Source organism: Saccharopolyspora sp. NPDC000995 (genome assembly GCF_053599315.1).
Window position 1 is genome coordinate 1 of sequence record NZ_JBSFLZ010000028.1, and the last position, 55,281, is coordinate 55,281.

Here is a 55,281-nt window from a genome sequence, read left to right on the forward strand (position 1 = left end):
GGACCAGGAGTGGTTCAACGGACATGGCTTGCATCAGCTTCGTGGCACTATCCGTTATCCGAAGGCGGCGTAACCATGTCAAGAAGATCATCGGTAAGCCGTATGCGGGAAAACCGCACGTACGGATTGAAAGGGGGATGGGGAACCGGGTCCTTCGGGACACCGCGCCCCTGACTACCAATGGCTACCGCACTCGTCACCGGCGCCACCGCGGGCATCGGGCGCGCCTTCTCCCGCCGACTCGCCGCCGAAGGCCACGACATGGTCCTGGTGGCCCGCGACGCCGAACGGCTCGCCGAACTCGCCGATCGCCTGGAGGCCCGGCACGGGGTCCGGGTCGAGGTGCTCCCGGCCGACCTCGCCGACGCGGGGCAGCGCGCCAGGATCGAGGAGCGCCTCGCCGACGCCGAGCGCCCGGTCGATCTGCTGGTCAACAACGCCGGATTCGGCACGGCCGGCTCGTTCTGGGAAACCACCGGTGCCGAACTGCAACGGCAGCTGAACGTCAACGTGGCCGCCGTGCTCGCGCTGACGCACGCGGCGGTGCGCGGGATGCGGGAGCGCGGCCGCGGCGATGTGATCAACGTGTCCAGCGTCGCCGGATTCTTCCCGGTCGCCGGCGCCACCTACGGGGCGACCAAGGCCTACGTGACCGCCTTCTCCGAGGGCCTGTCGGTTTCGCTGGCCGGAACCGGGGTGCGGATCATGGCGCTGTGCCCGGGCTTCACCCAGACCGAGTTCCACCAGCGGGCCGGGCTGGAGATGGGGCGGCTGCCCAGGGCGTTGTGGCTGCAGGCCGACCGGGTGGTGCACGAAGCCCTGGCCGATTTGCGCCGCGGCAAGATCGTGTCGGTGCCCGGCGTGCAGTACAAGGCGCTGGTCACGCTCGGCCGGTTGGTGCCGCAGAAGCTCCAGCGCATGATCGTCACGCGCACCGTCCCCGGCCGCACCTAAAGCCGCCGCCCACGGCCCCCGGCAACCCGGCCGGTATGCTGAAAACTCGTGGTCAAAGTGGATGAACAGCAGCGCACCGAGCTCGCTCACCTAATCCGGGAAATCGCCGTCGTGCACGGTCGGGTCACCCTTTCCTCCGGTAAGGAAGCCGACTACTACATCGACCTCCGCCGCGCGACGCTGCACCATCAGGCGGCGCCGCTGATCGGCAGCCTGCTGCGCCAGCTCACCGACGACTGGGACTACGTCGCCGTCGGCGGCCTCACCCTCGGCGCCGACCCCGTCGCCACCGCGATGATGCACGCCGAGGGCCCCGCGCTGGACTCGTTCGTGGTCCGTAAGAGCACCAAGGCGCACGGCATGCAGCGGCTGATCGAAGGCCCGGACGTCACCGGTCGCCGGGTGCTCGCGGTTGAGGACACCTCCACCACCGGCGGCAGCGTCCTCACCGCCGTCGAGGCGCTGCGCGCGGCGGACACCGAGATCGTCGGGGTAGCCACCGTGGTCGACCGCGACACCGGCGCGCGTGAGGCGATCGAAGCCGCCGGGCTGCCCTACCGCTCGCTGCTCGGCCTGGCCGACCTCGGGTTGGCGTGAGCGAAGAAGTCGGTCCCACCGAGTGGGGCACCACGGTCGGCGTCGGTCCCTGGACGGGGCCGTGGCCGACCGACGAGCGCTACGACCCGGAACTGCTGGAGCACGGCGACCGGCGCAACGTCGTGGACCGCTACCGGTACTGGCGGCGCGAGGCGATCGTCGCCGACCTGGACCTGCGGCGGCACGACTTCCACGTGGCCATCGAGAACTTCCAGCACGACCACAACATCGGCACGGTGGTGCGCACCGCGAACGCCTTCGCCGCGAAGGCCGTGCACATCGTGGGGCGGCGGCGCTGGAACCGGCGCGGCGCGATGGTCACCGACCGGTACCAGCACATCCACCACCACCCCGACGTGGAGTCGCTGCGCGGCTACGCGACCGAGCACGACCTCGCGCTGGTGGCGGTGGACAACACCGTCGGCGCGGTGCCGATCGAGCGGACTGCGCTGCCGCGCCGCTGCGTGCTGCTGTTCGGCCAGGAAGGCCCGGGGCTGCGGGAGGACTCGCGGCAGGACGCGGACCTCGTGGTGTCCATCGCGCAGTTCGGTTCGACCCGCTCGATCAACGCCGGGGTCGCCGCGGGCGTCGTGATGCACACCTGGATCGAGCAGCACGCGGACCTCGCCGGAGCCTGGTGATCAACCGCGGGTGGCCAGCCACTCCTGCAGCTCGATCAGGTTCCCGGCGGGGTCCTTCAGGTGCGCGGCTCGCATCCGGTCCGTCATCGGCGCCGGGCCGTTGAGCAGTTCGGCGCCGCGCGCGGTGATCTCCGCGCAGTAGCCGTCTAGGTCGTCCAGGCGCAGCACGACCAGCGACCGGTATGCCGTCGGCGGCTCGCCGAGTTCACCGAGGACCTCGGTCATCTGCGCCCGGTCCTGCAAGGCGATGGCCGCCGTGCCGCCGTCCGGGCTGAACTTCGCGTACGGCCCGTCCGGGGCCTCGAACTGCGGTTTCAGCCGCAGCACGTCCCGGTAGAAGCGGTAGCAGCTTGGGAAGTCCGCGACGAGGAGGCGGACCTGGGAGAGCTCCATCTGGGTCGCTTTCTGCCGTGTTGGGTGGCGATCTTCCCAGAACTGACCCGGAAAGCAGTTCGCGCGGGCCCGACGAATCGGATCCGCGCGAACGTGACGACCGGTCAGCCTGCGGTGTTGCGAGCCTTCTCGCGACGGCTTTTCAGGTACTCGATGATGATCGGGATGATCGAGACCAGCACGATCAGGATCGCCATCGCTTCTAGGTTGCTCTTGATCCACGGGATGTTGCCCAGGAAGAAGCCGAGCACCGTCATGCTCACGGTCCACGCGATGCCGCCGATCGCGGAGAAGCTGAAGAACTTCTTCTGGTCCATCTGCGCGACGCCCGCGACCGCGGTGATGAACGTGCGCACGATCGGCACGAACCGGGCCAGGATGATCGCGCGCGCCCCGTACTTATCGAAGAACTCGTGGGTCTTCTCCACGTGCTCCCGCTTGAACAGCTTCGAGTCCGGCTTGTTGAACATCGACGGCCCGACCTTGCGGCCGATCCAATAGCCGGTCACGTTGCCTACGAACGCGCACACGGCCAACAGCAGGCAGACCAGCCAGATCGGCGTGTCGATCGCGCCGGTCGCGACGAACAGGCCGGTCACGAACAGCAGCGAGTCACCGGGCAGGAAGAAGCCGATGAGCAGGCCGCATTCGGCGAAGATGATCAGGCACACGCCGATCAGGGCGAACGGCCCCATCGACTGGATGATGTGCTCCGGATCCAGCCAGTCCGGCAGCAGAGCGAGCGCGGGAGTGTTCGCGGCGGCGTCGACAATCGCGGGCAGTTCGGTCGTCACGCTTGCCAACGGTACCGTGACCGCCCCATGCCCAGCCCCCGGGCGAGCCACCCGCGGACTGCGCCGGGCAACACCGCCGATCATTCGATCGCGTGAACATGGCCTTCATCACATGGGATGGAGCAGTGTCAGCGCCCCCATGATGCCGCCGGCCAGGAGACCGAGGACCAGCGCGAACAGCAGCACGCCGACCACCGGGAGGCGCTTGCGGGGCGGAGCTGGCGGCGCAGCCGGGCCCGGGCTACCCCCGGCCTGGGCGCGAAGCGCCGCCGACAAGAGGTGGGCGGGGTCAGGTCGGGTCACAGCCCGAGCGTAGCGAGGGGGCGACCGACCTCCCACAGCGTTCCGGACGTTAGTGACCACGCAGTTTCAATCTGAAACTGCGGTCGAGCGGGATCACGAGCGCGCCGGTTTTCTCTCAGCTCGGTTCGGTCACCCAAGTGCCGTCCTTCATGACCGCGTCCAGTTCCAGGTCGGCGTCCAGGACGACCAGGTCCGCCGCAAGGCCCGGCTGGATCTCGCCGATGCGGTCGCCGAGACCGAGCAGGCGCGCCGGTTTCGTCGACGAGGCCGCGACCGCCGCAGGCACCGTCAGCCCGCAGGACTCGACCAAGTTCCGGAACGCCACGTCCATCGTCAGCGTGCTGCCGGCCAGCGAGCCGTCCGCCAGGCGCGGTTCGCCGTCGATCACGGTGACCGGCAGACTGCCCAGCTCGTAGGTCCCGTCGCCCGCCTTCGTGGCGCTGATCGCGTCCGTGACCAGCACCGTCCGCCCGGTGCCCGCGTGCGAGGCGGCGAGCTTCACGACCGCCGGGTGCAGGTGCACCAGGTCGCAGATGAGCTCGACGGTCACCCGCTCGTCCTCGAGTAGGACCCCGATCGGGCCCGGCTCCCGGTGGTGCAGTGGCCGCATGGCGTTGAAGAGGTGCGTTGCCACCGTCGCGCCCGCCTCCACCGCGGGCACCACCTGGTCCAGCACCGCGTCGGTGTGCCCTACCGCGGCGATCACGCCGTCGTCCACGAGCTGCCGGATGGCGTTGCGCGAATCCGGCAGCTCCGGCGCCAAGGTGATCATCCGCACCGCGCCCCGCCCGGCGTCCAGCAGCTGCTGGACGGCCGCCTTCTCCGGCGGCCGAAGGATCGCCGGGTCGTGTGCGCCGCAGCGCGCCGCGGACAGGAACGGCCCCTCCAGGTGGATGCCCGCCAGCGAGCCGTCGGTGACCAGTTCGCTGAGCGCGCTGATCTGCTTGGTCAGGTCGGGTAGCGGCGCCGACACGAGGCTGGCCAGCATCGTCGTCGTGCCGTGCGCGCGGTGGGTGTTGATCGCGGCGTACGACTGGTCAACCTCGATACCCGTGAACGAGCCGCCGCCACCGCCGTGGCAGTGGATGTCCACGAAGCCGGGCACCAGCCACCGCCCGGCCAGGTCGACGGCGGGGCCGACCGGCGCCGGGCCGGTGCCGACCGCGGCGATCTTCCCTCCAGAGACGCGGACCCAGCCTCCGTCCAGCACTCCGTCGGCGGTGACGACCTGCCCACCAGCGAGGATCAGTTCGGGACCGTTCACGTTGTTTTCAACCCTTCCGTCGCCAGCAGAGCTGCGCCGAGGCAGCCCGCGGTGTCGCCGAGCTCGGCCAGTTTGAGGTGGGGGCGGCGGTGGTACGCCGCCAGCATGCCGTCCAGCCGAGCGCGCAGCGGCTCGAGGAGCAGCTCCTCGGCCTGCGCGAATCCGCCACCTAGCACGATGCACTCGGGCGCCGCGACTGTCACGAGCACCAGCAGGCCCTTGGCCAGCGCATCAATCGCGTCCTGCCACACCGCCTGCGCGTCCGGATCGCCCGCCCGCACCGCGGCGGCGACGTCTTCCCCCGAGACGTCCCGGCCGGTCCGCGCCCGGTAGCGCCTGGCCACCGCCGCAGACGATGCCACGGCCTCGACGCATCCGCTGCTCCCGCACCCGCATGGTTCGCCGTGCCCGATGTCGATGTGCCCGATCTCGCCGGCGAAGCCGCCCCCGGCGTATAGCCGGCCGTCCAGCACCATCGCGGCGGAGATCCCGGTGCCGATCGGCAGCACGACCACGTCGCGCATCCCGCGGGCGGCGCCGAAGCGCGCCTCGGCGAGCCCGCCGGCGCGGACGTCGTGGCCGAAGAAGCCCAGCGGCAGTCCGATGCGGGCGCCGAGCCGGTCGCGCAGCGGCACGTCCCGCCAACCGAGGTTGGCGGAGAACACCCCGACGCCGCGCACCTCGTCGACTACGCCGGGCACCACCACCCCGACGGCGTCCACCACGTCCGCGCTGGAACGCAGGTCGGACACGACCTCGGCGACGGCCTCGACGACAAGATCGGCGGTCGCGGCACCGTCCGCGCCGCGCGGGGTCGGGCGCCGCGTGTGGCGCAACGGCCGCGCGGTATCGCGGTCGACGGCCACTAGGGCTGCCTTCATCTCGGTACCGCCGACGTCTACGGCGATGGCGTGTGAGGTCACGCCGACGATCCTCCGCTACCAGCCACCCAGTGGTCTACACCAAATCGGTGTGTTGTTCGCCGGGATTTCGCGGACTTCCCTCTCGATCAGTTGCCCATCAGCTTCTGCAAGGCATCCAGCCCGCGGCTCGCGGTCGACTTCACGGTCCCCCGCGACACCCCTGTGGCCTCGGCGATCTCCGCCTCCGAGAGGTCCCCGTAGTAGCGCAGCACCAGCACTTCGCGCTGCCGGCGTGGCAGCTGCCCCAGCGCGACCACGACCGCCTGGTGCTCGGCGGTCAACATCGCCAGCGACTCCGCCGACCGGGCATCGGTCTGGTGCGGGGGCTGGTACTCGCGGGCCGTCTTGCGGCGCCGCAGCACCGAGCGGCTGCCGTTGACGACCGCGGTCCGCAGGTAGCCGATCGCGGCCTTGGCGTCGCGCAGCCCGGACCAGTTGCGGTACAGCCCGGTGAACGCCTCCTGCACCACGTCCTCGGCCGTCGCCGGGTCGTCTACCAGCAGGATCGCCAGGCGCACCATCCGCATGCGCTGCTGGCGGTACAGGTCTTCCAGGGTCAGCGGCTGCGCCGGGATCTGCGCGGACGGGCTGTCCAACGCGCGCAGGTGCCCGAGGGTCCGTTCGACGCTCCGTTCGGCGCTGTGCGAATCACCGGCCATGATCGAACAACCTACCGGCTGGCCACTGGCGGGCGTACCACGACCGGGTAGCGTCGATATCGATCGGTGATCTGCAACGGAGGTGTCGGGATGGCCAAGTTCGTGGTCGATCTGGTGTACGGCGAGGACGAGCAGCGCCGCCTGGAGGTGCGTCCCGCGCACCGGGAGTACTGCCGGGAGCTCGCCGACCGCGGCGTGCTACTGGCGGGCGGCCCGTTCGCCGACAACCTCGGCGCGCAGCTGATCTACGAGGTGGCCGACGCCGACGAGCTCCAGAAGGTCCTCGACGCGGACCCGTACACGGAGGCCGGCGTGATTGCCAAGACCACAGTCCGCGAGTGGAACCTGCTCACCGGGGCGTGGGCGTAGCAGCAGCATTCAAGATCAAATCGGTGGCCTCCCTGGCCGCAGAACCTGCAGCGTGTGAGGATGTCCACAGGATTCGTCCTATTCTGAATCCTGTCACCGGCTTTCCAAAACAGCCCCCGCTGGGGCACTGTGACGCGAAAGTGTGGCACCGGGCCAGAAGGGCCCGCTGGGAGCGGGCACGAGCTCGTAGGATGCTGCGCGATCCCCGTCACCATGACAAGACTCCACCCGAGGAGGACGACCGATGCCCATCGCGACCCCCGAGGTCTACGCGGAGATGCTGGACCGGGCGAAGGCGGGCGAATTCGCCTACCCGGCCATCAATGTGACCTCGTCGGAGACGCTCAACGCGGCGCTGCGCGGGTTCGCCGAGGCCGAGAGTGACGGCATCATCCAGTTCTCGACCGGCGGCGCCGAGTTCGCCTCCGGCACCAAGGTCAAGGACATGGTCACCGGCGCGACCGCACTGGCCGAGTTCGCGCACGTGGTGGCCGCGAAGTACCCGGTGAACATCGCACTGCACACCGACCACTGCCCGAAGGACAAGCTGGACGGCTTCGTCCGGCCGCTGATCCAGGTCAGCCAGGAGCGGGTCAACCGCGGCGAGAACCCGCTGTTCCAGTCGCACATGTGGGACGGCTCCGCGATCGACCTGGACGAGAACCTGGAGATCGCCCAGGAACTGCTGGCCGCCGCCGCCCAGGCCAAGATCATCCTGGAGCTGGAGGTCGGCGTCGTCGGCGGCGAAGAAGACGGCGTCGCCAACGACATCAACGAGAAGCTCTACACCGCGCCGGGCGACTACGAGAAGACCGTGGACGCCCTCGGCGCCGGCGAGAAGGGCCGCTATCTGCTGGCCGCCACGTTCGGCAACGTGCACGGCGTCTACAAGCCGGGCAACGTCAAGCTGCGCCCGGAGATCCTCAAGCAGGGTCAGGAAGTGGTGACCGAGAAGCTGGGCCTGCCGGCCGGCTCGAAGCCGTTCGACCTGGTCTTCCACGGCGGCTCCGGCTCGCTGCTGGAGGAGATCCACGAGGCGGTTTCCTACGGCGTGGTGAAGATGAACATCGACACCGACACCCAGTACGCCTTCACCCGGCCCGTCGCGGACCACATGTTCAAGAACTACGACGGCGTGCTGAAGATCGACGGAGAGGTCGGCAACAAGAAGACCTACGACCCGCGCAGCTACCTGAAGGTGGCGGAGCAGGCGATGGCCGCCCGCGTGGCCCACGCCTGCGAGAACCTCAAGTCCGCCGGCCGCATGCTCGCCGGCTGACGCGGAGCTTGGCGCGTCGCGATCGAAACTTGAAAGGACGGCCCGTTCGCCTGGTGTGGCGGACGGGCCGTCTTCGCACCTGGGAGGATTGGGGCATGACGAGGAATCTGTTGGAACCGCCAGAAACCCTGCTGCCGGAGGACGAGGCTGCGCAGGGCGAACTGGGCGTGGGCACCGACCCGTCCGAGGTCGCCGCGCACCACCCCACCTTCAGCGCCGCTTGGGCCGCGCTCGCGGAGTCGGCGCTGGACGCGGGCGAGAACATCGCCGCCTACGCCTACGCCCGCACGGGCTACCACCGCGGCCTGGACGCCCTGCGCAAGGCGGGCTGGAAGGGCTTCGGGCCGGTGCCGTGGCGGCACGCTCCGAACCAGGGCGTGCTCCGCTCGATCGCGGCGCTGGCGAAGGCCGCGAAGGCGATCGGCGAGTCCGACGAGTTCGACCGCTGCCGCCAGCTGCTCGCCGACAGCGACCCGGCGTCCCTGGAAGCGACCGGCCTGGCCTGAGTGGAGTCCTCGGGTGCGCGACCAGTCCGGTCGCGCACCCGAAGATCAAGCGAGGATCACTTCGGTGACGCTCGGATTGCGCCGGGATCTGTCGGACAATGTCCACCGTGCACCGATTGCGCGAGGAGCTCGTCCGCCGCTTGCGCCGCCTCATGCGCACCGGCGTCCCGATCGCCCAATGCGCGATCGCGGCCGGTCTCGCGTGGTTCCTGGCACGCCACTTGTTCGGGCACCCGGCCCCGTTCTTCGCGCCGATCGCCGCCGTCATCTCGCTCGGCGTCTCGCTGGGCCAGCGGATGCGGCGGGCCATGGAACTGGTGGTCGGCGTCAGCATCGGGATCGGCGTCGGCGACATCCTGATCTCGTTCATCGGCACCGGCGCCTGGCAGATCGCGCTGGTCGTCGCGCTGGCCATGAGCACTGCGGTGCTGCTGGACAGCGGAGTGGTGATCGTGCTGCAGGCCGCGTCGTCGTCGGTGCTGGTCGCGACGCTGCTGCCACCGGCGAGCGCGGGCGGGCTGACCCGCATGATCGACGCGGCGATCGGCGGCCTGGTCGGCTTCGTCGTCGCCGCACTGCTGCCGGCGAACCCGCTCGCCGTGGCGCACCGCAATGGGCGCCTCGTGCTCGGTGCCCTCGCCGACGCGCTGCGCGGTGTCGGGAACGCGGTGGCGCGCCAGGATCTCGATCTCGCCACTGATGTGCTCGCGAAGGCGCGCAAGAGCCAGAAGCACGTGGAAGAACTCCGCACCGCGCTGGAGGCCGGACAGGAGATCGCGCGGTTCGCGCCCATCCGGTGGCGGCGGCGCGGCGACCTGGAGCGCTACGAGACGGCGGCGACGCCGATCGACCGCGCGCTGCGCAACACCCGCGTGCTGGCGCGACGGGCGCTCACCGCGCTGCGGGACGGCGAGCCGGTGCCCCGCCCGCTACCGGGGCTCCTGGAGGAGTTGGCGGGCGCCGTGGTGCTGCTGCGCGATGAGCTGGCCAGCGGTATGGATCCGCTGCAGACCCGCGAGGCCGCCCGGTCGGTCGCCAAGGAGTCCACAGTGGAGCTTCTCGGTGAGGGGGACTTCTCGATGCAGGTGGTGGTGATGCAGGTCCGCTCGATCGCGGTGGACCTCCTGCAAGCCACGGGCCTCAGCCGAATCGAAGCGATCTCCGCCCTACCGCCCCTGCACCCCGAGGAGAAGTCCGGGTGAGAGTCCCTCGCGCTCAACCACGTAGGTCGGCATCGGGGCGGTGCAGGACAGCTACCAGGGCGGTGTGCAGCGCGCCGTGATCGCGCGGGTCGTGGAGGTGGCAGTCGGCGGCCGAGAGCCGGTACCACTCGGCGGCGCCCGCGTAGCGCACCCACACCGTCACGTCGCCATCGGTGCATTCGGTGGCCAGCTCCAGTTCGCCGGTGATCACCCCGACCTCGTCGGTCATCACCCCGCCCGGCGGCGCGGTCACCTCGGAACGCAGCACCGCTGCATGCTCTGACATCGAACCGTCCTCTTCACGACGCCTCGGATGCCCCCAGTATGTCCTGTCAGGACCTGCCGCGTTCGGACGGCGATTTCGCGCAGTGCCGCGCTGGGCAGGTCGGGCAGGGCGGTTCCCCGCTGATCGGGCGATAGGTGAGGGGCACCCTTGGGTGGGTGAACCGTTGGGTGAACCACTCAAGGGTGCCCCTCACCTCTTGATCAGCAGCCGTTGAGGGCCTTCTGCAGCGCGGACTTCTCCGCGTCGGTGACGGTCAGCTCGTACTTGTGCTTGGTGCCGACCCACATCGACGCGTACTTGCAGTGGTAGCCGGCCTCCGGTGGCATCCACTCGTCCGGGGTCTGGTCGCCCTTGGACTGGTTGACGTTGTCGGTGACCGCGATCAGCTGCGGGCCTTCCAGGTCGTTGGCGAACGCCTGGCGCTGGTCCTGGGTCCACTTCGCGGCGCCGGAGCGCCACGCGGCGGCCAGCGGCACGACGTGGTCGATGTCCAAATCGGACGGTTTGGTCCAGGTCGCACCGTCGTAGGGGCTGAACCAGCTGCCGGAAGTCGGGTAGCAGTCCGAGCCGACCTCCACGTCCTTCCCGTCGCGCTTGAGCACCGCCTCGCGGGTGTTGCAGCCGTCCGGGCCTTCGATCCAGTGCGGGAACTTCTCTCGGCTGTAGCCGTCCATCGAGCCCTCCGGCGCGACGGTCAGCTCAGCGAGTTCGGTTTTCGCCGTCTCTGGGCTGGGAATGCCGGGCGGCTCGGCGCTGGCCGCAACGGCCAGCGCGAGGCCAAGGGCACCCGCCAGGGGCAGGGCGGTCAGGGTGGCGCGCAACGATCGGTGGCGTCTCATGGCTTCCCTCCGCATGGGCGTCTCGCCGGTGTCCGTGTTGACCATTGCCCACGCAGGCGGCCGAGACAATGCCGGAGCGTAGCCAATGGATGACTTGGCGTGAAACCGCCACTGATAGTGCCACCTCTTGGTTAATTTCGCACCATCCGGCACACCTGTTCCGGAAGTCGCCGGAGCTGCGCCCCGCCGAATTGGTTCCGCCGACGCTCGACCCGTTTTTGAAATGGGTGATTTCGGACCAATCCGACCAGAATTCGCCCAGGTCAGGGCGTTGCGCGTCCGGGGCTCCGATTTCGGGTGAAATCGGATCCTATTTGGTCGAAATGCGGAATTCTGATTTCAGCGGGCCAGTTGGAGATCCTCGGTGTGCCGGTACCAGACCCACTTTTCCATCGGTCGCGGATGGGCCACGCCGTCACGGCGCACCGTCGCCGACCGGAACGACGCCTGCACCGCGCGACCGCTCGTGACGTCGCGTCGACGGCGCAGCAGGCCGCGGCGGACAGTGGTGACCAGCAGGCCGTCGGCGGCCGGCTCGAGCATGGCGCTCAGCGGATCCGCGGTAGGCTCCGGCAACGCAGTGGCGGCCGGGTCCGGCGAGATGGTGATGCTGACCGCAGCGCCGTTGAGCACCTGCTCGTCGTCGCAGTACACCTGGCCGGTGATCGGCTCGATCGTCCCCTCACCGAGCAGCACGCCGCCCGAATCGTCCCTGATCAACGCCGCCGGGCGCGGCGCCACGGTGAGCGCGCGGTCGAAGTCGCCGACCCGGAGCCCCCACAGCCGCGCGGCCGGCGAGTCGCCGACCGGGACGTAGCCCACGACAAGGTCGGCCAGCCGGTTCTTGCGGAGCAGGCGCAGCACCACCGCCGCGAGGTCGGCGTCGGTGCCGTGCACCACCAGCCGCTCCTCGGTGTCGGCGACCAGCGGATCCACGTCGTCGCGGCCCGGCGTGGCCGGGACGTCGAACCATTGCACTCCGTCACCAGACGGGCGCGCTGCGCACTCGACGTTTCCGCAGGACAATGCGGTGGCACTCACGTTTCGCTCCTGGTTTACCCTAATCGACCGGCATACCCCGTGGTGGGAGCGGGCGAAGCGTGCGGTCACGCTGGCGACCACCCAATCCAGGTTGGAGTTTCACATGCCGGCGATCGTGCTGATCGGCGCCCAGTGGGGCGACGAAGGCAAGGGTAAGGCGACCGACCTGCTCGGTGAGCAGGCGCAGTGGGTCGTCCGCTACCAGGGCGGCAACAACGCGGGCCACACCGTGGTGCTGCCGGACGGGCAGGACTTCGCGCTGCACCTCATCCCGTCGGGGATCCTCACCCCCGGCGTGACCAACGTGATCGGCAACGGTGTCGTCGTCGACCCCGGCGTGCTGCTGGAGGAGCTGGCCGGGCTGGAAGGCCGCGGCGTGGACACCTCGCGGCTGCTGGTGTCGGCCGACGCGCACCTGATCATGCCGTACCACGTGGCCATCGACCGGGTCACCGAGCGGTACCTGGGCAAGAAGCAGATCGGCACCACCGGTCGCGGCATCGGGCCCTGCTACCAGGACAAGATCGCCCGGGTCGGCGTGCGGGTGCAGGACCTGCTGGACGAGAAGATCCTGCGGCAGAAGGTGGAGGCCGCGCTGGACATCAAGAACCAGATCCTGGTCAAGGTCTATAACCGCCGCGGGCTGGACGTCGACGAGGTCGTGGACACCGTGCTGTCCCAGGGCGAGCAGTTCGCCAGCCGCATCGCCGATACCAAGCTGCTGATCAACGAGGCGCTGGAGCGCGGCGAGACCGTGCTGCTGGAGGGCTCGCAGGGCACCCTGCTGGACGTCGACCACGGGACCTACCCGTTCGTGACCTCGTCGAACCCGACCTCCGGCGGCGCCTGCGCCGGTTCCGGCATCGGCCCGACGAAGATCAACGCGGTGATCGGCATCCTGAAGGCCTACACCACCCGCGTCGGAGCCGGTCCGTTCCCGACCGAGCTGACCGACGAGGCCGGCGAGAACCTGCGCAAGCAGGGCGGCGAGTTCGGCGTGACCACCGGCCGGTCGCGGCGCACCGGCTGGTTCGACGCGGTGATCGCGCGCTACGCGACCCGCGTCAACGGGATCACCGACTACTTCCTCACCAAGCTGGACGTGCTGTCCGGACTGGAGACGATCCCGATCTGCGTCGCCTACGACGTGGACGGCGAGCGGGTCGACGAGATGCCGATGACGCAGACCGGCGTGCACCACGCGGTGCCGGTGTACGAGGAGATGCCGGGCTGGTGGGAGGACCTCAGCGGAGCGCGCACCTTCGAGGACCTGCCGGCCAACGCCCAGGCCTACATCGAGCGGATCGAGGAGCTCGCCGGGGCGCGGATCTCGGCGATCGGCGTCGGCCCCGGCCGCGACCAGACCATCGTCCGTCACAACATGGCGTGAGTTGAACCGCAAATTCGACAAGCGTTTTCAGCCTCCTCGGCTCCAGGAGCCCGGACACACGTATGACCAATACGTCGCCGGGCTCTCCTGGCGAGGTTGCGAGGGGTGCCAAGGCGACAGCCCCGCCTGTGGCATCCCTGCGCCACGGGGCTTTCAGCATCGCTGCTGCGGATCGGCCACGCTGAAAAGGCCGAAGGAAACCGGATCGTCGGCGTGTCGCGCACCGACACGCCGACGGCTGTGGACAACTTCCACAATTTCATAGCGGAAATCGGTTTCCATTGAAATTTCGGGGGAACTGCCGGTCAGCGGTTTCGCCAGGAGCTGTCCAGGGCGGCTTCTTGTAGGTCCAGCTCTCGCAGTACGCGGCGCAGCACCTCGTCGTCGAGGTTGCCCGCGTCCCGCTCGTCGGCCATCGCCGACCGCTGCACCTCGATCAGGTCACGGCGCAGGTCGGAGAACACCTTGCTCGCGGTGTCCGCCCGCTCGTCGGGCGTGCGCCCGACCTGCTCCGCCGCCGCCATCCCCTGGTGCTCCACCAGGGCCCGCATCCGGCCTACGATCCGGTCGAAGTGCTCCGGGCTGGTGTGCAGGTCGTCGGGCGTGAGCCCGTCCAGGTAGTGCAGGGCGGCGTTGGTCGCGGTCACGCGGGCCTCCGACTCAGCCTGGTCGTCGCGCGCGGCCTCGTCCGGGTCGGTGACGCCGAGCTTGCGGATCAGCCACGGCAGCGTCGTCCCTTGCACCAGGATCGTGCCGACCGCGATCACGAACGCCATGAACTGGATCAGCTCCCGCGCCGGGAACGGCTCACCGGTGCCGGTGGTGTGCGGGATCGCGCCCGCGGCCGCGAGGGTGACCACGCCGCGCATCCCGGCCCACGAGAGCACGGCGGTGCGCCGCCACCGGGCGCCACGCCTCATGGTGGTCAGCAGCTGCGACAGACCTGGCAGGTAGTTGGAGCAGAACATCCACACGATCCGGATGCCGATCGTCGCGGCCAGGATTATCAGCGCGTGCACCAGCACCGTGCCGATGTTGCGCCCGGAAGCGACGAGTGCTGCGACGACGGAGTGCAGCTGCAGCCCGATGTAGGCGAACACCAGGCTTTCCAGCAGGAGGTTGATCGACGCCCAAACCGTGTGCTCCTGGAGCCGCCCGGCGGCCCGGGCACGCGGCTGGTTGTGGCCGACGTACAGCCCGGCGGTCACCACCGCGAGCACGCCGGAACCGTGCAGCTGTTCGGCGGTGAGGTAAGCGATGAACGGCACGAGCACGCCCAGCACCGTCGCCACCTGCACGTCCGGCACGCGGGTCCGGGCGATCTGCGCGAGCATCCCGAACACCAGCCCGACGACGATGCCGTCCACCACGGCCAGCACGAACACCAGCGCCCCCTGGGCCAGGGTCGGCGTGGTGCCGACGACCGCGGCGATCGCCATCCGGTAGATGGTCAGCGCCGCGGCGTCGTTGATCAGGCTTTCCCCGCCGAGGACCGTCACCACGCCGCGCGGCAGCTTCAGCTGGCGACCGATCGCGGCGGCGGTGACCGCGTCCGGCGGCGCGATGACCGCGCCGAGCACGATCGCCGAGTTCAACGGCAGTTCTGGGATGATCGTGTAGGCCAGCCAGCCGATCAGGAACGACGTGGCCACGACCTGCAGCACGCCGTGGTGCACGATCGGCGCGATCCGCGCCCGGAAGTTGGTGTAGGAGCTCTCCAGCGCGGCGGCGTAGAGCAGCGGCGGGAGCACGACAGTCAGCAGCAGCTCGGGATCGATCTCCAGCTTCGCCGTGCCAGGGATCAGCGACGCGACGAGGCCGACCAGGACCAGCAGCAGCGGGGATGCGATCTCGCGGCTCCGCGCGACCGCGGTGACCAGCAGCGCACCGATCAGGACGAGCAGCAGTTGGGCCACCGAGCACCTCCGTCCACCATGGACAGATTAGGCGGCCCGATGGCCCGATTGCCCGATTGCCCGGCGCGGCCGGTGGCTCGCACCCAGATGTCGACCACAGTTTCAATTGAAACTGTGCACGAAACATCCGGGAACCGCTCGGAGCTGGCTCAGCGATGCGTCGCTTCGAACTCGTCGCGGGCGGTGACGGCGATGTCCGGCTGGTCGCTGAAGATCCCGTCGATGCCCTGGTCGAACAGCGCCCCGAAGAACCCGAAGACGTCGCCGAAGGCGGCCGGGTCGGCCGAGGACCGGAAGTCGGCCGGCAGGAAGTTGTTCTCCGCGCGGACCGTGTACGGCACCACCTCGAGCCCGGCCGCGTGCGCGTCGGCGACAACGGCGGTCGGCTTGGTGAGGAAGCCGTCGGCGTCCACCGGCAGGATTACCTTCGTGTCCGGGCCGATCACGTCCGCGTACCTGGCGATCTCCCGCAGGCCCCCCGGCTTGACCAGGTCGGCGTAGGTGCGCGCGTCACCGGACTCGATGAAGTCCTGCGGCGCGCCGGAGTTGCTGATCAGCTGCACAAGCTGCACCTGCAGCACCCGGTCGAGTTCCTTGAGGTTGCCCACCTCGAAGGACTGCACGGCGACCTTGGCGTTCGGCCGGTTCAGGCCGCTGCGGGTCAGCGACTCGACGACGCCGGGCTCCAGCGGCAGGCCGAGCTTGGCGAAGTAGCTCGGGTGCTTGGTCTCCGGGGCGACGCCGACCTCGCGGTGCAGCTCCCGGGACAGCCGCTCGCGCAGGTCCAGGACCTCCTGGAACGTCGGCACCTCGTAGCGGCCGTCGTAGATCGTGTTGTTCGGCCGGATTGCCGGGATGCGCTCCTTGGCGCGCAGCGTCTTAAGCTCGGCGAGGGTGAAGTCCTCGGTGAACCAGCCGGTGATCGAGGCGCCGTCGATGACCTTGGTGGTCTTGCGGCCGGCGAACTCGGGGTGCGCGGCGACGTCGGTGGTGCCGCCGATCTCGTTCTCGTGCCGCGCGACCAGCACGCCGTCCTTGGTGGGCACCAGGTCCGGCTCGATGTAGTCGGCACCCATCCGGGCCGCCAGCTCGTAGGAGGCCAGCGTGTGCTCCGGCCGGTATCCGGAGGCACCCCGGTGCCCGAAGACCGCCACCCCGACGGTGTCCTGCGGCCGGTTCGGTGCGGCGATGGCGGGCGCGGTGATCAGCCCCAACGCCGCTGCGCCCGCGACGGACAGAGCCGTCAGGCATACCCGGATCGTCATTTGCCCTCCTGTGTCTCGCGCAGCATGTCGATCAACGCTGCACATTCGGGCAAAACACTGACCGCCGCAATCGACCGTTCGCGCAAGGGGCGGCGACCCGGCGACAACGGCCAGGTGAACTACCGGGATCGGCCGGATGATCCAGCCCACGGGAGGCATCCGCGCGAGAAATGACGGGGGCATTGCCGACGTGGCGTGCCGCACGCTCTACGCTCACGATTTGTGCGAATCCTCGTGATTGGTGGCGGTGGCCGGGAACACGCGATCGTCCTGGCGCTGTCCCGCGACCCGTCCGTGACCGCGCTGGCCTGCGCGCCGGGCAACGCGGGCACCGCTGCCCTCGCCGAGACCTACGGCGTCGATGTCGCGAAGCCGGACGAGGTGGCCGGGCTGGCCACGAAATGGCAGGCCGACCTCGTCGTGTTCGGCCCAGAGACCCCGCTGGTCGCGGGCGCCTCCGACGCGGTCCGGGCGGCTGGCATCCCATGCTTTGGCCCGTCGAAGGACGCCGCGCGCATCGAAGGCTCCAAGGCATTCGCCAAGGACGTCATGCTCGCGGCTGGTGTGCCGACGGCGCACAGCGAAGTGGTGGACAACCCGGCGAAACTGGATGCCGCGTTGACGCGCTTCGGCCCCACCTGGGTGGTCAAGGACGACGGACTGGCGGCTGGCAAGGGCGTGCTGGTCAGCGGCGACTTCGACGCGGCTCGGGCGCACGCGCTCAAGCTGCTCGACGGCGGGCACCCGGTGCTGCTGGAGTCGTTCCTGGACGGCCCCGAGGCATCGCTGTTCTGCCTGGTCGACGGCACCACGGTGGTCCCACTGCTGCCCGCGCAGGACTTCAAGCGGGTCGGCGACGGCGACGCGGGCCCGAACACCGGCGGCATGGGTGCCTACGCGCCGCTGCCGTGGGCGCCGGATGACCTGGTCGAGACTGTGGTGCGCACCATCGTGCAGCCGACGGTCGACGAGCTGGCGGGACGCGGCACGCCGTTCTCCGGCTTGCTGTACGCCGGTCTCGCGCTGACCTCCAGCGGCCCGCAGGTGATCGAGTTCAACTGCCGCTTCGGCGACCCCGAGACCCAGGCCGTGCTGGCGCTGCTGCACACTCCGCTGGCGTCGCTGTTCAACGCCGTCGCGCGCGGTGAACTGGCCGAGCAGCCGCCGCTTGAGTGGGAGCCCGGTGCCGCGGTGACCGTCGTGATGGCCGCGGAGGGCTACCCCGGGCGGCCGCGTGTCGACGACGTGATCCAGGGAGGCGACGTCCAGGGCGTCCTGCACTCCGGCACCCGCCGCCGGGAGGACGGCGCGGTGCTTTCCGCCGGCGGCCGCGTGCTGTCGGTGGTGGCCACCGGCGAAGACCTGGCGACGGCCCGCGAGGAGGCGTACCGCCGGGTCGAGGGCGTGCACCTGCCCGGCTCGCACTACCGCACCGACATCGCGCTCCGCGCGGTGCAGGGCGAAATATCCGTTCCGACCGCCTGACCGGCTCCAGACTTCGCTGAAAAACCGCCCGGCGATGGGGAATTCCCAGACACCGGGCGGGCTTTTCTGATGTCCTTGCTCTGGCCCGCGGAACCGGGCCGCGGTGCCCGCCGTCGAACGCGCGGGGTTGAGCGCGAGGAGGAGCCGTGACACAGGCGGGCTACAACATGCAAGCCCTGGAGGACTGCCGGGCGGTGTTGGACGGCAAGGCCGGGCCGGTCGGGGCTGTCGGAGACGGCTTCGAAGGCCAGCACGTCGACGGCGCGGTCTTCGGCGAGCTGGAGGCGGCGGGATCGTTCGCGTCCGCGATCGCCGAACTCGACGCCACGGGCAAACGGGAGCTGGACGCCGGGGAGCAGTTGCTGCGCAGCGCGAGTAGCGCGCTCGACGCGGTGCGGACCACCGTCGAGGACATCGACCAGGCGAACGTCGAATCGTTCCGCTGAGCTGGGGACCAGATGGGGATTTCGGGAGAGGTAGCAAGCAAGCCCGGTGGGGGCGAGCTCGCCGAGCAGCTGCGCAAGATCGAGGACAGCAGGCCGGAGGACATTCGCGCGATCGGCAACCGCTGGCGCGAGGCGGCCGGTAGGACCGGCGACCATGGGCGGGATCTAGACCAGTCCGTGCGCGGTCTCGACGGGGCGTGGGAGGGTACCTCCGCGGACGCCTTCGTCGCCTACATGGGCAAGATGACCGGCGGGTTCGACAAGGCCCGCGAGGCGTTGCAGAGCTCGGCCGACGTGCTGGACCGAGCGGCGGAGGCGGTGCAGTCCGCCAAGGACCAGGCCAACGCGATCGGCGAGCGGGCGCTGGCCGATGCGCGGTGCGCCGAGGGCGCCTACCAGAAGGAGATCGCCGGAACGGCCGACCAGGCAGCCAAGGAGGAGGCGGCAGGACGGCGCGACGAGGCCATCAGGAAGGCCATGCGGGAACATGCCCAGGAGGCCAAGGGCAAGATCGACGAGGCGAACTCGAAGCTCGGTGCCGCGCTGGGCGAGTTGCGCGGCGCCGCGGCAGGGCTCACCGGAGCGTTGTCCTCGCTGCCGAAGGCCGGCGAGCAACCGTTCACGCCGGCCCCGCAGCGGCAGGTCGATTGGGACAGGATCGCGCCCTCGCAGACCAACCAGCAGTCCGTCACGCCCGGCGGCGAGTCGAGCTCGTCCGGTGGCTCTGGCGGTTCCGGCGGTTCCGGCGGTTCCGGCGGTTCCGGTGGTGGCGGGGGCGGTGAATCCGGTGGCTCCGGTGGCTCCCACGTCGGAGGCGGCGGTGGCCTCGGACCCAGCGGTGGCCCGCCCAGCAGCGGTCCGCTGCCCGGCAACGTAGAGCAGTGGATCCGGGAGGCCATCAAGATCCTGCAGGCCAACGGCATCCCGGTCACCGAGGACAACATTGACGAGATCCAGACGATCATCCAGAAGGAGTCGGGCGGCAACCCGCACGCGATCAACGACTGGGACTCCAACGCCGCGAAGGGAACGCCGTCGAAGGGCCTGATGCAGTGCATCGACCCGACGTTCCAGGCGCACAAGCTCCCCGGGCACGACGACATCTGGAATCCGGTGGACAACATCATCGCCGGGGTCCGCTACACCTTCGACCGCTATGGCGGCTTCGAAGGGCACCCGGGCCTGAAGTCCATGTCCCAGGGCGGTGGCTACCAAGGCTACTGACGGGCACCTGCTGCCAGGCCGTTTTGCATGGCGGTGCCGGCGGCGCAACCGCAGAGCCTTCTCCACTCCGGGATCCCGACGCGCATCGAGCCCTCGGGGGCGCAGCGGCTAGTCCGCGGGGCGCAGCGCCAGCACAATTGCAAGACCGGAGATCATGCGTCGTCTGGTCGAGGACGGGCGCCACCATCGGCTGCCGCGATCCCGGTCGCTCCCGACGCGCGGTATGTCCAATGCGTCGCGTCGGGGCTGTCCTCGCGAGATAGCCCGGGCTACGAGGGTGTCCCGCAGGACACTGTTGAGAACCCGCAGGGGTGCCGGTTGCGAGGCTGGGCTGAGCGGCTTCGCCGCTTCAAGGACAAAGCCCGCGTTCAAAGTCCGTGCCTGAGAGGTGCCAGCGAGGGGAGGCCGGATGTCCGGGGTTGACCAGGCACCTGGCAGGCTGGGGGCATGTTCGACAGCGCCACTGCATTGCGAGTCGCCGAGCGGGCGGCCGTCGAGCCGTTCCAGGTGATGGAGGTCCTGTCCGCGGCCGCAGAGCGGCAGCGGTCGAAGGGCGACGTGGTCTCGCTGGCCGCCGGCCAACCCGCCACGCCCGCGCCGGGGGCGGTCCGCGAAGCCGCCGCGCGGGCGTTGAACCACCACGCGCTCGGCTACACCGAGCAGCTCGGCCTTCCTGAACTGCGCGAATCGATCGCTGGGCACTACGACCGTTCTTACGGGCTGGCAGTCCAGGCCGACAACGTCGTGGTGACCACCGGCGCCTCAGGTGCCTTCCTGCTCGCGTTCCTCAGCGCTTTCGACGCCGGGGACCGAGTCGCGCTGGCCCGCCCCGGGTACCCGGCCTACCGGAACATCCTGGCGGCACTGGGCTGCGAGGTCGTGGAGTTGCCGTGCGACGAGACGACCCGCTTCCAGCCGACCGTGGCAATGCTTGACGCGCTCGACGAGCCGGTGCGCGGGCTGATCGTGGCCAGCCCCGCGAACCCGACCGGCACGGTGCTCTCCCGCGACGAGCTCGCCGGGCTCGCGCGGTGGTGCGAGACCAACGGCGTGCAGCTGATCAGCGACGAGATCTACCACGGCCTGAGCTACGGGGATCCGCTGCATTCGGCGTGGGAGTTCTCCCGCGAAGCGGTAGTGGTGAACTCGTTCTCCAAGTTCTGGTCCATGACGGGCTGGCGGCTGGGCTGGATGCTGGTGCCGCCGCGGCTACGCCGCGCGGTGGACTCGCTGACCGGGAACTTCACGCTCTGCCCGCCCGCGTTGTCGCAGCACGGGGCGGTCGCGGCGTTCTCCGAGGACGCCTACGCCGAGGTCGGCGCGCACGTCGAGCGCTACCGGACGAACCGGGAGCTGCTGCTCAACGGCCTCGCGGACCTCGGCATCACCCGGGTCGCCCCGGCCGACGGGGCTTTCTACGCCTGGGCGGACATCGGGCACCTCACCGCCGACGCGACGGGGTTCTGCCGGCGGCTGCTGGACGAAACGGGTGTCGCGGTGGTGCCGGGTGTCGACTTCGATCCGGTGCTGGGCAACCGCTTCTTGAGGATGTCGTTCGCCGGGAGCACCGAAGACATCGCCGAAGCCCTGGACCGCCTGGCCCGCTGGCTCCCAAGCGCCTCCTGACCCATAAATGCTTCGGGTGCTGTCAAAGGCGGTTCCCGAAGACGTTGGTTAGGCGAACGGACCGTTTGTGTCGTCTCCAGAAACCACGATCCCCGCAACTCCCTGAAATCCAGGGTGTTGCGGGATCGCTAGAACCCGCCGGGACGAACGGGCCGTTCGCTTGTGCTAGACGCTGTGGGGCGCATAAATGCTCACGGGTCCTGACCGTTGGGGAGTGGTCCTCGGGGTTCCCTGAGTTTTCCCTGGTATGGGCTTTCGGGAGGCCGCTGCGGGCCGGTTGTCTGGCACGCTGGAGGCAGGACGGGATCCGGCGCGGTCGAGCTGAGGTGCTTGCGATGTTGTGGAAGGTGATCGGCGGCCTGCTGCTGTTGTGGCTGGTGATCTCGGTGGCGGGCTTCGTCATTAAGGGGCTGTTCTGGCTCGCAGTGATCGGCGGCGTGCTCTTCGTCGCCACCGCCGCGATCGGCTGGGCCCGGGACCGCAAGCAGATCAAACCCTGACCCTCGATTGGAACGCGGTGAGGGGCACCTACCCGTCGCCCGACCGCTACTCCCAAGCAGGGCTTTGCGCTGTGGTATCGGGGGTCGAACCCCTTGGCTCGGGAAAGATCGCTGGTCAGGGGAGGACGCCGTGGGTTCGGAGGGTGGCTCGGGCAGCTTCCGCGCCCTGCCAGCGCTCCGCGTGTAGGCCCGCTTCGCGGGCTCCGTCCACGTTCTTCTGGCGGTCGTCGAAGAACAGACACCTCTCCGCCGGGGCGTCGAGCGTTTCGAGCAGGGCCCGGTAAATCCCCACGTCCGGCTTCGCCAGCCGCAGGTCGCCCGAGAAGATCAGGTGCTTGAACAGCCGCGCCCAGTTCGTCTGCTCCGCCGCTCGCCCGAACGACGACGGCGCGTTCGACAGAACCGCCATCGTGACGCCCTGCCGGTGCAGGTCTTCCAGCAGTTGCACGGATTCCGGCTCGGTCTCCGACCAGCCGATGACGTCGGTGCGGGTCAGCCGCTCGGACAGTTCGGCGTCAACGCTCTTGCCCAGCCTCGCCGCCACCGCTTGCCAGTACTCCAGGTCGGGGAGGCCCCAGTCGTAGGCGAGGCGCTCGGCGAAGTAGGCATCCTCGAACTTCGGCTGATCTACGTCTAGCAGCGCCGCGATCGCGGGCAGCGCCGTCGTGCGTCGGCTGATCACCTCGCCGTAGTCGAACACGACCCAGCGCACCATGCGTCCTCCAGACTGGAGCTCAGTACCAGTTCTTGATCTTTGAAGCGCAGTCCGCTTAGGTCACCTACGCAGCTTGCACCGCCGTGGGTTCTCGGACGTCGTCCGGCGGGGCCAGTCGTCGATGTGCCATAAAGCACATCAAATCCGCGATTCGCTGATCCTACGGAGCGCTTCCTTGATGTCGGCCGTCGACACGTCGCGGTGCGTCACGAACCGGACCTGTCCGCTCATCGGCACCGCTCGCACTCCCGCCGCGTGCAAGCGTTCCAGGGTCACCCGCACATCGGGAACCGCCGCAAGAACGATGTTGGTCTGCGGCGGGGTGACGTCCCAGCCGATCTCGGCCAGTCCTTCGGCGAGCGCGCGGGCGTTCTCGTGGTCCTCGGCGAGCGCGTCGATCCGGTCCAGGGCGACGAGTCCGGCCGCCGCCAGCACGCCGCCCTGCCGGACCCCGCCGCCGAGCATCTTGCGCACCCGGCGGGCTTCCCCGACGAAGTCCTCGCTACCTGCGACGACGGAACCGACGGGGGCGCCGAGCCCTTTGCTCAGGCATGCCTGCACGGTGTCGACGCCGACGGTCAGCGCGGCCGGCGGCACGCCAAGCGCCACCGAGGCGTTCCAGACCCTGGCCCCGTCGAGGTGGACCCGCAGCCCGCTGTCGCGCGCAGCCGCCGCCAGCTGGGCGTGCTCGTGCAGCGGAATCACCGCGCCGCCCGCGCCGTTGTGCGTGTTCTCCAGGCACAACAGCGTCGTGTTCAGCTTGTCGTAGCCCATGGCGACGTTGGCTTGAGCCCGCACCGCCTCGGCTGTTGGACGTCCCGGGCCGGCGCTCCATTCCAGCGGGTCCGGCATGCCGCCAGCCAGCCAGGCGGCGGAGCCGAGCTCGTGGTGCAGCACGTGCGAGCCGCGCGGCGCGAGGAACCGATCGCCGCGTTTCAGGTGCAGCATCAGCGCGATCAGGTTGCCCATCGTGCCGCTGGGCACCCACAGCGCTGCGGTGGTGCCGAGCAGCTGCGCGGCACGTTCTTCCAGCGCGCGCATCGTCGGGTCGTGGTCGAGCACGTCGTCGCCGACTTCCGCGGCGGCCATGGCCGCGGACATCTGCTCGTCGGGACGCGTGACAGTGTCGGAGCGGAGGTCGATCGGTGCCGTGTTGGTCACAAATAGATCACATCACATCCACATGGGGTTAAGGCAACAACCCTGCGGACACGGATGCGGCGCCTGCGATATCAATCACGGGGTGGAGCGACGGCACCGGGGCGTGCAACGGTTGGGGTCGGCGATCCCGTCCTACAGATGCAGGCACGAAACGAGCGGAGAGTTCCGCGTGGACCAGCGCGAAGAGAAGGAGTTCGCGGAGTACTTCGTGGCTCGGCGGGAGGCGGTGCGTCGAATGGCGTACATGATGTGCGGTGACTGGCACCGCGCGGATGATCTCGCGCAGACCGCCTTCATTGCGTTGCACCGGCATTGGCGCAAGGTTCGCGACAAGGGTGCGCTGGACGCGTACGTGCGCCGGACGTTGACCCGCGCGTTGATCGATGAGTCCCGGCGGCCGTGGCGGCGGGAGCGCGCTGCGGAGGTGCTGCCGGATCGCCCGGTGGATTCGCCGGACGTGGACAACGCGGTGGCGACCAAGCAGACCCTGCTCGCAGGCCTGCAGAAGGTCCCGCCGAAGCAGCGCGCGGTGCTGGTGCTGCGATTCCTGGAGGGGCTGGACGTCGCTGGGGTGGCGGCCGTCATGCGATGCAGCGAGGGAACTGTGAAGAGCCAGTGTGCCCGGGGGCTGGCGGCGTTGCGGGAAGCGCTGGGCGACGAGCTCGGCGACCTGCGGTCGGCGTGAGGAGGTGCGGGTAGGTGGACGAGCGCAAGCTTGAAGAGCTGTTTCGCGATTCGGTGCAGTCCGTTCCTCCGTCGTCGTTCGATGAGCACGACGTGGCGCGGGCCTCGCGGCGCATCACGGCGCGCCGGCGGATGGCGGCGGTGGGGGGCACGGTCGTCGCGGCAGCGGTGCTGGTGGGCGGTGTGGGCCTTGGCACCGGCCTGTTCGGGCAGTCTGAGACCAGCAACGTCGCGAGCAAATCGGTGCCGGAGACAGCGTCGAGCTCCCCGCGCTTCGACGGGCCGGGCGTCCTGGGCGACCGCTCGGGGTGCGGGCCGGACGCGCAGCTCGCGGACGCGGCGACCAGGCAGTTGCCCGAGGCGGCCGGGACGGCTCCGGTCGCCGCCAAGCCCTGCCCGTCCGGCTCGAAGACGGCTTCGTTCGTGCTGCGCGACGGGCCAGCGACGGGCAGCGTCACGGTGATCGTCGGCCCGGTGGGCGCGATGCCGCCGGACCAGGCCACGCCCGGCGATGTGCGGCGTCCGGACGGCACCGAGCAGTCGGTGCGCCAAGCACGCAGCGGCAAGTTGGTCGTCGTGCTCAGCGCCCCGGACGCCGGTTCTCCTGCTGCGCCGTACGGCACTCGGATCGCGTCGATCGCAGGAGACCTCGCCGCCCAGTACTGACTGGTTCTGCCTGCTCGCCGCGCGTGAGCAGGTTCCGCTTGCGCACCTCCCTTGAGCGGTTTCGGATTGAGGCTGTTGCCGGCTTGGTTTGCGTAGCGGTGCGGGCGGCAGAACCTCATACGCCGTCTGGACTCCGGGATCCCCGACTGGTGGCATGACCTACGCGGCGCTGGGGTCGGCCTCGCCAAGGACTCCGACGGGGTGGGCACAGCCTGAGAACCCGCGGCGGCGCAAGCTACGTAGGTGCGGCGCGCAGCTTCTAAAGCGCGATGACCTGCGGAAACGGTATTCCTTAGCCTGCTGTGTTCGGTTTGTGGTGTCTTCCATCACCACAAACGGTACGTTCGTACCAGATTATTGGTACGTTTGAGCCAAATTCGGCGGGTGGTTTCGCTGCAGGACCGAGGGAAGAGCGACCAGTGATGATGGCCTGGATCATTCTGATGGTGTCGGGAGTGTTCGAAGCGGGTTGGGCGATCTCGCTGAAGCTCTCGCACGGCTTCAGCCGCCTGATCCCGACCGTGTCCTTCTTCGTGCTGGCCGCTGTCAGCTTCGCGGGCCTGGCGTACGCGGTCCGCGAGTTGCCCGCGGGCCCCGCGTACGCGGTGTGGACCGGCATCGGCGCCGCGCTGACGGCGATCGTGGGCATGGTCTGGCTCGGCGACGGCTTCTCGGTGATGAAGCTGGTTTCGATCGTGCTGATCGTCGCGGGTGTGATCGGCCTGAACCTCGCCGGCGTCGGCCACTGACTGGGCTCGTGGACGCCAACCAAGTGCCCACCGGGAACGGGCGGCGTTTCGCGCGAAAACGCGACCCGGCCCGGGTGGGCGAGGCGACGGCGTCCAGATCCCACACGAACGAGGACTGAAACCGATTTCAGGGCCGGGTGCCCGACGTTTCGCGGGCAGTTTCGGGCAAACTGCTCGCCACGAGCGTGAGGTCGGGACCAGCTCTGCGAAATGTCCGGGTCATGCCCGGCGGCGCATAGGATCGGCAGACATGACAGCGGCCAGTACTCCGAAGGGCGAGCGGCGACGGCAGGCATTGGTGGTGGCTGCCGCGCAGCTGTTGGCCGAGGGCGGCTTCGACGCGGTGCGGCACCGCGCGGTCGCCGAGCGCGCCGGCCTCCCGCTGGCATCCACCACCTACTACTTCTCGTCCCTGGACGACCTGATCAGCGCCGCCGTCGAGTACGAGTCGCGGCAGGAACTGGCCACCGGCCGGGCCCGGCTCGACGAACTCGCCGAGCGTCCCCGCAGCACCGAAGCCGTGATCGAGCTGCTGCTGGACCTGCTGCTGGGCATCGGGTCGCGGGACGGCGGCGCGGAACCGGTGCTGCTGCGGTATGAGCGGCTGGTCGGCTCACCGCGTCGCCCCTACCTCGCTCCCCTGATGCGCGAGCTCAGCGCGGAACTGCACCAGCTGCTCGCGGAGATCTTCGCCCGCAGCGGCATGGAGGTCAGCCGCGAGCGGCTGCTCGAACTGATCGCGCTGGTGGACGGCGCGGTGGTGAATGCGCTGATCGAGAGCGACCCCGATCCACGCGCGGCGGCGCGGCGGATGCTGCGTTCTCAGCTGGGCTGAGATGCTCCTCCCGCAAGCGGCGGTTGCCGCGCTTTCGGTGCGGGGCTCAGCTTGCACCGCCGCGGATTCTCAGCACGTCGCCTCGCAGGGACAGCCCCGACGTGCGGGGTGGACATACATCATGTCGGGGATCCCACGAGACGGCGACGGTAACTCCCGCAGGAGAGCCGCTACCCGCCTCGCTGCGGAAAACCACTTTCAAGACCTTCTTTGAGCCACCCGGTACAGCCGCGCGTACGAGCCGTCGGCGGCGAGCAGTTCCGCGTGACTGCCGAGTTCGACGATGCGGCCTTCCGCCATCACGGCCACCTTGTCGGCATTGCGCGCGGTGTGCAGCCGGTGCGCGATCGCGATCACCGTGCGCCCGGCCAACAGCGTCGAAAGCGCCCGCTCCAGGTCCCGTGAAGTGGCGTTGTCCAGCAGGGACGTCGCTTCGTCTAGGACCACGGTGTGCGGGTCGGCCAGCAGCACCCGGGCTAGCGCGAGCTGCTGCGCGCGGGCTGCCGGAACCGCGTGACCGCCGGCGCCCAAGACCGTGTCGAGCCCGTCCGGCAGCGCTTCCACCCAGTCCAGCAGCCCGACCGTCTTGAGCGCGTCGGTCAGCTGGTCGTCGGAGGCCTCGCCGTCCGGCAGGGTGAGGTTGTCCCGCAGCGTGCAGGCGAACACGTGCTGTTCCTGGGTCAGCAGCACCACCTCGCGGCGCAGCAGCTCGGCGGCCAGCTCGGTGATCTCGGTGCTGCCGAAGGCGACCGACCCGGAGTCCGGGCGGCTGATCCCGGCGATCAACCGGCCGAGCGTGGACTTCCCGGCCCCGGACGGACCGACGATGACCAACCGCTGCCCTGCGGGCACCGTGAGGTCGACGCCGTGCAGCACCTCCCGGTCCTGCCGGTAGGAGAAGCGCGCGTCGCGGATCAACAGGTCGCGGCCCGTCGTCTCGCCGTTGCGCCGCGGGGCGTCGCCATCGTCGGCCGCCGGGACGTCGCGGACGCCGAGGATGCGTTGCAGCGCCGTGTGCCCGGTCTGCAGCTCTTCGAGCCACATGAACAGCTCGTCGAACGGGTTAGACATCGCCTGGGCGTAGAGCACGACGGTGATGATGGTGCCGAGCTCGGCGAACCCGGACTGGTAGGCCCAGCCGCCGATCAGCAGGATCGCGCCGATCGGCAGCACGTACGACAGCTCCAGGCACGGCAGCCACGCGGTGAGCAGGAACCGGTGCCGCTTCTCGGCTTCCAGGGCCAGGCCCAGCACCTGCTCGTTGCGCGCGATGCGGCGCCCGGCCAGCAGCAAGGCCCCGATGGTCCGCGCGCCCTCGACGGATTCGTGCGTGCTCGACTGGACTTCCGACCAGGACTCCGCGATCTGCTGGATGTTCGGCAGCGATCGCGGCAGGTACCACCGCGTGCTGAGGACCATCAGCGGCACGGCGACCAGCATCCCGCAGGCGAGCAGCGGCGAGGTGACGATCATCGCGACGCCGGTCAGCACGATCGTGATCAGCGCGGTGGTGATTTCGGGCGCGGCGTTGCGGATCGTGTAGTCGAGCCGGTCGACGTCCGTGGTGGCACGGCTGAGCAGGTCGCCGGTGCCCGCCGCCTCGACGGTGCCCAGCGGCAGCCGCAGCGCGTGGCCGACCATGCTCTCGCGCGATTCCGCCAGCAGGTGCTCGCCGAGCATCGTCGCGCGCAGCCGGGCCGAGCGCGTCAGCAGCGCCTGCGTCACGAGTACCACCAGGAATGCCGCGGCGAGCAGGTCGACGTGCCCGGTGGTGGTGCCGGTGATCACCGAGTCGACGAGGTTGCCGAGGACCTGCGGGCCGATCAGCCCGACCAGCGTTGCCAGGCCTAACAGCAGCATCATCGCGGCGAACCGGCGGCGGTGCATCAGGAGCGTTTGCCAGACCCAGCGGCGAACCGCCATCCCGTCCGCCAGCGGGAGCTTCGTCGTCATGCGCCGACCCCCACGCGCCTCACCTGATCCGCCACGGCTGTCCAGAGTGGACTTTGGCTGAGCACGACCGTGGTGCGGCCCCGGCGGAATACGCTGACCCGCTCGGCGATCCGTGCCTCGGTGTGCGCGTCGACTGCCGAGGTTGGCTCGTCGAGGATCAGCACGTCGGCGTCCGCGCACAACGCGCGGGCGAGCAGCAAGCGCTGGCGCTGGCCGCCGGACAGCGAGCGGGCGCGCTCGTCCAGCAGCCCCTCTGCTGGCAGCGCGGACATCACGTCGTGCGCATCGGCCGCGTGCAACGCGCTGTCGATGTCCACACTGGACTCCAGGTCAAGTTCGGCCCGCGCCGGTCCGGCGAACAGCAGGTCTTGGTTGTGCGCCCACACGATTCGGTGGCGCGCCTCGTCCCGTACGACCTCGCGCAGCGGCACGCCACCGGCGATCGCCTCGTCGGCCAGGCGCTCGGCGAGGGCTTCCGCCTGCTCGCCAGCGTCGATCACGGTCAGCTCGCCCGCCGGTATCCGCAGCCCGGTGGCTTCGTCGAACAGGCCCAGCGGGCCCGGCGGCAGCGACTTCGGGTGCTTTGGCGGCGCCGGTTCGGGCTCCAGCCGCAACAGTGCACGAATGCGACCAGCCGCGACTTGCCCGGCCGACAACGCGTAGGCCGCTTCAGTGGCGGTGCGGACCGGGATCACCAGGAACGCCGACACGCCGTAGAAGGCGACCAGCTCGCCGACGCTGATGGTGCCGTCCAGCGCCAGCCGCGCGCCGAGCCAGGTCACCAGCACCGTGACCAGACCGGGCAGCAGGATCTCCGCACCGGCAAGCAGCGCCTCGAGCCGCCCGGCGGCGATCCCGGCGTCCCGGACCCGCCGCGAGGCGTCGACGAACCGCGCGTGGAAGCGGGACTCGCCGCCGACGCCGCGCAGGATCCGCAGGCCCGACACGATGTCCGACGCCTGGGCGCTGACCTGCGCCAACTGCTCCCGTTGTGCCTCGTTGCGGCGCCGCAGCGGGTTCAGCAGCGGCCCGATGCCCACGGTCGCCAGCGGCACGCCGATCAGCACGACTACGCCCATTACGGGCGAGATCCACAGCACCATGATCGCGGCGACCGCGAAGGAAACCAGCGACCCGGTCGCCCGACCGATCACCTCGAACAACCCGCCGACGCGGAAGACGTCCGACGCACCGACCGTGACCACCTCACCGGCCCGGACCTTGCGGGTCAGCGTGGCACCGAGGCCCACCACGTGGTTCAGCACGATCCGCTGGGCGCCCGCCGTGCCGTGCAGCCAGAGCGTGTGCGCCGCCCAGCTCAGCACGCCGGCGGCGACCATCAGTGTGACGCCGAGCGCCAGCACGACCAGCACCCAGCGCAGCAGCGCGCCGCCGTCGGCGCCGCGGATCCCGGTGTCGATCGCCCGGCCGACGACCAGCGGCATCAGGGCGGTCGGCAGCATCCACGACGCGCCGGAAATCGTCGCGAGTGTCAGCAAGCCCGGCCGCTGCACCAGCAGGGACGACAGGAATCGGAGCGAACTGGCACTGTTAGGAGTCATGGCGCGTTCAACGGTAGTGCGCGCCGCCGCTCCGTGGCGATCGATTTTCCGCCGCCCGCCGGGGTCAGAAATCCCAGGTCGTTTCCACAAAATTCGCCTCGGTCGCTTCCCTCGAGCATCCCGGGCATTTGTCGGTGATCGGTTTCGAGCTCGGCACGCGGCCGCTCGGGGTGGGCTGCGGAACTTTCACCGAAACTCCGCAGAGAGACGGTATCGATTGCCCGGCGTACACCGCGCCGGGGCGGAGGGTGGTGGCATGCCGCACGGCCAGGCCCATGCCGACAATCCAGAAGAGACCCTGCCGTTCATCGCCGAACACGTCGATGACCATCCGTTCGAGTCCTTTTTCGCGCCAACTCGGTGGCCCAACGATATGGTTGGAATTTCTCGCCGTCCAGCGCGGGTCGAATTATTTAGCTCTGGATTAATGTACCGGTCCGCCTTCGTACGCGGATTTCCGGACTCGTTCCGGGGATTACCTGCCGAAATGTTCCGACCACGTGCAGAAGCGGCCGCCGAACGTGCAGGGCTGGACCGAATGGGTGGGTGCCGAGAAGGATGCGGTCCTGGCGGCTCCCACCGGTAGCACGCTCACCCACCTCGAATGCACCGACTGCGGACAGACCTGCGGCCCGGACGTACTGCGCGGGTTGTGCGCGAAATGCGGGAAAGCGCTCTGCTGGCGCTCCGACCTGGCGAACGTGTCGCTTTGCCCGCACACGACCTCCAAGGGCGCGAACCCACCATGTGGCGGTATCGCGAGGTCTTGCCGATCCGCACGAGGAGAACATCGTCAGCCTCGGCGAAGGCTTCACCCCGCTGCTGGCCGCGCCGCGGCTCGCCGCCGAGCTCGGCATCGCCGACCTGCGCATCAAGGACGGAGCCCAGAACCCGACCGGCAGTTTCAAAGCGCGGGGCATGGTGGCTGCGGTTCCCGCGCGCGCGGGAACTCGGCGCGAGGGTCGTCGCCGCGCCGTCCGCGGGCAATGCCGGTGGTGCGCTCGCCGGCTACGCAGCCCGACCAGCAGGACCAGACGAAGCGCCCGGCTTCGAGCAGCTCGACGTGCTCGCGGCCAACCCGAGCTCACGCTGCACTGACCCGGACGGGGTGAAGGGCGAACGGCACCAGGTGTCCCGCAGTTTCAATCGAAACTGGTGCTGGGAGACCGGGAGACCGCAGTTTCAATTGAAACTCCTGTCTGCGGAGGTGTCGTCCACCTGCCCGCAAGTCCCACGCGTTGTCAGTTGCGGCTTCCGGCATGGCGCGACCGGGTGAGCCGGGCGGCGACACCCCGCCGGTATCCTGGCTGTTCGTGACGGTCAAGCCCAGCATCCCGAACGTCCTCGCCGCCCGCTACGCCTCGCCCGAACTGGTCGAGCTGTGGTCCCCGCAGCACAAGATCGTCCTAGAGCGCAAGCTCTGGCTCGCAGTGCTGCGCGCCCAGGCCGACCTCGGCATCGACGTCCCCGCGCAGGCGGTCGCCGACTACGAGCGTGTGCTGGAGCAGGTCGACCTCGACTCAATCGCCGCCCGCGAGCGCGTCACCCGCCACGACGTCAAGGCCCGCATCGAGGAGTTCAACGCCCTCGCTGGCCACGAGCAGATCCACAAGGGCATGACCTCCCGGGACCTGACCGAGAACGTCGAACAGCTGCAGGTCCGCCGCAGCCTGGAGCTCGTCCGCGACCGCACGGTCGCCGTCCTGGCGCGGCTGGGAAGGCTCGCCGGCGAGTACGGCGAGCTCGTCATGGCCGGTCGCTCGCACAACGTCGCCGCCCAGGCAACCACGCTCGGCAAGCGCTTCGCCACCGCCGCCGACGAGCTGCTCGTCGCCTTCCACCGCGTGGAGGAGCTGCTCGCGCGCTACCCGCTGCGCGGCATCAAGGGACCGGTCGGCACCGCGCAGGACATGCTCGACCTGCTCGGCGGCGACCCGGAGAAGCTCACCGAGCTGGAGCGCCGCGTGGCTGGACACCTCGACTTCGGCAGCACGCTGACCAGCGTCGGCCAGGTCTACCCGCGCTCGCTGGACTTCGAGGTGCTCACCGCGCTCGCCCAGCTCGCCGCCGCACCGTCCAACGTGGCCACCACGATCCGGCTGATGGCCGGGCACGAACTGGTGACCGAGGGCTTCAAACCGGGGCAGGTCGGCTCCAGCGCGATGCCGCACAAGATGAACACCAGGTCCTGCGAGCGGGTCAACGGCCTCGCGGTGGTGCTGCGCGGCTACGTGTCGATGGTCGGCGAGCTGGCTGGCGACCAGTGGAACGAGGGCGACGTGTCCTGCTCCGTGGTGCGCCGGGTGGCGCTGCAGGACGCGTTCTTCGCCTTCGACGGCCTGCTGGAGACGTTCCTGACCGTGCTCGACGAGTTCGGCGCGTTCCCGGCGGTGGTCGCCCGCGAGCTCGACCGCTACCTGCCATTCCTGGCCACCACGAAGGTGCTGATGGCGGCGGTGCGGGCAGGTGTCGGCCGGGAGACCGCGCACGAGACGATCAAGGAGAACGCGGTCGCGGTCGCGCTGGCCATGCGCGAGCAGGGCGCGGAGCGCAACGACCTGCTGGACCGGCTCGCGGCCGACGACCGGCTGCCGCTGGACCGCGCCCAGCTGGACGCCCTGTTGGCGGACCGCCTCGCCTTCACCGGCGCGGCAGCCGCCCAGGTCGGTGACATCGTCGGGCGGATCGAGAAGATCACGGCCCGCCACCCGGAGGCCGCCGCCTACCGCCCCGCCGACATCCTCTGACGTCGCCCGGGGCCCGCAATTTCCATCGAGCGCCTCCAACCTATTCATGCGTTGCGGTGCGGGTAGCGGAACCTCAGCGGCCTTCTCGGCTGTGGGATGCCGGACTTGTGTATGTCCGCGGCGTCCGGTGTCAACGACGGCCGAGAATTCACCCGTCGGCGACAGTCCGGGCTGTCCTCGCGAGAAGGCCGCTGCGAACCTGCGGCGGTGCGAGCTGCGAGGGTGGTCCGGATCCAGCGTCGCGGTGGATGCAGCGAACGGACGTTCACCTCGCCTAATGAGGCAAACAGGCCGTTTCGCTCCACACCGGCCCGCGAGGATGCGCCACTGGGCAAGACGAACTTCCGAAAGCCTGCCGTCACGGCCAGTGGGTGTTGAAGAAGTCGAGTTCGCAGCGGGTCGCGTGCTGGAACAGGCGCAGGCAGCGGGCCCGGTCGCGCTCGTCGAGGTCCGCGCCCACCCGGTCCAGTTCTCGGCACAGCCACCGGACCCAGGACTGGAAGTCCGGGTTGTTGTGCAGCGTGATCCACTCGGCGTGCACGAAGTTCTCCGGCAGCGCGGCCGGCGCGCGCATCGCCCACTCCAGGTAGGTCCACTCCGCGACGGTCAGCACTGTCAACACCTCGGCGTAGCTGCCGTGCGCGTTGGTGTCGGTCATCAGCTCCCGGAACGCCACGGTCGCCTCGTCCAGCCTCGGACGCACCCGGTCCGCCTCGCCGACGCCCAACGCGTCGAAAGCGCGCTGGAAATAGGTGGTCTCCTCGCTGGTGACCACGGCGATGCTGCCCGCGATCGCTAGCCGCGATGAGTAGCGGTCGGCCTTCGCCAGCGCGGAACCGAGCAGTGCCAGGAAGTCGTCGACGAACTGGTAGTCCTGCACCAGGTAGGAGCGCATCGACTCGACCGGCACCAGCCCGTCGAACACGCCCCGGGTGAACGGGTGCGTGATGACCGCGGTCCAGTCGGGCTCGCTGCGCTGGCGGAGCCAGTCGGTGAATGTCTCGGTCACGAATTCCTCCTGTGCTCGGGCTGGTACGGACGCCCCACGTCGGGTTCTTACCACCGCCCGTGTGTGAGCACCCGGGGCCCGGTGCGAGACAATCAGCACGTGGTTGCACTCGCCGATTACCCCCAGATCGCGGCAGGCAAGGTTCGCCAGCTGCACGCCGTGGACGACGAACACCTGCTGCTGGTCGCCTCTGACCGCATTTCGGCGTACGACCACGTGCTCGACACCCCCATCCCCGACAAGGGCCGGGTGCTGACCGCGATGAGCGTCTTCTGGTTCGAGCTGCTCGCCGACGTGACGCCGAACCACCTGGTCACCGCCGACGACCCGCGCATCCCCGCCGAGGTACGTGGCAGGGCCCTGCTGGTGAAGCGGCTGGAGATGCTGCCGGTGGAGTGCGTGGCGCGCGGCTACCTCACCGGCTCCGGGCTCGCCGACTACCAGCGCACCGGCGCGGTGTGCGGTGTGCAGCTGCCGGCCGGGCTCACCGAGGCGTCCGAGCTGCCCGAGCCGATCTTCACCCCGGCGACCAAGGCCGAGATCGGCGAGCACGACGAGAACGTGAGCTTCGAAGCGGTCGCCGCGCAGCTGGGCGCGGAGCGCGCCGCGGAGTTGCGCGACCTGACGCTGCGGGTGTACCGGCAGGCGGCGGAGCACACGCGCGGGCGCGGGGTGATCCTGGCGGACACGAAGTTCGAATTCGGCCTTGCTAGCGACGGTTCGCTGGTGCTCGGCGACGAGGTGCTCACACCCGACTCGTCGAGGTACTGGCCGGCCGACGGGTACGAGCCCGGCAAGGTTCAGGCGTCGTTCGACAAGCAGTTCGTGCGCAACTGGCTGACCTCGCCCGCGTCCGGGTGGGACCGCGTGGCCGACACCCCGCCGCCTCCGCTGCCGGACGACGTCGTCGACGCCACCCGCGCCCGCTACGTCGAGGCCTACGAGCGGATCACCGGCCGGTCCTTCGCCGACTGGCTCGCCCCTGCGGAGTAAGCCGGAGCCACCCGGCCGGGGCGTGATTTCTCCCGAAGCTGCGACCGCTGGGACTTCAGCGGTCGGTTGCTTTCACTCAGCAGGGGAATGCGTCGGCGTGTCGGCGTCCCGACATGCCGGGGCGTGCCGAAAGTGGGCGATGTGGAGTTTCGCCAAATTTGCGCCGGGGCGACACCTGGCGGTCAGGTCGTGGACACCCTGGCCAGGCGGAATGAGGGACCGTGAGCACGCCGCTCGTCGTGTCGTTGTCGGGCCTCGGTCTCCGGGTGCTGGACCAGTGCGTGGATTTCGCCGCCGCACTGGACAGCCGCCAGGTTCCGTTGTCCCTGCTGATCTCGCCGCACCCCGATCATCGCGAAGCCCGTAGCCCGCAGTCCCCGGTGCTGCACTGGGTTGCGGAGCGCCTGGCGCGGCGCGATGCCGTCAGCCTGCACGGCTTCGCCCGGGTGTCCCCGGGCCTGCGCGCCCGCCTCGCGCCCGCTCGGCTTCCGGCGCACGAAGCCGGGCTCCGGCTGGCCGCCGCGTCGGCCGTGCTGGAGCAATCCGGATTGCGGACGAACACCTTCATCCCGCCGCGCTGGCTCGGCTCGCCCGGCACGGTCACCGCGTTGCAGCGGCGCGGCTTCTCGGTCTGCGCGGACGCGATGGCGGTCCGCGAACTCGCGACCGCAAGGGTGCACCGGGCGCGGATCCGGGTGCTGGGACCGGGCGAGCCGATCGAGCCGTGGTGGTGCCGGGCGCTCGTGCTGGGGGTCGGGCGGGCGGCCAGGCGCGGCCAGTTGGTCCGGCTCGCACTGGACGCCGCTGAGCTGCGGAAACCGGGTGCTCGGCAGGCGGTGCTCGACGCCATCGACCTGGCGCTGCACCACGGCGCCCGACCGGTCACATATGCCTCGTTCGCCCGCGGGTCGGCGCACCTCGGAAGCGGATGAGAACCCCTTCAGCCGACCTTTAGGGCCGCCGCACGGTGGGCCCGATGCTGGTTTTCGTCAGGGCAGCAATCCCAGCGGACGAGGGACGGGAACCGTGTGAGCACGAAGCGGGCCGCAGGTGGGTCACAGTGCGGTCTGGGTGCCCTTGGGCAGGACCTCGACGGCGGTGTCCTTCGGGCCGAGCTGTTCGAACATGCGGTAGTGCATCTGCGGCATCGCCAGCACCGCTTCGTGGATCGGCACCGCCGCACGCGGCGCCACCGCGCGCAGGAAGTCGACCGCTTCGGAGAGCTTCAGCCACGGTGCCCCGGTCGGCACGCCGAGCACGTCGATCCGCTGCTCGGGCACGAAGAACGAGTCGCCGGGGTGGTAGAAGGCGCCGTGGTCGACGACGTACCCGATGTTGTCGATGACTGGGATGTCCGGGTGGATCACGGCGTGGGTGCCGCCGACGACGTTGATCGCCGCGCCACTCAACTCCAGCGACTCGCCAGGCCGTGCGGTCGTCGCCGCCAGCCCCTTCTCGGCGACCGCCGACGCCGAACCCGGGTCGACGACCAGGCGGGCGTCCGGGTTGGCTGAGAGCAGGGCGGGCAGCCGGTCGAGGTCCAGGTGGTCGAAGTGCTGGTGCGTGATCAGCACGGCGTCGAGGTCCCGGAGGTCCTCGAAGTCCGCGGCGAACTTGCCGGGGTCGATGAGCAGCCGCGCCGAGTCGGTCTCGATCAGCACGCAGGCATGTCCGAAGTGGGTGATCTGCACGGTGTTTCCTCCTAGCTGGGCCGGCAACTCCACTCTTCCACGACCTACCCGCCCCCGGCGGAAGCCCGACCGCGTCCTTCGAGGGGGTGTCGGTGCCCTGGCCGGTCGTTCTGGTGTCCGCATAGGCGTTGATGGTGGACACGAACGTCCAGTGCCCGGCCTTCGCACCGAGGACGTCGAGCGCTTCCCGCACCCACCGGTAGTTTCGCGCCACGTCGACGACCGCATCGAACCGCTCTCCGGAGAGCGTGTCCAGGCCCTGCTCCCGATCCACCGGCGCGAGCGTCGCGCCGTCGGGAATGCCGCCGTTCGTGCTGCGGGCCGCGCAGACGACGTCATGCCCGCGTCGAACCGCCTCGGCGGCCACCGCGTGACCGAGGAAGACCGTCCCGCCCAGTACCAAGATCCGCATACCGGAACCCTGCCCTCCACGGACCCGGCAATCCGACCGTTCACGCTAGCGGTGAACGCCTTACGCGATCAGCTGAACTTCCAAGGGTGAGGGGCACCCGTGCCCCGGGTTGCCGGGTCGTGGGTGCCCCTCGCTCAACCCTTGGAGGGGTGGGTCACTTGGTGACGGTGATCTTCATCGTCGGTCCGGCGCCGCCGCCGATGCGGGTGTGCACGTCGTACTCGCCCGGCGGGACGTCCGCGATGGTGGCCACTGCCTCGGCGTGGCCGTCGCGGTCGTTCACGACCTGGGCCAGGCCCTCGTCCGCGCCGAACGGGTGGGCCTCGTTGCGCACGAACGCCGCCGACGAGATCCAGTTGACCCCCTCGGAGCCGTGCTCCAGCCGCAGGACCAGTGTGTTGCCCGCCCGGACCTGCGCCTTGTCGGCGGTCAGCAGCGGTTCCGCCGGCGCTGCGGCCGCCGGCGCGGAGCTCGGAGCGGCAATCGCCGAAACGGTGGTGGTCAGCGCGAGGCCGGTGAGCAGACCGGCCGCCAGCAGCGTCTTGAATGTGCGCATGGGTATGCGTTCCCCCTAGATAACCCTGCGATTTACGCAGGGGTTTTGGTTCCCGGACATATAGACGGCCGAACGACCCAAAGGTTTAGACAATCTGCGAAAATGTGACGCAAGACACGTGTGAGCACGCCGGTGGTGAGCCACGCCGCAACCGCGGCCCCTGCCGCGACGAGTGAACTCCCAGCTCAGTTACCCTTTGGCGGTACTGCTGGCCATCCGCCGGGGTCCCGGCGGATCTGCACGGAAACCGGGAGCAGCACCCGTGGCCCGAGTCGTTGTCGACGTCATGCCGAAGCAGGAAATCCTCGATCCGCAGGGACAGGCGGTGGCCAACGCGCTGCCCCGTCTCGGTTTCGACGGCATCACCGAAGTCCGCCAGGGGAAGCGGTTCGAGCTGGAGGTCGACGACGACGTCGACGACGACACGCTCGCCAAGATCGCCGAGACGTTGCTGGCCAACCCGGTCATCGAGGACTGGACCGTCCGCCGGGTGGAAGCATGACCGCGAAGATCGGCGTGATCACTTTCCCCGGCACCCTCGACGACGTCGATGCCGCTCGCGCGGTGCGCCGCGCCGGTGCCGAATCGGTCGCCCTCTGGCACGCCGACCACGACCTGAAGGGCGTGGACGCGGTGGTCGTGCCCGGCGGCTTCTCCTACGGCGACTACCTGCGCTGCGGCGCGATCGCCAAGTTCGCCCCGGTGATGACCGAGGTCGTCGAGGCCGCGCGCAAGGGCATGCCGGTGCTCGGGGTGTGCAACGGCTTCCAGATCTTGTGCGAGTCCGGGCTGCTGCCCGGAGTGCTGACCCGCAACGCGGGCCTGCACTACGTCTGCCGCGACCAGTGGTTGAAGGTGGAGAACAACAGCAGCGCCTGGACCACCCGCTACGACGCGGGAGCCGAGCTGCTGATCCCGATCAAGCACGGCGAGGGCAACTACATGGCCGATGAGGCCGTCCTCGACGAGCTCGAAGGCGAAGGCCGGGTGCTGTTGCGCTACGCGGGCGAGAACCCGAACGGTTCGCAGCGCGACATCGCGGGCATCACCGACGCGCGCGGGCGGGTCGCGGGCATGATGCCGCACCCGGAGCACGCCATCGATGCCCTGACCGGCCCCACCGACGACGGCCTCGGCATGTTCCTGTCCGTTCTGGATGCACTGGTGGCAGCGTGAGCAACTTGGCAATGGTGGACAGCGTCGACCACGCGAAGTCCACACCGGACACCGCCCAGCCGTTCCGCGAGCTCGGGCTGAAGGACGACGAGTACGCCCGGATCAGGGAGATCCTGGGCCGTCGGCCCACCGAGGCCGAGCTGGCCATGTACTCGGTGATGTGGAGCGAGCACTGCTCCTACAAATCGTCGAAGGTGCACCTGAAGTACTTCGGCGAGACCACCACGGACGAGATGCGCGAGAAGATGCTCGCGGGCATCGGCGAGAACGCGGGCGTGGTCGACATCGGCGACGGCTGGGCGGTCACGTTCAAGCTGGAGAGCCACAACCACCCGTCCTACGTGGAGCCCTACCAGGGCGCGGCCACCGGCGTCGGCGGCATCGTCCGCGACATCATGGCCATGGGCGCCCGGCCGGTCGCGGTGGCCGACCCGCTGCGCTTCGGCCCGGCCGACGCCCCGGACACCAAGCGCGTGCTGCCTGGCGTGGTCGCCGGTGTCGGCGGCTACGGCAACTGCCTGGGGCTGCCGAACATCGGCGGCGAGGTCCTCTTCGACGAGTGCTACGCGGGCAACCCGCTGGTCAACGCCATGTGCGTCGGCGTGATGAAGGTCGAGGACCTGCACCTCGCGCACGCCAGCGGCAAGGGCAACAAGATCATCCTCTTCGGCGCGCGCACCGGCCTGGACGGCATCGGCGGCGTTTCGGTGCTTGCGTCGGAGACGTTCGATGGCGACGAGAGCGGCACTGGCCGCAAAAAGCTGCCCAGCGTGCAGGTCGGCGACCCGTTCGCCGAGAAGGTGCTCATCGAGTGCTGCCTGGAGCTGTACCACGCGGGCCTGGTCGTGGGCATCCAGGACCTCGGCGGTGCGGGCCTGTCCTGCGCCACCTCGGAGCTGGCGTCGGCCGGTGACGGCGGCATGAGGGTGGACCTTGACCAGGTCCCGCTGCGCGCGACCGGGATGAACCCCGCGGAGATCCTCTCCAGCGAGTCGCAGGAGCGGATGTGCGCCGTCGTGGAGCCGTCCAACGTGGACGCCTTCATGGAGGTCTGCCGCCGCTGGGACGTCACCGCGACCGTCATCGGCGAGGTCACCGACGGCGAGAACCTGGAGATCTACTGGCACGGCGAGCTCGTGGTGGACGTGCCGCCGCGCACCGTCGCGCACCAGGGCCCGGTGTACGAGCGCCCGGTCGAGCGGCCCGCCGAGCAGGACCTGATCGTCGCGGACAACGCGAACACTCTTGCGCGCCCGTCCACCGCGGACGAGCTGCGGGAGACCATCCTGCGGATGGTGGCGTCGCCGAACTTGTGCTCCCGGGCGTGGGTCACCGACCAGTACGACCGGTACGTGCGCGGCAACACCGTGCTGGCCCAGCCGTCGGACGGCGGCGTGCTGCGCATCGACGAGGAGTCCGGGCGTGGCATCGCGGTCGCCACCGACTGCAACGCCCGCTACACCCGGCTCGACCCGTACGCGGGCGCGCAGCTGGCGCTGGCCGAGGCCTACCGCAACGTGGCGACCACCGGTGCGACGCCGGTGGCGGTCACCAACTGCCTGAACTTTGGTTCGCCGGAGGATCCGGGCGTGATGTGGCAGTTCCAGCAGGCGGTGCGCGGCCTAGCCGACGCCTGCCAGGAGCTGGGAATCCCGGTGACCGGTGGCAACGTCAGCTTCTACAACCAGACCGGTGCGAAGCCGATCCTGCCGACGCCGGTGGTCGGCGTGCTGGGCACCATCGACGACGTGACCCGCCGCATCCCCACCGGAATCGGTGGCGAGGAAGGCGAAACGCTGCTGCTGCTCGGCGAGACGCACGAGGAGTTCGGCGGCTCGGAGTGGGCGCGCATCACCCACGGCCACCTTGGCGGCGTGCCGCCGAAGGTCGACCTGGCGCGGGAGAAGTTGTTGGCGGAGATCGTGGTCGCGGGCTCCCGCGACGGCATGATCTCGGCGGCGCACGACCTCTCCGAGGGCGGCCTGGCGCAGGCGCTGGTGGAGACGGCGCTGGTCGGCGAGTGCGGTGCCCGGGTGGTCCTGCCGGAGGGCGCGGACCCGTTCGTCTGGCTGTTCTCCGAGTCGGCGGGCCGGATCCTGGTGGCGGTCCCGCGCACCGAGGAGCTCCGTTTCACGGACATGTGCACGGCCCGGGGCCTCCCGTGGGCCAAGGTCGGTGTCGCGGACGCGGGCTCGAAGAGCCTGGACATCCAGGACGTCGCGGACATTCCCCTGGCGGAACTCCGCGAAGCCTGGGAAGGCACTCTCCCGGCCCTCTTCGGCTGATCCCGAGCTGTCCCGAGCTGATGCGAACGGCCCGTTCACCTCGGCGGATTCTTGGGGTCCTCGCAACACCTGATGGCCTATGTGGCTGTAAGTAGATCACGCAGGCGCTCGGCTGGAGTTTTCCAGCCGAGCGTTTGGATGCTGCTGTTCCGCGCTGCGCGCGCAGCACGCCGGTGCCGGTGATGGCGCGCTCAATGGGTGGCAGCTGATCGAAAAGATCGAAGCCGAACGACAGCGGGAAGTCCTGGCCACCGGGCGGCGTCATCTCAGCGCCGAGACCCTTCGCGCCTGCGTATCTGACCGTGAGACCTAATCCGGCGCTTCCCCCTCCGCTCGCCGAACCTCATGGTTGCTGGGCGCTCCGCACGCCCGACCCGGCGCCCGGCGGCCAGCGTTCTCGGGTTACGCGCGTCCGGCTTTCCAGCCGTCGGGGAGGGTGGCTTCGCGGTCCGGGTTGGTCGTGATGCCGGTGTTCTGTACTTCGCCGTGGAAGGTCGCGCCGGAGAGGTCGACATCGTGCTCGAAGTGGACCGTGCGGAAGTCGGCCGGGCCTTCGAAGACCGAACCCGCCCAGGCGGGGGACGTCCGGTCGGTGAAGCGGCTGTCGGAGAACTTCACGGGACCCTTGAAGCGGGTTCGCTCCACGCTTACCCGGCCGTGGAACTTGACGCCGCTGAACCAGGCGCGGTCGTGGAAAACCGCGTCGTCGCAGTAGAACCGGCCCGATATCCGGCCTGACCCGAGGGAGGTCCCGGTGAACCACACCGGGCCGTGGAACTCGCTACGGCTGAAGTTGTTGCTGCTGAACAGTTGTCCGTAGCGCAAGATCAGCGTGCCGACCTTCCGGTCGCTCAGGTCGAAGTACTCCAGCAGGGCGCCAGTGAGATCGAGGTCGTATTGCGGTGCGTCCTGGTCATCCGCACGCGGTAAGAGGTCGGCGATCAAGCGTTGCGCCGTGAGCCGGATAACGAGCTTGCGCTCGGCGAGGTGCACTTCACGCTGCGACCAGTCGTTGTCTTCGGCGTTGCCGTAACGAGGATGCAGGAACGGCCGCCGCAGGTACGAGCACAGCACGTCCAGCACGGTCTGGATGTAGCCGGGGTTGCTGCGGGCGAGGCCGGCGAGGGCGTGCAGCGCGCCGACCCGGACCTGATCCGCCTCGTGCCCGAGCAGCTCCACGGCTCGCGCGAAGCGTTCGTCGGCGACCCGGTCCCGGTCGAGGTCGGCTCGCCGGGTCTCCAGTTCGTGCCGGGCCCGCTCGACCTCCTGGCGCTGTTCTTCGACGCGTCGGCGCCGGTCGTTGAGCCAGAGCGCGTAAAGCGCGACGACCGAGCCTGCGGCCAGTCCGCCGGTGCGCAATGCATCGGCGCCGGTGGTCCGCGAGTCGAAAATCAGCAGCGCGATGCTGACGCCGACCAGCACCACGACGGCGATGCTGACAGTCGCGACCAATCCGATCTTGCGCTCACCCATGCGAGGGATTCTGCCGGGTGCGATCAATTGCGCGTGGCGGTTCCCGGAACCGGCCAGGCTGACGGCAATCGCGACTTGTCGTCGAACTCGACGTCGTCCAGCAACGGCATCGGGACGGGATCGGCGAAGTTGAGGTCGGCGGTCCCGAGGAAGCGTGAGTGGCGGAGATCCAGCGCGGCTGCGCATGTCGCGCCGTCGAAGTACGCACCGTCCCGGCAGACGACGTGCTTAACGTCCACGTCCCCGTCGAACCGGGTGCGTTCGAATCCGCACGGGCCGTGGGCGAGCATCCCGCGCAGCTCCAGCTTCCCCCTGAACTGCACGTCCTCTGCTCTGATCCGGGCGAGGAAGACGCTGTCCCGGAAGTGCACCGAACCGTGGAAGACGGCGCGGTTGAGGTTCGTGGTGTGCCGGAACCGGCACCGGTAGGCGGCGACCCGACCCACCACCCGATCGCTGAGGTTGAACCGCTCAAGCAAGGCGCGCGTCAGATCCAGGTCGTAGATCACGGGGTCCGGGTCGGTGGTGTTCGGCAGCAGGTCCCGGATCAGCCGCTGCGCGGTCTGCCGGACGTGCCGCTCGCCCTCCAGCTCCGGGGGGATTTCCGACCACTCCTCGGGGGCGGGCGACAGCTCCTCCGGGGTCGTCCACTTCGGATGGCGGAAAGGGCGCCGCAGGTACGAGCACAGCACGTCTAGCACGGTCTGGGTGTGCTCGGGGTGATTGCGGGCCAGCCCCGCCAGCGAGTGCAGCGCGCCGACCCGGACCGGGTCGGCTTCGTTGCCGAGCAGCTCCACCGCCCGGGCGAAGCGCTCGTCGGCCGCGCGGTCCCGGTCCTGGTTGGTCCGCCGGTCCTCCAGTGCCTGCCGTTGCTGTTCGAGCGCGTAGCGCTGCCGATCCAGCTCCTGCCGCTGGGTTTCGAGCTCCTGCCGCTTCTCTTCGACGCGTCGGCGCCGGTCGTTGAGCCAGAGCGCGTAAAGCGCGACGACCGAGCCTGCGGCCAGTCCGCCGGTCCGCAGCGCATCGGCGCCGGTCGTCCGCGGGTCGAAGGCCAGCAAGGCGATGCTGACGCCGACGAGCATCACGACGGCCACGGCGATCGTCGCGACCAACCCGATCTTGCGCTCACCCATACGAAGGATTCTGCAACGACAGGACCCGAACTCGGGCAGCGGTCGCCGAAGCGGTGTGAGAAGGAGATCCGGCTCCGGCGGTGGTCCGGCGGGGACGGCACTGCGCGGTGCCGGATGACCGGCACCGCGCGGCCGCGTCAGCCGTTGGCCAGTGCTTGGAGACGGTCGTAGGCGCCGTTGAACGTGTTCTTGTCCAGCGGCGAGGACGTGTACTGCCAGATCGTCCAAATGCCCCAGTTGTAGGGCAGCGCTCCGACGGTGCTCGCGTAGCGGGCGACCCACAGCGGATTGGTCGAGCTGAAGTCGCCGTCCACGCACTGGTTCCACCAACTGGTGCTGGTGTAGATGACCGGCCAGCGCCCGGTCCGCGAGTGGTAGGTGTCGCTGAAGTCCTTGATCCAGGCGGTCATCCCGCTCTTGGATTTGCCATAGCAGGTGGAGCCGTACGGGTTGTACTCCATGTCCAGCGCGCCCGGCAGGGTCTTGCCGTCCTTGGACCAGCCGCCGCCGTTGTCCACGAAGTAGTTGGCCTGCGCGGCACCGCTGGAGCGGTCCGGCAGCGCGAAATGGTAAGTCCCGCGGATCATGCCCACGTTGTAGGAACCGTTGTACTGCTGGGCGAAGTACGGGTTCTTGTAGCTCGTGCCCTCGGTCGCCTTGACGTAGGCGAACCGCATGCCCTGGTCCCACCAGGATTTCCAGTTCACGTTGCCCTGGTAGCTGGCGACGTCCATGCCGGCCACCGTGGCCAGCGGGTCGACGTCCGGGGTCAGCAGCGGGTCATCGCCGCCGCCCTCGTGCTTGCGGATCTGCGAGCCCATCGTAGCGTTGGTCTCGGTTCCGCTCGGCGGTTCTTCGGTCACCTGCGTGCTCATCGCGCTTTCCCTTCCCGGAAGGGGTGTGCTGGCTTGCGCGGGCGAGCACAGGAGACGAACGCCTGCGCAGGCAACCGATATTAAGGAGATCAGGTGTAATCGGCGACCACATCCACTCGGACGGTTCATCGATGCCTCTCGAGGTGTAGTTGCGGTGTGTCGTCGAGGAACCACACACGTCGTGCCCCGAAAGTGTGGCGAAAGGTTTTCGTTAGATGTAGACCTTGTGTAAGTTCCTAACCAGGATGGCTCAATCTGGACACCGCGTGTGAACTGCGGGTCCTCCGGGGCGTAGTTCTGGGCCGCGCACAACCTCTAGGGGTGGCTGTGCGTTGAAAACATCACATGTATTAGGAATGCAAAGCTGCGAAAGATCAACTAGTTGCGGACGGTAGCTGCAAAACGGGACTTGGCAACCCGGATGGCCTGCTTGAATGAGGTGTACAGCTACCCCGGGTGCCGTACATGATGTTCGACCGCCGGACCTATCCGGTCGTATGCTCCGAACGAACGGCCCAGGCGAGTAGGACGAGTGGAGGGCGCCCAGGCATGACTGGCTGGACAGCGCCTGTGCCCAGTGCTCACGAGGTGGTCGCCGAGGTGAACCGAGCCGAGCGACGACGCTTCGCGGCTGTCTGGGCGCAGGCCCTGATGGGCACCAGCTACGTGCCGATGACCAGCGCCGAGGTCGAAGGCCGACTGTACGGCTACACAGACCGCCTGGTCGACGCGTTGCTCAGCGATCCGTTCGACCCGTCCGCCGCGCGGTCGGTCGGAGTGGACCTGGTCGCGGTGCACTTCACCAGCGCGGAGTCGCTGGCCCGCACCGTCGACCTGATCGGCGATGAAATCCTGGACATCCTGCGGCTAAGCGGCAGTCCCGGCTGGCGCGGCCGCGTGGCGGCGCTGCAGGGCGAGCTGTGCTCCGGCTTCCTCCAGGCCGCACGCAAGCGGACCCTGGACGAGCAGGAGGCGATCCGGCAGGCCGTGCTGGACGCGCGAGACGCGGTCGAGCAGGCGCTGCGCACCAGTGAGGCCAGATTCCGCGCGATCTTCGCCGAGGCCGCGATCGGCATCGGTATCGGCGACATGAGCGGCCGGATACTCGAGGTGAACGATTCGCTGACGCGGATCATGGGGCGGACCACGGAGGAACTCCGCCGGATGATGGTGCAGGACATGATGCACCCGGACGACCCCGACAGCACCTGGCGGATGTACGAGGAGCTGGTGCGCGGCGAACGCGACCAGTTCCGGGCGGAGAAGCAGTTCAAGCGCCCCGACGGCGGCACCGTGTGGACCGAGCTGATCGTGTCCCTGGTCCGCGGCGAGGACGGCCTGCCGCTGTACCAGGTGGCGCTGATCGAAGACGTCACCGACCAGCGAATGCTGCAGGAACGCCTGCGCCACCAGGCGATGCACGATCCGCTGACCGCACTGCCCAACCGGGCGCTTTTCCTGGAACGGCTCACCGCGGTGCTGCGTGCGCACGAATCCGGTGAGCGGGTCGCGCTGTGCTACATGGACCTCGACGGCTTCAAGGTCATCAACGACAGCCTCGGCCACCACGTCGGCGACGACCTGCTGCGGGCGGTCGCCGATCGGCTCGCCACCGCGGTGCACGGAGCCGACCGGCTGGTTGCGCGCATGGGCGGCGACGAGTTCGTGATACTGATCCAGAACTCGCTCGGCACCGAGCAGGCCATCGAGATCGCCGACACCGTGCTGGACGCGCTGGACGAGCCGATCCGCATCGGTGGCCACGAGCTCTCCGTGTCGGCCAGCATCGGCATCGTCGAGCGTCCGGTGTCCGGGCAGAGCGCGGCCGAGCTGATGCGCGACGCCGACGTGACGCTGTACTGGGCGAAGTCTGAGGGCAAGAGCAGGTGGGCGCTGTTCGACCCGGACCGCAACGCCACCGAGGTCGCGCAGTTCCACCTGTCGGCGAAGATGCCCGCCGCGCTGGAGCGCGAAGAGTTCTACGTGGAGTACCAGCCGCTGATCGGGTTGCGGGACTTCAGAGTGGTCGGCGTCGAGGCGCTGGTCCGCTGGGCGCATCCGGAGCTGGGACGGTTGAGCCCGGACCGGTTCATCGGGCTGGCCGAGGAGACCGGGCTGATCGTGGCGCTCGGGCGCTGGGTGCTGCGGGAGGCCTGCCAGCAGGCGAAGAAGTGGCAGGACGACTTCGGGTCAGCGGCGCCGTTCGTCAGCGTCAACCTGGCGGTGCGGCAGTCGCGGGACCCGAACCTGGTGGCCGACGTCGCGGAGATCCTGGCTGAGACCGGGCTGGAGCCGTCTCGGCTGCAGCTGGAGCTCACCGAGAGCGCGATCATGGGCACCGCCGACGAGCCGCTGGACGCCTTGCGCGCGCTGTCCGGGATGGGCGTGCGGATCGCCATCGACGACTTCGGCACCGGGTACTCGAACCTGGCCTACCTGCGGCATCTCCCGGTGCACGAGCTCAAGATCGCGGGCTCGTTCATGGAGGGCCTGCGGGACGCTGAGCGGGCCGATCCGGTCGACGCGCGCATCGTCGGCACGCTGGTGGACCTCGCGCACGCCTTAGGCCTGACAGTCACGGCAGAAGGCGTGGAGACCCAGGCGCAGGCCCGCCGGATGGCGGACATCGGCTGCGAGACCGGCCAGGGCTACCTCTTCGCCCGGCCCGGGTCACCCGAAGAAATAACAACTTTCATCGGCGAACACCTGGGCTGAGGCGTTCCAGACTCGCCTGCTTGACGCTGCAGGTCGCAAGCCTTCTTGCCGACCAGTGCGGCCGTAGGTAGGTCGGACAGCGAGGCGTAGTCCTCGATGGGGCCGGGCCCGTGATCACTGGTATCCCTGCCGAGGCTAGGCACAACGCCCGGCCCCGGCCGGTCATCGGGTTCTCCACCCTGTCGCGGTCAGCTGAGTCTCGTCGTTGAACGGGCACAACGCCCGCCCCGGCCGGTCATCGGGTTCTCCCCCCGTGGGGGGCCCGCAGTTTCAATTGAAACTGCGGGCCCCAGTTTCAATTGAAACTGGGAACCGCGATCAGCCGCGTTGTGCTGCGGCTTGGGCGAGAACTGCATGCGGGATGACCGCTTGGATCGCGTCGTTGAGGTTCAGGCCCAGGTCGAGGCCGTTGAGTAGTTCCGGCAGCGCATGCCCTGGCATCTCGCGGAATCCTGGCCAGTCCGCCGGAACCCGGGAGGCCGAGGTGCAGGCCGGGACCAGTTGGCTGCCGTCGGACATCTCCGCGGTGTAGATCATCAAGTCGTCTGCGCTCGGCGCGTAGAGCAGCACCTCGGCGGCGAGCACCGCCGCGGGCAGCTCGGACTCCGGGAGCTGGCCGGCCGCGATCCGGGCCAGCACGTGCTCCAGTTCGTTGGTCGGTTCCTGCTGGTTCGCCGCGAGTTCGGACGGCTGGTACGCGTCGTTGAACTGGAAGCGCTCGTCGATCTCGCCGTCGGCGTCGATGCGGTAGGCGCCGACGATGCCTTCCGGCGGCACCTCCTCGCCGTCGGCGGTGTAGCCGGGGTCGGCGATGTACAGCCAGCTGTCGGGGTTCTGCTTGGCGTGTTCCCGCATTTCCGCGCTTATCGGCGGGGCGGGACGGTCGACGTGCTGCGACATCGGGAACTCCGTACCTGTTGATCTGAGCGCCGGCGTGGATGCCGGTCGCGCTTCCGAGGGTGCCAGCACCGGGGAAAGCGCGAGTGGACGGTCCCGAACCAGCCGTTCCGAGGTGCCGGTCGGACGGGTCCAGGGGCAGACTGACTGGAAGGGCCAGGGGAGGGCCAGGGGAGGAGGCGGCGATGATCGGCCAGCGGGAAGCGTTGCGGATGTTCGGGTGCGAGGTCTTCGATCCGCGAGGATGCCGGATCGGCATCGTCGGCCAGCTGTTCATCGACGACGACACCGAGCAGCCCGCCTGGATCACCGTCCAAACTGGACTGTTCGGCACGAACGAGAGTTTCGTGCCGCTGGAGGGTGCGGCCTTCGACGGCGACACGCTTACCGTCGCGGTCGGCAAGGACGCGGTCCGGCAGGCCCCCCGGGTCAGCCTGCTCCACGGCGATCTCCCGTTGGAGCAGGAGAGCGCGCTGTACCTGTACTACGGGATGACCTACGGCGTCGCCCCCGATGGCGCCGCGTCGATCGACGAGGTTTCCGAGGTCGCGCCCGAGTACGTGGAAGCCGTTCGGCTCCGATTGCGACGCTGGGTGGCCGCGACCTGAAACGCACGAACTGGAATTAGCAGGCAGGACGAATCACCACGCCCGTCGGGAAACCCGGCGGGCGCGGTTTTGCCTGCTCACTCCCGATAAGAAACCCAGAGCTGGGAATCCGTTCACCCCACCGCCCGATTGTGTGGCGACATTGCGCCAACCGCACCCGAACGTGTGTTTTCCCTGGTTACGTTCCGACGTGAACCATCTTTCGCTCGGCCCCACCCGAGCGAATGAACGGAGGAGGGGACACATGAGGAAGCTGCTTTACGGCACGGGGGCGGGGATTGCCGCGGCGGCGCTCGTGTTCGCCGGTGCACCGGCAGGCGCGCGGCCGCACATCGAGTTGGCGCCGCTGACCCTGCACCCGCAGGCAGCCGTGCAGGGCGCGGACTCGGACGTCTACATCGTCAACCTCAAGGAAGGCATCGCGTCGCAAGGCGTCGCCGAAGAGCTCGGCGTGCAGGCCCGCATGGTCTACGACAAGGCGCTCAACGGGTTCTCGGCGAAGCTGACCCCGGCGCAGCTCGACGAGGTCCGCGCCAGCGACAAGGTCGAGAACGTCTCGCAGAGCTACCACATCGCGGTCGAGCCTTCGAAGAAGAAGGCGGTCGGCTCGTGGGGCCTGGACCGGATCGACCAGCCAGACCTGCCGTTGGACCACAGCTACGCCCCCAAGGGCACCGGTAAGGGCGTCACCGCCTACATCATCGACACCGGCATCGACCCATCCCATCCCGACTTCGGTGGGCGTGCCGAGATCGGCTTCGACGCCACCGGTGGCGACGGCGCGGACAAGCACGGCCACGGCACCCACGTCGCCGGAACCATCGGCAGTGACACCTACGGCGTGGCCAAGGGCGTGAAGCTGGTCGGCGTCCGGGTCCTCGACGACCAGGGCAACGGCACGACTGAGCAGGTCGTCTCGGGCATCGAGTGGGTCGCCAAGAACCACCAGGGCGCTTCGGTGGCGAACATGTCGCTGGGCGGCCCGAAGGACCCGGCGCTGGACGAGGCCGCGACCAAACTGGTCGACAGCGGCGTCTTCCTCGCGGTGGCGGCCGGTAATGAAAGCCAAAACGCCGAGAAGGTCTCCCCGGCCAGCGCGGAGGGCGTGTTCACCACCGCCGCGTCGGACAACACCGACACCTCGGCCGAGTTCACCAACTTCGGCGCCACCGTCGAGGGCTACGCCCCCGGCGTGGACATCGTGTCGACCGTCCCCGGCGGTGGCACCGAGACGATGAGCGGCACCTCGATGGCCAGCCCGCACGTGGCTGGCGTCGGTGCGCTTTTCCTGCAGGCCAACCCGGACGCCAAGCCGGCGGACGTGATCACTGGGCTGCAGGGTCAGGCCTCCAGGGGCGTGATCCAGAGCGCTCCGGAGGACACCATCGCCGACCTGCTGCAGATCGGCGACCTTTGATCCGGTAGCGCAGGTGCGACGCGCGGGCCCTCCCCGGGATTCCGGGGAGGGCCCGTTGTGATTGCTCTGATTGCTGCACTCGGGGGACACCGGGATGCCGCCGAACGGTGGCAATCAAACGGTCGATCCGCTGGATCGTGCAAAAGTCGGTTCCAGCGATCGTTTCCGGTGGATACGTTTCCAAACGACGGGGGTGTCAGTGTCCATCGCGGTACTGGTCGAATCGGTACCGCTGGGCACATCGAGGAGGGGTGTACCGTGCTACCCGGATACACCGAGGAACTGCCGCAGTCGTCGACTACGGTCGACGAGTCTGCTAGGAAAACCGCCGCGACGGAGCCGCTGACGGAGCGGGCCGTGCAGGCGCAGGTCGCGTCGGTGGCTCGCGCCGCCCGGGCGCAGTCCGGCAACGGCGTTGTGTTGCAGGTCGTGCGCGGGGCGAAGCGAGTCGCTTGGGCCGCGTACGAGCTGCAGCGCAATGCGATGCAGCTGGTCCAGGGAGTGGCGAAGCCGCCGTACGTGACGACGGGGCCGCTGGACTCGTTGGAGTCCCGCAAGCTCGCCGAAGGCGTCCAGTACCAGGTGCTCTACGACCGGTCCGCGCTGGCGCGACCGCCGCAGCTGGACATCACCACCAAGCTGGTCGCGATGGGCGAGCAGGCGCGGGTGATCCACGTGGCGCCGACCAAGCTGATCATGGTCGACAGCGAGATCGCGTTGCTGCCGCTGACGGTGAGCGAGACCTCGGTGGAAAGCGCCGTGGTGGTGCGCAGCTCGGCGATGCTGGCCGCGATCGCGAGGATCTTTGAGGACCTGTGGCGCTTCGCCGCGCCGTTCACCGCAGACCAGGACCTGGTGGGCAACGAGTTGCAGCCGACCGAGGAGGAGCGGTGGATCCTGTCGCTGCTCGCCTCCGGTGCCACAGACGACACGATCGGCCGGTTGATGGGCTTCAGCGCCCGAACCGCGCACCGCAGGGTCCGTGACCTGATCTCCCGGTTAGGAGTGGAAACCCGCTTCCAGGCGGGCATGCAAGCCGTCAAGCTTGGCTGGCTCTGAACGCCCAGGTACCTGGTACCGGGGCCGCAAGGGTTCTTGGGGTTCTTGGGGTCTTGGGGTGGGTATGAAGGTTGGGTGTCGGGTTGCGTTCGTAGGCTTCGGGCATGCCCAGTCGCCGTGCCGTTGATCCCGGGGAGATGCGCGAGGCCGTCGCAGCCGTATGGCCTTGGCTGGACGGCGAAGCGCCGCAGCCCGCGCGTGCCGAGCTCGCCGCCGCAGTGCGGTTGAGCCTGCGAACCTTGGAGCAGGTCGCCCCGGGCAACAGCGTCGAAGTGCGGGTGCCGCCGTTCGCGGCGGTCCAGTGCGTCGCCGGCCCTCGACACACCCGCGGCACCCCACCCAACGTCGTCGAGACCAACCCCCGGACCTGGCTGCTGCTGGCGACCGGTCGCCTCGGCTGGGCCGAGGCCCTCGAACGCGGCGAGCTCACCGCGTCCGGCTCCCGCTCGGACGTTTCGCAGTGGTTGCCCCTGGTCCGAGTCGGCAAACTGTGAGTGTTCCGGCACCCCCGCGTCTACGACCGTTTCGCCGATTGAGATGGCGGGCACGCATCACGGGCGAACACGGGCCCGGCTTTTTGTTCGCACGAGACGTCCGTGTTGGTCCTGGCCCGAAGCCCGTGCCGCCCGCCCGAACGGGCACGGCCATGTGCTCGGCCCGGGCGCTCACCAGCTCGTCGAGCAGCCTCCCGCAAGCCCGCAGCGACGGCTGGTCTCAGCTTTTCCGTAGCGCACGCACGACCGAAGAGGGGCTTTCGCGGCCGAGGTGACCGGCCAGCCAGGTACTCGTTTCGACAAGCTTGGTGAGGTTGAGGCCGGTGCGGATGCCGAGACCTTCGAGCTGCCAGAGGATGTCTTCGGTGGCGAGGTTGCCAGTGGCGCTGTGGGCGTAGGGGCAGCCGCCGAGGCCGCCTGCCGAAGTGTCCACTGTGGTCACTCCATGCTGGAGCGCGGCGAGGGTGTTGGCGAGCCCTTGGCCATAGGTGTCGTGGAAGTGAACGGCGATCGAGCCAATCGGGACTCTGGCGGCGGTGAGGGCGTTGAGCAGCGCGACGACGCGGCCGGGCGTCGCGACGCCAATGGTGTCGCCGAGGCTTAGTTCGGTGCAGCCGAGGTCGATCAGTTTGGTCGCGACGTCGACGACTTGTCCCGCAGGTACCGCGCCTTCCCAAGGGTCGCCCCAGCACATGGACAGGTAGCCGCGCACCGGCAGCCCGTTTTCGCGGGCTTGAGTGATGACGGGGGCGAACATGTCAAGCGACTCGGCGACCGTGCGGTTGAGGTTGGTCTTGGCGAAGCTTTCGGTTGCCGAGGCGAACACGGCGATGTCGGTGACGCCGAGATCGAGCGCCCGTTGCAGGCCTCGCTGGTTGGGCACGAGTACGGGGTAGCGGACCGCGGGTCGGCGGTCGAGGCGGCGGAGGACCTCTTCGGCGTCGGCGAGCTGTGGCACCCACTTGGGATGGACCATGCTCGTCGTCTCGATGACGGTGTGCCCGGCGTCGGCAAGGCGTTCGATGAACTCGACCTTCACGTCGGCGGGCACCGGCGCGGACTCGTTCTGGAGCCCGTCGCGGGGGCCGACCTCGCAAATGGTGACGGCTTCGGGGAGGCCAGGCAGCCGTTCGGTCCCGTAGTCGATCATCGTCCGGCCCGGAGTTCGGCGAGGACCTGCTCGGCGTGGTCAGCACGGACCTTCTTGTCCGCGATGAGCCGGGCGACGACGGCCGGGACCTCCTCGGCGGTCGCGCCAACGGCGGATGCGATGTTGCGTGCGTGCAGGGACATGTGGCCACGCTGGATCCCTTCGGTGGCCAATGCTCGGATGGCGGCGAGGTTCTGGGCGAGGCCGACGGCCGTGATGATCTCCGCGAGTTCGGCGGCGGTGCGAACGCCGAGCAGGTTGATCGCGGCCTGCGCGGCCGGGTGGACCTTGGTGGCGCCACCGACGAGACCGACGGGCATGGGCAGTTCGAGGGTGCCGGCGACATTGCCGTCGGCATCTTTTTCGAAGCGGGACAACGAGGTGTAGAGCCCGGCGGGCGAGACGGCGTGGGAGTGCGCGCCGGCTTCGACGGCGCGGGTGTCGTTGCCGGTGGCGAGCACGACGGCGGTGATGCCGTTCATGATTCCCTTGTTGTGGGTGGCGGCCCGGTAGGGGTCGGCTTCGGCGAGGGCGGCGGCGTGGATGATGTTGTCGACGACCTCGGCGCCGCCGAGCGCGTCCGCGTCGAACACCGCGCGGGCACGGGAGAGCCGGAGATCGGCCTTGTTGGTGAGGATCCGCAGCAAGCTGCTCCCGCGCGCGATCTCGGCCGCCCGGGCGGCGACGGCCTCGGCCATCGTGTTCACGGCGTTGGCGCCCATGGCGTCGCGCACGTCGACGTGAAGGTGCGCGACCACGTAGGTGCCGGCGCGCGAGGGGACCAGCCGGACAGCGATGTCCCGGACGCCGCCCCCGAACTCGACGAGCTTGGGGTCCTGGTCGTTGGCGAGCGCGATCAGCTCGTCGCGGGCTTCGAGCAGCCGTGCTCGCCCGGCCTCGGGGTCAGCGACGCCGACGATCTGGACCTGTGCCTGCATGACGGGTGGGGTCGAGGACGTGGTGAACCCTCCGCGCACGCGCGCGATCTTGGCGGCGTTGCTCGCCGCCGCGACGACGGAGGCTTCCTCGGTCGCCATCGGCACCAACACGTCGGTGTCGTTGATCATGAAGTTCGTCGCGACACCCAGCGGGATGCCCAGGATCCCGGTCACGTTCTCGATCATGTGGTCTGCCAGCTCGGTGCCGAGGCCGTGCGCGGGGTCGAAGGCGGCGATCGACGCGGGGTCGATGCCGGCGGCATCGGCGACGAACTTGCGCCGGGCCTCGACGGAAAGGTCCCGGAGACCCTGGATACGACTGGTGCGCGGCATGGCGCCCCTCCCACCTCGGTGTGGCTGCGGTACGGAGGGTGACGCTAGTTCGCTGCGCATCGGCCGGGAATGGGCCGATCATCCACTGATGACGGCCGGACTATAGACTTTTGGACAGGTTGGCTAGGCGGACCGCGACGGTGATCCGGAAGAGCCGATCGGGCTCCTGCCAGTCCTCGCCGAGCAGCTCGGTCGTGCGTTCCAGGCGTTGCAGGACGGTGTTCTTGTGCAGGTGGAGCGCACGGGCGGTGGCGACTGGGCTCATCCGATTGCCGAGGTAGGCGGCGAGGGTGGGCAAGAGCTTGCCCGCGTGTTTGGCGTCCCAGTCCAGGACGGGTCCGATGACCCGCCGCACGTACGTCGTCACGCGCGCTTCCCCCGGGCCGAACAGGGCCGTGTACGGGAGGTACTCGTCGGTGGTGACGGCGGTGTCGTTCAGCCCGAGTGCGGGCAGGATTCGCACGCACGCCGAGGCCGCGTCGACCTGGGTACGTAGGTCGACGGTGGCGTCGCCGATGCTTGCGCCGACCGCCAGAACTGGTGCCCGTACGGTGCGGCGCACCATGGTGTGGATGAGTGCGCACGCGGTGGCCGGGTCGGCATCGGAGGTGATGGCCACGACCCGGTCGGCATGTTCGCCGACCGGGCCGCCGGTCCGGCGCAGGGCGCGGACGGCCTCGCGGCGCCGTTCGGCCGGCACCGAGATCACGACCACTGACCGCAGCTCGTCGAGCCGGACGCCCCGTGCGTGGGCGCGGGCAACGATTTCGGCGCGGCGGTCAGGGTCGTCGGAGAGCATGTCGGCCAGCAAGTCGTCGCGGACGCGCTGCTCGGCCTCGATCATGGCGTCCTGCTTGAGATTGAGCAGCGCGGTGATCTGAGCGGCGCGTTCGGCGGTGCGCAGCTCGACGGGGCCGAACTCGACCTCGCCCTGTTCTAGCAGCAGCGCGCCCAGAAGGGTCGGCCCGGCGAGGACGGCGACGGCGTACGTGCCGTCGCTCGCGGGCGTGCACCGACCACTGCGGCGGCTGCGGTCGACCGCGTCGGCGACGGGGCCGTCGAGGTGTTCGGGGTCGCGAAGCGTGACGTGACA

The 55,281-nt window shown here is 69.3% G+C and carries 57 protein-coding genes (1 of these 57 only partly in view); 31 read left to right on the plus strand and 26 right to left on the minus strand.

What is annotated here, in order from left to right; translation table 11 throughout:
* Positions 1-180 precede the first annotated feature (180 nt).
* From ACWDKQ_RS12430 to ACWDKQ_RS12440, 3 genes are read left to right on the plus strand one after another with little or no spacing between them, the layout of a single operon-like run.
* Positions 181-954, plus strand: a complete 774-nt coding sequence (locus tag ACWDKQ_RS12430) for an SDR family NAD(P)-dependent oxidoreductase (protein ID WP_450138842.1) — start codon at positions 181-183, stop codon at positions 952-954.
* Between the two features lie 48 nt (positions 955-1,002).
* Positions 1,003-1,551, plus strand: a complete 549-nt coding sequence (gene pyrE / locus ACWDKQ_RS12435) for an orotate phosphoribosyltransferase (RefSeq protein ID WP_450138843.1) — start codon at positions 1,003-1,005, stop codon at positions 1,549-1,551.
* Positions 1,548-2,192: a TrmH family RNA methyltransferase gene (locus ACWDKQ_RS12440; protein ID WP_450138844.1), complete on the plus strand. Its 645-nt coding sequence runs from the start codon at positions 1,548-1,550 to the stop codon at positions 2,190-2,192. Before pyrE ends, ACWDKQ_RS12440 begins: the two co-directional genes overlap by 4 nt.
* On the opposite strand, the gene ACWDKQ_RS12445 is transcribed toward ACWDKQ_RS12440, so the two are convergent.
* The 6 genes from ACWDKQ_RS12445 to ACWDKQ_RS12470 form a co-directional block, all read right to left on the minus strand.
* Entirely contained in the window at positions 2,193-2,585 is a 393-nt protein-coding gene (locus ACWDKQ_RS12445; RefSeq protein WP_450138845.1) for a VOC family protein, read from the minus strand. It abuts the gene before it with no gap.
* 104 nt (positions 2,586-2,689) lie between these two features.
* Positions 2,690-3,379 carry a DedA family protein gene (locus tag ACWDKQ_RS12450; protein ID WP_450138846.1) on the minus strand — a complete coding sequence of 230 codons (690 nt, stop codon included), beginning with the start codon at positions 3,377-3,379 and terminating at the stop codon, positions 2,690-2,692.
* A gap of 108 nt (positions 3,380-3,487) precedes the next feature.
* Entirely contained in the window at positions 3,488-3,682 is a 195-nt protein-coding gene (locus tag ACWDKQ_RS12455) for a hypothetical protein (RefSeq protein WP_450138847.1), read from the minus strand.
* Between the two features lie 115 nt (positions 3,683-3,797).
* The gene (nagA, locus tag ACWDKQ_RS12460; protein ID WP_450138848.1) at positions 3,798-4,946 is read right to left on the minus strand and encodes an N-acetylglucosamine-6-phosphate deacetylase; all 1,149 of its coding nucleotides are present in this window, start codon (positions 4,944-4,946) and stop codon (positions 3,798-3,800) included.
* Positions 4,943-5,869 carry an ROK family protein gene (locus tag ACWDKQ_RS12465; RefSeq protein ID WP_450138849.1) on the minus strand — a complete coding sequence of 309 codons (927 nt, stop codon included), beginning with the start codon at positions 5,867-5,869 and terminating at the stop codon, positions 4,943-4,945. Before ACWDKQ_RS12465 ends, nagA begins: the two co-directional genes overlap by 4 nt.
* Positions 5,870-5,955: 86 nt before the next feature.
* Entirely contained in the window at positions 5,956-6,528 is a 573-nt protein-coding gene (locus ACWDKQ_RS12470; protein WP_450138850.1) for a SigE family RNA polymerase sigma factor, read from the minus strand.
* Positions 6,529-6,618: 90 nt separating this feature from the next.
* Here ACWDKQ_RS12470 and ACWDKQ_RS12475 point away from each other — a divergent pair, with 90 nt between their 5' ends.
* From ACWDKQ_RS12475 to ACWDKQ_RS12490, 4 genes are all read left to right on the plus strand, one after another.
* Positions 6,619-6,897 (plus strand): YciI family protein, encoded by a 279-nt coding sequence (locus ACWDKQ_RS12475; protein WP_450138851.1) that lies wholly within the window; start codon positions 6,619-6,621, stop codon positions 6,895-6,897.
* A 244-nt stretch (positions 6,898-7,141) separates the two neighbouring features.
* Positions 7,142-8,176 (plus strand): class II fructose-bisphosphate aldolase, encoded by a 1,035-nt coding sequence (fbaA, locus tag ACWDKQ_RS12480; protein WP_450138852.1) that lies wholly within the window; start codon positions 7,142-7,144, stop codon positions 8,174-8,176.
* A gap of 95 nt (positions 8,177-8,271) precedes the next feature.
* Complete coding sequence (locus ACWDKQ_RS12485; RefSeq protein WP_450138853.1) at positions 8,272-8,682, plus strand: DUF3151 domain-containing protein; 411 nt, start codon at positions 8,272-8,274, stop codon at positions 8,680-8,682.
* Positions 8,683-8,780: 98 nt separating this feature from the next.
* Entirely contained in the window at positions 8,781-9,884 is a 1,104-nt protein-coding gene (locus ACWDKQ_RS12490) for an FUSC family protein (RefSeq protein WP_450138854.1), read from the plus strand.
* Between the two features lie 13 nt (positions 9,885-9,897).
* Here the strand turns inward: ACWDKQ_RS12490 and ACWDKQ_RS12495 are convergent, their stop codons facing one another.
* From ACWDKQ_RS12495 to ACWDKQ_RS12505, 3 genes are all read right to left on the minus strand, one after another.
* The gene (locus ACWDKQ_RS12495) at positions 9,898-10,170 is read right to left on the minus strand and encodes a hypothetical protein (RefSeq protein WP_450138855.1); all 273 of its coding nucleotides are present in this window, start codon (positions 10,168-10,170) and stop codon (positions 9,898-9,900) included.
* Between the two features lie 200 nt (positions 10,171-10,370).
* Positions 10,371-11,009 carry an HNH endonuclease family protein gene (locus ACWDKQ_RS12500; RefSeq protein ID WP_450138856.1) on the minus strand — a complete coding sequence of 213 codons (639 nt, stop codon included), beginning with the start codon at positions 11,007-11,009 and terminating at the stop codon, positions 10,371-10,373.
* A gap of 339 nt (positions 11,010-11,348) precedes the next feature.
* Positions 11,349-12,050 carry a hypothetical protein gene (locus tag ACWDKQ_RS12505; protein WP_450138857.1) on the minus strand — a complete coding sequence of 234 codons (702 nt, stop codon included), beginning with the start codon at positions 12,048-12,050 and terminating at the stop codon, positions 11,349-11,351.
* A 103-nt stretch (positions 12,051-12,153) separates the two neighbouring features.
* Here ACWDKQ_RS12505 and ACWDKQ_RS12510 point away from each other — a divergent pair, with 103 nt between their 5' ends.
* Both ACWDKQ_RS12510 and ACWDKQ_RS12515 read left to right on the plus strand, forming a co-directional pair.
* Positions 12,154-13,440 carry an adenylosuccinate synthase gene (locus tag ACWDKQ_RS12510; protein ID WP_450138858.1) on the plus strand — a complete coding sequence of 429 codons (1,287 nt, stop codon included), beginning with the start codon at positions 12,154-12,156 and terminating at the stop codon, positions 13,438-13,440.
* Positions 13,441-13,545: 105 nt separating this feature from the next.
* Positions 13,546-13,725 carry a hypothetical protein gene (locus tag ACWDKQ_RS12515; RefSeq protein WP_450138859.1) on the plus strand — a complete coding sequence of 60 codons (180 nt, stop codon included), beginning with the start codon at positions 13,546-13,548 and terminating at the stop codon, positions 13,723-13,725.
* A 20-nt stretch (positions 13,726-13,745) separates the two neighbouring features.
* Here ACWDKQ_RS12515 and ACWDKQ_RS12520 read toward each other — a convergent pair whose 3' ends face one another.
* The gene (locus tag ACWDKQ_RS12520; RefSeq protein WP_450138860.1) at positions 13,746-15,356 is read right to left on the minus strand and encodes a Na+/H+ antiporter; all 1,611 of its coding nucleotides are present in this window, start codon (positions 15,354-15,356) and stop codon (positions 13,746-13,748) included.
* Positions 15,357-15,505: 149 nt separating this feature from the next.
* Positions 15,506-16,621, minus strand: coding sequence for a glycerophosphodiester phosphodiesterase (locus tag ACWDKQ_RS12525; protein WP_450138861.1), 1,116 nt, complete (start codon positions 16,619-16,621; stop codon positions 15,506-15,508).
* Between the two features lie 222 nt (positions 16,622-16,843).
* Between ACWDKQ_RS12525 and purD the strand changes: the two genes are divergently transcribed.
* The 5 genes from purD (at position 16,844) to ACWDKQ_RS12550 (ending at position 21,902) form a co-directional block, all read left to right on the plus strand.
* The gene (purD, locus tag ACWDKQ_RS12530; RefSeq protein ID WP_450138862.1) at positions 16,844-18,106 is read left to right on the plus strand and encodes a phosphoribosylamine--glycine ligase; all 1,263 of its coding nucleotides are present in this window, start codon (positions 16,844-16,846) and stop codon (positions 18,104-18,106) included.
* A 146-nt stretch (positions 18,107-18,252) separates the two neighbouring features.
* Positions 18,253-18,552, plus strand: coding sequence for a hypothetical protein (locus ACWDKQ_RS12535; protein WP_450138863.1), 300 nt, complete (start codon positions 18,253-18,255; stop codon positions 18,550-18,552).
* A gap of 12 nt (positions 18,553-18,564) precedes the next feature.
* Positions 18,565-19,776 (plus strand): WXG100 family type VII secretion target, encoded by a 1,212-nt coding sequence (locus tag ACWDKQ_RS12540; RefSeq protein ID WP_450138864.1) that lies wholly within the window; start codon positions 18,565-18,567, stop codon positions 19,774-19,776.
* 447 nt (positions 19,777-20,223) lie between these two features.
* Complete coding sequence (locus ACWDKQ_RS12545) at positions 20,224-21,402, plus strand: pyridoxal phosphate-dependent aminotransferase (RefSeq protein ID WP_450138865.1); 1,179 nt, start codon at positions 20,224-20,226, stop codon at positions 21,400-21,402.
* Between the two features lie 335 nt (positions 21,403-21,737).
* Positions 21,738-21,902: a hypothetical protein gene (locus ACWDKQ_RS12550; protein WP_010312751.1), complete on the plus strand. Its 165-nt coding sequence runs from the start codon at positions 21,738-21,740 to the stop codon at positions 21,900-21,902.
* A 115-nt stretch (positions 21,903-22,017) separates the two neighbouring features.
* Here ACWDKQ_RS12550 and ACWDKQ_RS12555 read toward each other — a convergent pair whose 3' ends face one another.
* Together ACWDKQ_RS12555 and ACWDKQ_RS12560 are read right to left on the minus strand one after the other, a co-directional pair.
* The gene (locus ACWDKQ_RS12555; protein WP_450138866.1) at positions 22,018-22,617 is read right to left on the minus strand and encodes an HAD family hydrolase; all 600 of its coding nucleotides are present in this window, start codon (positions 22,615-22,617) and stop codon (positions 22,018-22,020) included.
* Between the two features lie 138 nt (positions 22,618-22,755).
* Positions 22,756-23,778 carry a threonine aldolase family protein gene (locus ACWDKQ_RS12560; protein ID WP_450138867.1) on the minus strand — a complete coding sequence of 341 codons (1,023 nt, stop codon included), beginning with the start codon at positions 23,776-23,778 and terminating at the stop codon, positions 22,756-22,758.
* Between the two features lie 169 nt (positions 23,779-23,947).
* Here ACWDKQ_RS12560 and ACWDKQ_RS12565 point away from each other — a divergent pair, with 169 nt between their 5' ends.
* From ACWDKQ_RS12565 to ACWDKQ_RS12580, 4 genes are all read left to right on the plus strand, one after another.
* The gene (locus tag ACWDKQ_RS12565) at positions 23,948-24,463 is read left to right on the plus strand and encodes a SigE family RNA polymerase sigma factor (RefSeq protein WP_450138868.1); all 516 of its coding nucleotides are present in this window, start codon (positions 23,948-23,950) and stop codon (positions 24,461-24,463) included.
* A gap of 14 nt (positions 24,464-24,477) precedes the next feature.
* Positions 24,478-25,128 (plus strand): hypothetical protein, encoded by a 651-nt coding sequence (locus ACWDKQ_RS12570; protein ID WP_450138869.1) that lies wholly within the window; start codon positions 24,478-24,480, stop codon positions 25,126-25,128.
* 425 nt (positions 25,129-25,553) lie between these two features.
* Positions 25,554-25,877 (plus strand): DMT family transporter, encoded by a 324-nt coding sequence (locus ACWDKQ_RS12575; protein WP_450138870.1) that lies wholly within the window; start codon positions 25,554-25,556, stop codon positions 25,875-25,877.
* Between the two features lie 250 nt (positions 25,878-26,127).
* Positions 26,128-26,712 carry a TetR/AcrR family transcriptional regulator gene (locus ACWDKQ_RS12580; protein WP_450138871.1) on the plus strand — a complete coding sequence of 195 codons (585 nt, stop codon included), beginning with the start codon at positions 26,128-26,130 and terminating at the stop codon, positions 26,710-26,712.
* A gap of 198 nt (positions 26,713-26,910) precedes the next feature.
* Here the strand turns inward: ACWDKQ_RS12580 and ACWDKQ_RS12585 are convergent, their stop codons facing one another.
* The 3 genes from ACWDKQ_RS12585 to ACWDKQ_RS12595 all read right to left on the minus strand — a co-directional run bounded on the left by ACWDKQ_RS12585 (position 26,911) and on the right by ACWDKQ_RS12595 (position 30,558).
* Positions 26,911-28,665: an ABC transporter ATP-binding protein gene (locus ACWDKQ_RS12585; RefSeq protein ID WP_450138872.1), complete on the minus strand. Its 1,755-nt coding sequence runs from the start codon at positions 28,663-28,665 to the stop codon at positions 26,911-26,913.
* Positions 28,662-30,227 (minus strand): ABC transporter transmembrane domain-containing protein, encoded by a 1,566-nt coding sequence (locus tag ACWDKQ_RS12590; protein ID WP_450138873.1) that lies wholly within the window; start codon positions 30,225-30,227, stop codon positions 28,662-28,664. The genes ACWDKQ_RS12585 and ACWDKQ_RS12590 overlap by 4 nt, the downstream gene beginning before the upstream one ends.
* Positions 30,228-30,291: 64 nt before the next feature.
* Positions 30,292-30,558: a hypothetical protein gene (locus tag ACWDKQ_RS12595; protein ID WP_450138874.1), complete on the minus strand. Its 267-nt coding sequence runs from the start codon at positions 30,556-30,558 to the stop codon at positions 30,292-30,294.
* A 416-nt stretch (positions 30,559-30,974) separates the two neighbouring features.
* Between ACWDKQ_RS12595 and ACWDKQ_RS12600 the strand changes: the two genes are divergently transcribed.
* Together ACWDKQ_RS12600 and purB are read left to right on the plus strand one after the other, a co-directional pair.
* On the plus strand, positions 30,975-31,325 hold the full coding sequence (locus tag ACWDKQ_RS12600) for a pyridoxal-phosphate dependent enzyme (RefSeq protein WP_450138875.1): 351 nt from the start codon (positions 30,975-30,977) through the stop codon (positions 31,323-31,325).
* Positions 31,326-31,540: 215 nt separating this feature from the next.
* Positions 31,541-32,974: an adenylosuccinate lyase gene (gene purB / locus ACWDKQ_RS12605; protein ID WP_450138899.1), complete on the plus strand. Its 1,434-nt coding sequence runs from the start codon at positions 31,541-31,543 to the stop codon at positions 32,972-32,974.
* Positions 32,975-33,332: 358 nt separating this feature from the next.
* Here purB and ACWDKQ_RS12610 read toward each other — a convergent pair whose 3' ends face one another.
* Positions 33,333-33,983, minus strand: a complete 651-nt coding sequence (locus tag ACWDKQ_RS12610; protein ID WP_450138876.1) for a TenA family protein — start codon at positions 33,981-33,983, stop codon at positions 33,333-33,335.
* A gap of 99 nt (positions 33,984-34,082) precedes the next feature.
* Between ACWDKQ_RS12610 and ACWDKQ_RS12615 the strand changes: the two genes are divergently transcribed.
* Together ACWDKQ_RS12615 and ACWDKQ_RS12620 are read left to right on the plus strand one after the other, a co-directional pair.
* On the plus strand, positions 34,083-34,976 hold the full coding sequence (locus ACWDKQ_RS12615; protein ID WP_450138877.1) for a phosphoribosylaminoimidazolesuccinocarboxamide synthase: 894 nt from the start codon (positions 34,083-34,085) through the stop codon (positions 34,974-34,976).
* 221 nt (positions 34,977-35,197) lie between these two features.
* Positions 35,198-35,908 (plus strand): DUF2334 domain-containing protein, encoded by a 711-nt coding sequence (locus ACWDKQ_RS12620; RefSeq protein ID WP_450138878.1) that lies wholly within the window; start codon positions 35,198-35,200, stop codon positions 35,906-35,908.
* Between the two features lie 123 nt (positions 35,909-36,031).
* Here ACWDKQ_RS12620 and ACWDKQ_RS12625 read toward each other — a convergent pair whose 3' ends face one another.
* Positions 36,032-36,667, minus strand: coding sequence for an MBL fold metallo-hydrolase (locus tag ACWDKQ_RS12625; protein WP_450138879.1), 636 nt, complete (start codon positions 36,665-36,667; stop codon positions 36,032-36,034).
* 151 nt (positions 36,668-36,818) lie between these two features.
* On the opposite strand from ACWDKQ_RS12625, the gene ACWDKQ_RS12630 reads away from it, so the two are divergent.
* Positions 36,819-37,169, plus strand: a complete 351-nt coding sequence (locus tag ACWDKQ_RS12630; protein ID WP_450138880.1) for a hypothetical protein — start codon at positions 36,819-36,821, stop codon at positions 37,167-37,169.
* 64 nt (positions 37,170-37,233) lie between these two features.
* On the opposite strand, the gene ACWDKQ_RS12635 is transcribed toward ACWDKQ_RS12630, so the two are convergent.
* Complete coding sequence (locus tag ACWDKQ_RS12635; protein ID WP_450138881.1) at positions 37,234-37,635, minus strand: hypothetical protein; 402 nt, start codon at positions 37,633-37,635, stop codon at positions 37,234-37,236.
* 262 nt (positions 37,636-37,897) lie between these two features.
* Between ACWDKQ_RS12635 and purS the strand changes: the two genes are divergently transcribed.
* The 3 genes from purS to purL are packed head-to-tail and all read left to right on the plus strand — an operon-like array spanning position 37,898 to position 41,096.
* The gene (gene purS, locus ACWDKQ_RS12640) at positions 37,898-38,137 is read left to right on the plus strand and encodes a phosphoribosylformylglycinamidine synthase subunit PurS (RefSeq protein ID WP_450138882.1); all 240 of its coding nucleotides are present in this window, start codon (positions 37,898-37,900) and stop codon (positions 38,135-38,137) included.
* A complete protein-coding gene (purQ, locus tag ACWDKQ_RS12645) occupies positions 38,134-38,811 on the plus strand; it encodes a phosphoribosylformylglycinamidine synthase subunit PurQ (protein ID WP_450138883.1) in 678 nt (225 codons plus the stop codon). The genes purS and purQ overlap by 4 nt, the downstream gene beginning before the upstream one ends.
* A gap of 11 nt (positions 38,812-38,822) precedes the next feature.
* Complete coding sequence (gene purL, locus ACWDKQ_RS12650; protein ID WP_450138900.1) at positions 38,823-41,096, plus strand: phosphoribosylformylglycinamidine synthase subunit PurL; 2,274 nt, start codon at positions 38,823-38,825, stop codon at positions 41,094-41,096.
* A 402-nt stretch (positions 41,097-41,498) separates the two neighbouring features.
* Here purL and ACWDKQ_RS12655 read toward each other — a convergent pair whose 3' ends face one another.
* From ACWDKQ_RS12655 to ACWDKQ_RS12665, 3 genes are all read right to left on the minus strand, one after another.
* The gene (locus ACWDKQ_RS12655) at positions 41,499-42,569 is read right to left on the minus strand and encodes a pentapeptide repeat-containing protein (protein ID WP_450138884.1); all 1,071 of its coding nucleotides are present in this window, start codon (positions 42,567-42,569) and stop codon (positions 41,499-41,501) included.
* A gap of 23 nt (positions 42,570-42,592) precedes the next feature.
* Positions 42,593-43,702: a hypothetical protein gene (locus ACWDKQ_RS12660; RefSeq protein ID WP_450138885.1), complete on the minus strand. Its 1,110-nt coding sequence runs from the start codon at positions 43,700-43,702 to the stop codon at positions 42,593-42,595.
* Between the two features lie 137 nt (positions 43,703-43,839).
* Positions 43,840-44,577, minus strand: coding sequence for a lysozyme (locus ACWDKQ_RS12665; protein WP_450138886.1), 738 nt, complete (start codon positions 44,575-44,577; stop codon positions 43,840-43,842).
* A 549-nt stretch (positions 44,578-45,126) separates the two neighbouring features.
* On the opposite strand from ACWDKQ_RS12665, the gene ACWDKQ_RS12670 reads away from it, so the two are divergent.
* On the plus strand, positions 45,127-47,292 hold the full coding sequence (locus tag ACWDKQ_RS12670) for a putative bifunctional diguanylate cyclase/phosphodiesterase (RefSeq protein WP_450138887.1): 2,166 nt from the start codon (positions 45,127-45,129) through the stop codon (positions 47,290-47,292).
* A 318-nt stretch (positions 47,293-47,610) separates the two neighbouring features.
* On the opposite strand, the gene ACWDKQ_RS12675 is transcribed toward ACWDKQ_RS12670, so the two are convergent.
* Entirely contained in the window at positions 47,611-48,192 is a 582-nt protein-coding gene (locus ACWDKQ_RS12675; protein WP_450138888.1) for a type VII secretion system-associated protein, read from the minus strand.
* Between the two features lie 182 nt (positions 48,193-48,374).
* On the opposite strand from ACWDKQ_RS12675, the gene ACWDKQ_RS12680 reads away from it, so the two are divergent.
* The 4 genes from ACWDKQ_RS12680 to ACWDKQ_RS12695 all read left to right on the plus strand — a co-directional run bounded on the left by ACWDKQ_RS12680 (position 48,375) and on the right by ACWDKQ_RS12695 (position 51,767).
* Positions 48,375-48,797 carry a PRC-barrel domain-containing protein gene (locus ACWDKQ_RS12680; protein ID WP_450138889.1) on the plus strand — a complete coding sequence of 141 codons (423 nt, stop codon included), beginning with the start codon at positions 48,375-48,377 and terminating at the stop codon, positions 48,795-48,797.
* Between the two features lie 244 nt (positions 48,798-49,041).
* Entirely contained in the window at positions 49,042-50,214 is a 1,173-nt protein-coding gene (locus ACWDKQ_RS12685; protein ID WP_450138890.1) for a S8 family peptidase, read from the plus strand.
* A gap of 258 nt (positions 50,215-50,472) precedes the next feature.
* Positions 50,473-51,273, plus strand: a complete 801-nt coding sequence (locus ACWDKQ_RS12690; protein ID WP_450138891.1) for a DNA-binding response regulator — start codon at positions 50,473-50,475, stop codon at positions 51,271-51,273.
* Between the two features lie 104 nt (positions 51,274-51,377).
* Complete coding sequence (locus ACWDKQ_RS12695) at positions 51,378-51,767, plus strand: sterol carrier family protein (protein ID WP_450138892.1); 390 nt, start codon at positions 51,378-51,380, stop codon at positions 51,765-51,767.
* Positions 51,768-51,987: 220 nt separating this feature from the next.
* Here ACWDKQ_RS12695 and ACWDKQ_RS12700 read toward each other — a convergent pair whose 3' ends face one another.
* The 3 genes from ACWDKQ_RS12700 to ACWDKQ_RS12710 all read right to left on the minus strand — a co-directional run.
* Complete coding sequence (locus tag ACWDKQ_RS12700) at positions 51,988-52,917, minus strand: hydroxymethylglutaryl-CoA lyase (RefSeq protein WP_450138893.1); 930 nt, start codon at positions 52,915-52,917, stop codon at positions 51,988-51,990.
* Positions 52,914-54,188: a hydroxymethylglutaryl-CoA reductase, degradative gene (locus ACWDKQ_RS12705; RefSeq protein ID WP_450138894.1), complete on the minus strand. Its 1,275-nt coding sequence runs from the start codon at positions 54,186-54,188 to the stop codon at positions 52,914-52,916. Before ACWDKQ_RS12705 ends, ACWDKQ_RS12700 begins: the two co-directional genes overlap by 4 nt.
* 100 nt (positions 54,189-54,288) lie before the next feature.
* On the minus strand, positions 54,289-55,281 hold the 3' portion of the coding sequence (locus ACWDKQ_RS12710; protein WP_450138895.1) for a helix-turn-helix domain-containing protein. The gene runs 843 nt beyond the window's last position; the window shows 993 of its 1,836 coding nt (coding positions 844-1,836); its start codon lies off the right edge, out of view; it ends in the stop codon at positions 54,289-54,291.

What these genes read in the sequence shown, in the direction of transcription:
- purL (WP_450138900.1), top strand. Translation starts at nt 38,823, where the DNA reads ATGGTGGACAGCGTCGACCACGCGAAGTCCACACCGGACACCGCCCAG.
- ACWDKQ_RS12580 (WP_450138871.1), top strand. Translation starts at nt 26,128, where the DNA reads ATGACAGCGGCCAGTACTCCGAAGGGCGAGCGGCGACGGCAGGCATTG.
- ACWDKQ_RS12485 (WP_450138853.1), top strand. Translation starts at nt 8,272, where the DNA reads ATGACGAGGAATCTGTTGGAACCGCCAGAAACCCTGCTGCCGGAGGAC.
- ACWDKQ_RS12495 (WP_450138855.1), bottom strand. Translation starts at nt 10,170, where the DNA reads ATGTCAGAGCATGCAGCGGTGCTGCGTTCCGAGGTGACCGCGCCGCCG.
- ACWDKQ_RS12500 (WP_450138856.1), bottom strand. Translation starts at nt 11,009, where the DNA reads ATGAGACGCCACCGATCGTTGCGCGCCACCCTGACCGCCCTGCCCCTG.
- ACWDKQ_RS12680 (WP_450138889.1), top strand. Translation starts at nt 48,375, where the DNA reads ATGATCGGCCAGCGGGAAGCGTTGCGGATGTTCGGGTGCGAGGTCTTC.
- ACWDKQ_RS12695 (WP_450138892.1), top strand. Translation starts at nt 51,378, where the DNA reads ATGCCCAGTCGCCGTGCCGTTGATCCCGGGGAGATGCGCGAGGCCGTC.
- ACWDKQ_RS12590 (WP_450138873.1), bottom strand. Translation starts at nt 30,227, where the DNA reads ATGACTCCTAACAGTGCCAGTTCGCTCCGATTCCTGTCGTCCCTGCTG.
- ACWDKQ_RS12700 (WP_450138893.1), bottom strand. Translation starts at nt 52,917, where the DNA reads ATGATCGACTACGGGACCGAACGGCTGCCTGGCCTCCCCGAAGCCGTC.
- ACWDKQ_RS12705 (WP_450138894.1), bottom strand. Translation starts at nt 54,188, where the DNA reads ATGCCGCGCACCAGTCGTATCCAGGGTCTCCGGGACCTTTCCGTCGAG.
- ACWDKQ_RS12470 (WP_450138850.1), bottom strand. Translation starts at nt 6,528, where the DNA reads ATGGCCGGTGATTCGCACAGCGCCGAACGGAGCGTCGAACGGACCCTC.
- ACWDKQ_RS12585 (WP_450138872.1), bottom strand. Translation starts at nt 28,665, where the DNA reads ATGACGACGAAGCTCCCGCTGGCGGACGGGATGGCGGTTCGCCGCTGG.
- ACWDKQ_RS12675 (WP_450138888.1), bottom strand. Translation starts at nt 48,192, where the DNA reads ATGTCGCAGCACGTCGACCGTCCCGCCCCGCCGATAAGCGCGGAAATG.
- ACWDKQ_RS12575 (WP_450138870.1), top strand. Translation starts at nt 25,554, where the DNA reads ATGGCCTGGATCATTCTGATGGTGTCGGGAGTGTTCGAAGCGGGTTGG.
- ACWDKQ_RS12665 (WP_450138886.1), bottom strand. Translation starts at nt 44,577, where the DNA reads ATGAGCACGCAGGTGACCGAAGAACCGCCGAGCGGAACCGAGACCAAC.
- ACWDKQ_RS12635 (WP_450138881.1), bottom strand. Translation starts at nt 37,635, where the DNA reads ATGCGCACATTCAAGACGCTGCTGGCGGCCGGTCTGCTCACCGGCCTC.
- ACWDKQ_RS12545 (WP_450138865.1), top strand. Translation starts at nt 20,224, where the DNA reads ATGTTCGACAGCGCCACTGCATTGCGAGTCGCCGAGCGGGCGGCCGTC.
- ACWDKQ_RS12555 (WP_450138866.1), bottom strand. Translation starts at nt 22,617, where the DNA reads ATGGTGCGCTGGGTCGTGTTCGACTACGGCGAGGTGATCAGCCGACGC.
- ACWDKQ_RS12475 (WP_450138851.1), top strand. Translation starts at nt 6,619, where the DNA reads ATGGCCAAGTTCGTGGTCGATCTGGTGTACGGCGAGGACGAGCAGCGC.
- ACWDKQ_RS12510 (WP_450138858.1), top strand. Translation starts at nt 12,154, where the DNA reads ATGCCGGCGATCGTGCTGATCGGCGCCCAGTGGGGCGACGAAGGCAAG.
- ACWDKQ_RS12660 (WP_450138885.1), bottom strand. Translation starts at nt 43,702, where the DNA reads ATGGGTGAGCGCAAGATCGGGTTGGTCGCGACGATCGCCGTGGCCGTC.
- ACWDKQ_RS12445 (WP_450138845.1), bottom strand. Translation starts at nt 2,585, where the DNA reads ATGGAGCTCTCCCAGGTCCGCCTCCTCGTCGCGGACTTCCCAAGCTGC.
- ACWDKQ_RS12550 (WP_010312751.1), top strand. Translation starts at nt 21,738, where the DNA reads ATGTTGTGGAAGGTGATCGGCGGCCTGCTGCTGTTGTGGCTGGTGATC.
- fbaA (WP_450138852.1), top strand. Translation starts at nt 7,142, where the DNA reads ATGCCCATCGCGACCCCCGAGGTCTACGCGGAGATGCTGGACCGGGCG.
- ACWDKQ_RS12685 (WP_450138890.1), top strand. Translation starts at nt 49,042, where the DNA reads ATGAGGAAGCTGCTTTACGGCACGGGGGCGGGGATTGCCGCGGCGGCG.
- ACWDKQ_RS12595 (WP_450138874.1), bottom strand. Translation starts at nt 30,558, where the DNA reads ATGGTCATCGACGTGTTCGGCGATGAACGGCAGGGTCTCTTCTGGATT.
- ACWDKQ_RS12540 (WP_450138864.1), top strand. Translation starts at nt 18,565, where the DNA reads ATGGGGATTTCGGGAGAGGTAGCAAGCAAGCCCGGTGGGGGCGAGCTC.
- ACWDKQ_RS12525 (WP_450138861.1), bottom strand. Translation starts at nt 16,621, where the DNA reads ATGACGATCCGGGTATGCCTGACGGCTCTGTCCGTCGCGGGCGCAGCG.
- ACWDKQ_RS12490 (WP_450138854.1), top strand. Translation starts at nt 8,781, where the DNA reads ATGTCCACCGTGCACCGATTGCGCGAGGAGCTCGTCCGCCGCTTGCGC.
- ACWDKQ_RS12655 (WP_450138884.1), bottom strand. Translation starts at nt 42,569, where the DNA reads ATGGGTGAGCGCAAGATCGGATTGGTCGCGACTGTCAGCATCGCCGTC.
- ACWDKQ_RS12670 (WP_450138887.1), top strand. Translation starts at nt 45,127, where the DNA reads ATGACTGGCTGGACAGCGCCTGTGCCCAGTGCTCACGAGGTGGTCGCC.
- purQ (WP_450138883.1), top strand. Translation starts at nt 38,134, where the DNA reads ATGACCGCGAAGATCGGCGTGATCACTTTCCCCGGCACCCTCGACGAC.
- ACWDKQ_RS12430 (WP_450138842.1), top strand. Translation starts at nt 181, where the DNA reads ATGGCTACCGCACTCGTCACCGGCGCCACCGCGGGCATCGGGCGCGCC.